The organism is Neorhodopirellula pilleata (assembly GCF_007859915.1).
GTDB lineage: Bacteria > Planctomycetota > Planctomycetia > Pirellulales > Pirellulaceae > Rhodopirellula > Rhodopirellula pilleata.
In genome coordinates, this window is sequence record NZ_SJPM01000005.1 from 367,222 (window position 1) to 424,892 (window position 57,671).

General features: G+C 54.4%; 53 protein-coding genes and 1 tRNA gene (1 of these 54 running past the window's edge). 28 read left to right on the top strand and 26 right to left on the bottom strand.

What is annotated here, in order from left to right; genetic code table 11:
- Positions 1-204: 204 nt before the first annotated feature.
- The 20 genes from Pla100_RS30790 to Pla100_RS32425 all read right to left on the bottom strand — a co-directional run bounded on the left by Pla100_RS30790 (position 205) and on the right by Pla100_RS32425 (position 15,549).
- A complete protein-coding gene (locus tag Pla100_RS30790) occupies positions 205-546 on the bottom strand; it encodes a hypothetical protein (protein ID WP_197167935.1) in 342 nt (113 codons plus the stop codon).
- Between the two features lie 262 nt (positions 547-808).
- The gene (locus tag Pla100_RS14175) at positions 809-1,354 is read right to left on the bottom strand and encodes a hypothetical protein (protein WP_146578353.1); all 546 of its coding nucleotides are present in this window, start codon (positions 1,352-1,354) and stop codon (positions 809-811) included.
- Between the two features lie 109 nt (positions 1,355-1,463).
- Positions 1,464-1,793, bottom strand: a complete 330-nt coding sequence (locus Pla100_RS14180) for a hypothetical protein (protein WP_146578354.1) — start codon at positions 1,791-1,793, stop codon at positions 1,464-1,466.
- A gap of 82 nt (positions 1,794-1,875) precedes the next feature.
- A complete protein-coding gene (locus Pla100_RS14185; RefSeq protein ID WP_146578355.1) occupies positions 1,876-2,271 on the bottom strand; it encodes a hypothetical protein in 396 nt (131 codons plus the stop codon).
- Positions 2,272-2,500: 229 nt separating this feature from the next.
- Entirely contained in the window at positions 2,501-2,818 is a 318-nt protein-coding gene (locus tag Pla100_RS14190; RefSeq protein WP_146578356.1) for a four helix bundle protein, read from the bottom strand.
- 170 nt (positions 2,819-2,988) lie between these two features.
- Positions 2,989-3,327 carry a DUF805 domain-containing protein gene (locus Pla100_RS14195; RefSeq protein WP_146578357.1) on the bottom strand — a complete coding sequence of 113 codons (339 nt, stop codon included), beginning with the start codon at positions 3,325-3,327 and terminating at the stop codon, positions 2,989-2,991.
- 89 nt (positions 3,328-3,416) lie between these two features.
- Positions 3,417-3,971 carry a hypothetical protein gene (locus tag Pla100_RS14200; protein ID WP_146578358.1) on the bottom strand — a complete coding sequence of 185 codons (555 nt, stop codon included), beginning with the start codon at positions 3,969-3,971 and terminating at the stop codon, positions 3,417-3,419.
- 242 nt (positions 3,972-4,213) lie between these two features.
- Positions 4,214-4,447, bottom strand: a complete 234-nt coding sequence (locus tag Pla100_RS14205) for a hypothetical protein (protein ID WP_146578359.1) — start codon at positions 4,445-4,447, stop codon at positions 4,214-4,216.
- Positions 4,434-4,916 (bottom strand): type II toxin-antitoxin system VapC family toxin, encoded by a 483-nt coding sequence (locus tag Pla100_RS14210; protein WP_146578360.1) that lies wholly within the window; start codon positions 4,914-4,916, stop codon positions 4,434-4,436. The genes Pla100_RS14205 and Pla100_RS14210 overlap by 14 nt, the downstream gene beginning before the upstream one ends.
- Positions 4,917-5,413: 497 nt before the next feature.
- Positions 5,414-5,752: a DUF805 domain-containing protein gene (locus tag Pla100_RS14215; protein WP_146578361.1), complete on the bottom strand. Its 339-nt coding sequence runs from the start codon at positions 5,750-5,752 to the stop codon at positions 5,414-5,416.
- A gap of 61 nt (positions 5,753-5,813) precedes the next feature.
- Positions 5,814-6,584 (bottom strand): thioredoxin family protein, encoded by a 771-nt coding sequence (locus Pla100_RS14220; RefSeq protein WP_146578362.1) that lies wholly within the window; start codon positions 6,582-6,584, stop codon positions 5,814-5,816.
- Between the two features lie 12 nt (positions 6,585-6,596).
- Positions 6,597-7,679, bottom strand: a complete 1,083-nt coding sequence (locus Pla100_RS14225; protein WP_146578363.1) for an outer membrane lipoprotein-sorting protein — start codon at positions 7,677-7,679, stop codon at positions 6,597-6,599.
- Positions 7,680-7,836: 157 nt separating this feature from the next.
- Positions 7,837-8,295, bottom strand: coding sequence for a hypothetical protein (locus tag Pla100_RS14230; RefSeq protein WP_146578364.1), 459 nt, complete (start codon positions 8,293-8,295; stop codon positions 7,837-7,839).
- Positions 8,296-9,172: 877 nt separating this feature from the next.
- The gene (locus Pla100_RS14235) at positions 9,173-10,171 is read right to left on the bottom strand and encodes a LamG-like jellyroll fold domain-containing protein (protein ID WP_146578365.1); all 999 of its coding nucleotides are present in this window, start codon (positions 10,169-10,171) and stop codon (positions 9,173-9,175) included.
- Between the two features lie 1,416 nt (positions 10,172-11,587).
- The gene (locus Pla100_RS14240) at positions 11,588-12,004 is read right to left on the bottom strand and encodes a hypothetical protein (RefSeq protein WP_146578366.1); all 417 of its coding nucleotides are present in this window, start codon (positions 12,002-12,004) and stop codon (positions 11,588-11,590) included.
- A gap of 117 nt (positions 12,005-12,121) precedes the next feature.
- Positions 12,122-12,616 (bottom strand): hypothetical protein, encoded by a 495-nt coding sequence (locus Pla100_RS14245; RefSeq protein ID WP_146578367.1) that lies wholly within the window; start codon positions 12,614-12,616, stop codon positions 12,122-12,124.
- Positions 12,617-12,746: 130 nt separating this feature from the next.
- Positions 12,747-13,139: a hypothetical protein gene (locus tag Pla100_RS14250; RefSeq protein WP_146578368.1), complete on the bottom strand. Its 393-nt coding sequence runs from the start codon at positions 13,137-13,139 to the stop codon at positions 12,747-12,749.
- A gap of 512 nt (positions 13,140-13,651) precedes the next feature.
- Positions 13,652-14,065 (bottom strand): hypothetical protein, encoded by a 414-nt coding sequence (locus Pla100_RS14255; protein ID WP_146578369.1) that lies wholly within the window; start codon positions 14,063-14,065, stop codon positions 13,652-13,654.
- A gap of 436 nt (positions 14,066-14,501) precedes the next feature.
- Complete coding sequence (locus tag Pla100_RS14260) at positions 14,502-14,918, bottom strand: hypothetical protein (RefSeq protein ID WP_146578370.1); 417 nt, start codon at positions 14,916-14,918, stop codon at positions 14,502-14,504.
- An 82-nt stretch (positions 14,919-15,000) separates the two neighbouring features.
- A complete protein-coding gene (locus tag Pla100_RS32425) occupies positions 15,001-15,549 on the bottom strand; it encodes a HEAT repeat domain-containing protein (protein WP_146578371.1) in 549 nt (182 codons plus the stop codon).
- A 416-nt stretch (positions 15,550-15,965) separates the two neighbouring features.
- Between Pla100_RS32425 and Pla100_RS14270 the strand changes: the two genes are divergently transcribed.
- Positions 15,966-16,802, top strand: a complete 837-nt coding sequence (locus tag Pla100_RS14270) for a phage integrase N-terminal SAM-like domain-containing protein (RefSeq protein WP_231603072.1) — start codon at positions 15,966-15,968, stop codon at positions 16,800-16,802.
- Positions 16,803-17,206: 404 nt separating this feature from the next.
- On the opposite strand, the gene purL is transcribed toward Pla100_RS14270, so the two are convergent.
- The gene (gene purL / locus Pla100_RS14275; protein ID WP_146578372.1) at positions 17,207-20,215 is read right to left on the bottom strand and encodes a phosphoribosylformylglycinamidine synthase subunit PurL; all 3,009 of its coding nucleotides are present in this window, start codon (positions 20,213-20,215) and stop codon (positions 17,207-17,209) included.
- A gap of 708 nt (positions 20,216-20,923) precedes the next feature.
- Complete coding sequence (locus Pla100_RS14280) at positions 20,924-21,832, bottom strand: prephenate dehydrogenase (RefSeq protein WP_231603052.1); 909 nt, start codon at positions 21,830-21,832, stop codon at positions 20,924-20,926.
- A gap of 102 nt (positions 21,833-21,934) precedes the next feature.
- Here Pla100_RS14280 and serB point away from each other — a divergent pair, with 102 nt between their 5' ends.
- Genes serB through Pla100_RS14295 form a run of 3 tightly spaced genes read left to right on the top strand, consistent with a single transcriptional unit; the run spans position 21,935 to position 26,845 of the window.
- Positions 21,935-23,209, top strand: coding sequence for a phosphoserine phosphatase SerB (gene serB, locus Pla100_RS14285; protein ID WP_146578373.1), 1,275 nt, complete (start codon positions 21,935-21,937; stop codon positions 23,207-23,209).
- 1 nt (position 23,210) lies between these two features.
- Entirely contained in the window at positions 23,211-25,037 is a 1,827-nt protein-coding gene (locus tag Pla100_RS14290) for an ABC transporter ATP-binding protein (protein ID WP_231603053.1), read from the top strand.
- Positions 25,034-26,845, top strand: a complete 1,812-nt coding sequence (locus Pla100_RS14295; protein WP_146578374.1) for an ABC transporter ATP-binding protein — start codon at positions 25,034-25,036, stop codon at positions 26,843-26,845. Before Pla100_RS14290 ends, Pla100_RS14295 begins: the two co-directional genes overlap by 4 nt.
- 348 nt (positions 26,846-27,193) lie before the next feature.
- Here the strand turns inward: Pla100_RS14295 and Pla100_RS14300 are convergent, their stop codons facing one another.
- Positions 27,194-28,324, bottom strand: coding sequence for a VWA domain-containing protein (locus Pla100_RS14300; RefSeq protein WP_146578375.1), 1,131 nt, complete (start codon positions 28,322-28,324; stop codon positions 27,194-27,196).
- Between the two features lie 112 nt (positions 28,325-28,436).
- Here Pla100_RS14300 and metK point away from each other — a divergent pair, with 112 nt between their 5' ends.
- From metK to Pla100_RS14415, 23 genes are all read left to right on the top strand, one after another.
- On the top strand, positions 28,437-29,624 hold the full coding sequence (gene metK, locus Pla100_RS14305) for a methionine adenosyltransferase (protein ID WP_146578376.1): 1,188 nt from the start codon (positions 28,437-28,439) through the stop codon (positions 29,622-29,624).
- Entirely contained in the window at positions 29,624-30,571 is a 948-nt protein-coding gene (locus tag Pla100_RS14310) for a metallophosphoesterase family protein (protein WP_146578377.1), read from the top strand. Before metK ends, Pla100_RS14310 begins: the two co-directional genes overlap by 1 nt.
- A 62-nt stretch (positions 30,572-30,633) precedes the next feature.
- A tRNA-Arg gene (locus tag Pla100_RS14315) sits at positions 30,634-30,707 on the top strand.
- A gap of 47 nt (positions 30,708-30,754) precedes the next feature.
- Entirely contained in the window at positions 30,755-31,492 is a 738-nt protein-coding gene (locus tag Pla100_RS14320; RefSeq protein WP_146578378.1) for an NAD(P)H-hydrate epimerase, read from the top strand.
- Positions 31,493-31,935: 443 nt separating this feature from the next.
- Positions 31,936-33,591 carry a GumC family protein gene (locus Pla100_RS14325; RefSeq protein WP_146578379.1) on the top strand — a complete coding sequence of 552 codons (1,656 nt, stop codon included), beginning with the start codon at positions 31,936-31,938 and terminating at the stop codon, positions 33,589-33,591.
- Between the two features lie 5 nt (positions 33,592-33,596).
- Complete coding sequence (locus Pla100_RS14330) at positions 33,597-34,208, top strand: P-loop NTPase family protein (protein ID WP_197167938.1); 612 nt, start codon at positions 33,597-33,599, stop codon at positions 34,206-34,208.
- Entirely contained in the window at positions 34,205-35,587 is a 1,383-nt protein-coding gene (locus tag Pla100_RS14335) for an O-antigen ligase family protein (RefSeq protein ID WP_146578381.1), read from the top strand. The genes Pla100_RS14330 and Pla100_RS14335 overlap by 4 nt, the downstream gene beginning before the upstream one ends.
- Complete coding sequence (locus Pla100_RS14340; RefSeq protein ID WP_146578382.1) at positions 35,584-36,696, top strand: glycosyltransferase family 4 protein; 1,113 nt, start codon at positions 35,584-35,586, stop codon at positions 36,694-36,696. Before Pla100_RS14335 ends, Pla100_RS14340 begins: the two co-directional genes overlap by 4 nt.
- A gap of 212 nt (positions 36,697-36,908) precedes the next feature.
- Positions 36,909-37,652 (top strand): WecB/TagA/CpsF family glycosyltransferase, encoded by a 744-nt coding sequence (locus tag Pla100_RS14345; RefSeq protein ID WP_146578383.1) that lies wholly within the window; start codon positions 36,909-36,911, stop codon positions 37,650-37,652.
- A 38-nt stretch (positions 37,653-37,690) separates the two neighbouring features.
- Positions 37,691-38,707, top strand: a complete 1,017-nt coding sequence (locus Pla100_RS14350) for an NAD-dependent epimerase/dehydratase family protein (RefSeq protein WP_146578384.1) — start codon at positions 37,691-37,693, stop codon at positions 38,705-38,707.
- Between the two features lie 20 nt (positions 38,708-38,727).
- The gene (locus Pla100_RS14355) at positions 38,728-39,738 is read left to right on the top strand and encodes a glycosyltransferase family 2 protein (RefSeq protein ID WP_146578385.1); all 1,011 of its coding nucleotides are present in this window, start codon (positions 38,728-38,730) and stop codon (positions 39,736-39,738) included.
- Positions 39,735-40,907, top strand: coding sequence for a methyltransferase domain-containing protein (locus tag Pla100_RS14360; RefSeq protein WP_197167941.1), 1,173 nt, complete (start codon positions 39,735-39,737; stop codon positions 40,905-40,907). Before Pla100_RS14355 ends, Pla100_RS14360 begins: the two co-directional genes overlap by 4 nt.
- 35 nt (positions 40,908-40,942) lie before the next feature.
- Positions 40,943-42,289, top strand: a complete 1,347-nt coding sequence (locus Pla100_RS14365; RefSeq protein WP_146578387.1) for a glutamate-1-semialdehyde 2,1-aminomutase — start codon at positions 40,943-40,945, stop codon at positions 42,287-42,289.
- Entirely contained in the window at positions 42,286-43,710 is a 1,425-nt protein-coding gene (locus Pla100_RS14370) for a DUF4910 domain-containing protein (protein ID WP_146578388.1), read from the top strand. The genes Pla100_RS14365 and Pla100_RS14370 overlap by 4 nt, the downstream gene beginning before the upstream one ends.
- Entirely contained in the window at positions 43,707-44,642 is a 936-nt protein-coding gene (locus Pla100_RS14375; RefSeq protein WP_197167942.1) for a hypothetical protein, read from the top strand. The genes Pla100_RS14370 and Pla100_RS14375 overlap by 4 nt, the downstream gene beginning before the upstream one ends.
- A complete protein-coding gene (locus Pla100_RS14380; protein ID WP_231603054.1) occupies positions 44,639-45,931 on the top strand; it encodes a class I SAM-dependent methyltransferase in 1,293 nt (430 codons plus the stop codon). Before Pla100_RS14375 ends, Pla100_RS14380 begins: the two co-directional genes overlap by 4 nt.
- 12 nt (positions 45,932-45,943) lie before the next feature.
- Entirely contained in the window at positions 45,944-46,792 is an 849-nt protein-coding gene (locus Pla100_RS14385; RefSeq protein WP_146578389.1) for a sugar phosphate nucleotidyltransferase, read from the top strand.
- The gene (locus Pla100_RS14390) at positions 46,686-47,429 is read left to right on the top strand and encodes a PIG-L deacetylase family protein (protein ID WP_231603055.1); all 744 of its coding nucleotides are present in this window, start codon (positions 46,686-46,688) and stop codon (positions 47,427-47,429) included. Before Pla100_RS14385 ends, Pla100_RS14390 begins: the two co-directional genes overlap by 107 nt.
- Before the next feature lie 511 nt (positions 47,430-47,940).
- Positions 47,941-49,239, top strand: coding sequence for a lipopolysaccharide biosynthesis protein (locus Pla100_RS14395; protein WP_146578391.1), 1,299 nt, complete (start codon positions 47,941-47,943; stop codon positions 49,237-49,239).
- Positions 49,240-49,335: 96 nt separating this feature from the next.
- Positions 49,336-50,091 carry a class I SAM-dependent methyltransferase gene (locus tag Pla100_RS14400; RefSeq protein ID WP_146578392.1) on the top strand — a complete coding sequence of 252 codons (756 nt, stop codon included), beginning with the start codon at positions 49,336-49,338 and terminating at the stop codon, positions 50,089-50,091.
- A gap of 6 nt (positions 50,092-50,097) precedes the next feature.
- The gene (gene rfbG / locus Pla100_RS14405; protein ID WP_146578393.1) at positions 50,098-51,189 is read left to right on the top strand and encodes a CDP-glucose 4,6-dehydratase; all 1,092 of its coding nucleotides are present in this window, start codon (positions 50,098-50,100) and stop codon (positions 51,187-51,189) included.
- Between the two features lie 214 nt (positions 51,190-51,403).
- A complete protein-coding gene (locus Pla100_RS14410; RefSeq protein ID WP_146578394.1) occupies positions 51,404-51,973 on the top strand; it encodes a sigma-70 family RNA polymerase sigma factor in 570 nt (189 codons plus the stop codon).
- Positions 51,973-53,907, top strand: coding sequence for a serine/threonine protein kinase (locus tag Pla100_RS14415; protein WP_146578395.1), 1,935 nt, complete (start codon positions 51,973-51,975; stop codon positions 53,905-53,907). Before Pla100_RS14410 ends, Pla100_RS14415 begins: the two co-directional genes overlap by 1 nt.
- A gap of 2 nt (positions 53,908-53,909) precedes the next feature.
- Here the strand turns inward: Pla100_RS14415 and bioD are convergent, their stop codons facing one another.
- A complete protein-coding gene (bioD, locus tag Pla100_RS14420) occupies positions 53,910-54,551 on the bottom strand; it encodes a dethiobiotin synthase (protein ID WP_146578396.1) in 642 nt (213 codons plus the stop codon).
- On the opposite strand from bioD, the gene Pla100_RS14425 reads away from it, so the two are divergent.
- Positions 54,550-55,467: a carbon-nitrogen hydrolase gene (locus Pla100_RS14425; RefSeq protein ID WP_146578397.1), complete on the top strand. Its 918-nt coding sequence runs from the start codon at positions 54,550-54,552 to the stop codon at positions 55,465-55,467. The two genes, bioD and Pla100_RS14425, sit on opposite strands and share 2 nt — an antisense overlap.
- Here Pla100_RS14425 and Pla100_RS14430 read toward each other — a convergent pair.
- Both Pla100_RS14430 and Pla100_RS14435 read right to left on the bottom strand, forming a co-directional pair.
- Positions 55,464-55,901 carry a response regulator gene (locus tag Pla100_RS14430; protein WP_146578398.1) on the bottom strand — a complete coding sequence of 146 codons (438 nt, stop codon included), beginning with the start codon at positions 55,899-55,901 and terminating at the stop codon, positions 55,464-55,466. The two genes, Pla100_RS14425 and Pla100_RS14430, sit on opposite strands and share 4 nt — an antisense overlap.
- Positions 55,902-56,145: 244 nt before the next feature.
- On the bottom strand, positions 56,146-57,671 hold the 3' portion of the coding sequence (locus Pla100_RS14435) for a hypothetical protein (RefSeq protein ID WP_146578399.1). Its footprint extends 1,171 nt past the window's final position; only the last 1,526 of its 2,697 coding nucleotides appear in the window; the start codon falls outside the window, past its right edge — the gene reads right to left on this strand; the stop codon is at positions 56,146-56,148.

Here is a 57,671-nt window from a genome sequence, read left to right on the forward strand (position 1 = left end):
GGTACCACCATCCGCACCGGAGTACCAAGCACGGAAGCAAAAACCATACAGGCGATAGGCTGCGTGGGAAATCCAACCGGGCTTCTTGAACAGAGGACTTGAGCTTCGGCTAGTGGCACTGGCTTCGCGCAGCGACTTACGGACCAGCCAAGAAAAAGATTCGAACTCAAACCACGCCTCGCCGCGAAGTCAAATCCTTATTGGTTACCCGATTGCTCCATCGCGAATCGAGACCCGGCGTGGCCGCCATACGTCCGGAGGATCGTCACAGCAATTGAGTTCGAGCCAGCCATCAGTCTCTCCCAAGAATTCGATGCCGTCAATCGCGACGGGTGTTCGCCAGTGTATAAAACCTGCGGAGTCAAGGCAGATGACATCAGTGTAAGTTGCGATGAACGCGTGCTTGGGATCATGTGCGATGTAGCAAGCAATGCCGAGGTCATCGTAGTATGTCCAGGAATATGCTTGATCAATGCGTAGTAGGTAGACAGCACCGCGTGCAATCCAAATGTGAGCGTTTGCGTACGGCCAAGGAGTGATCGACATAGCGTATCCGTTTCCGGGTTTTGCATTGGCGATCCAACAGTGCGTGTCATCAAGCCAACATCGAAGGACGCAGCCCTCAGATGTTGTGGTTCCGTTTCCATCGTCGAGATTTACGACATTGTCTTGCTTCCGCGGAAGGTAGGGCAGCGGCTCGAGACGCACGTTCATCTCTTTCGGGTAACGACCGGCGTCACCGGGCGGGGAGAGTAAAGCTGTCCATTTCAAATCCGGCCGCAAGCCCCGCTCCGTGTGCACGCCAAAGTTATTCGCCGGACCACGTTTTGAGTAGTAAACGGAGCCGGCGAAACAACCAAACCTCGAAGGAAACGACCAATCCGACCAGTACGGAAACGACCGGAAATGCAAGCAAGGATTCTAAGGCCGCCAGAACGGCGGACAGCAAAAAGAAGGATCCAAAAACTATCGCGCTGGTAACCAAGGAGGCTGCGGGCTGCCAAAAAACGAAGACTGCTAGAACAACCTTTGGGTCATCAATTCGTTGCCGCGCGATCAAGCGCCGACCCATCCACCAGTAAGAAATTGCGAAACCGATGAAGGATGATTCGGTGCGCAGTTCCAACGATCCGTAGTAGCTCGGCAAATCATATATGGTGCAGGCAATGGCAGCGATCACAAGGTAGAGAACAAGTCCGATGCATTCGAATCGAGTTGGCGGCCAAGAGCAAGGTCGCGGTGGATTTAATACAGCCCCAGCAACGAACGAATGGCCCCAAAGAGGCGTGAACAGCAGCAGTGCCCCAGTCAAAACTGCGGTGGCAGCAATTCCAAGAAGTTCAATAGCTTCCAACGTGCTCCTTCAATGGGACGGACTTCAATCGAATAATGTCAGACATCACGGGGGACGGACAGTCAACGATCCATTGTGAGAAGCGCCGCAAGCCGTCCTTCCGTGCATGTCATTGTTCTGCCTCCGGTCTTATCACACGGAACTCACGCCATTCAAGTGTCATCTTATCACCGTCCGACGCATAGTGGATTTCATCGAGCATCGCTGGGTTGCCACCATCCGGAAAGACGGAAATCGCCATCTCGTCAATTGTAGCCGGATACGTGCCGGATTCGTCGTAGTGAGCTGTTGCCGTCCGTTCAGTTTCATCCAGCAGAGCCAATACAGCTGATTTCTTCGCAGATTCAGCGGCAGTAGTCCACGTTTGCCATCCCGTCATTGCAATCGGAAATCCTATTGCGACGAAAAGTACAACGGAAACGACGCGGCTATTTTTCATGTTGGCAGAACGGCAGACATCACGGGGGACGGACGAAGGACTTTCCACTTCAAAAACCGCGAAAGCCGTCCTCCCGTGCATGTCATTGTTCCCCCATTATCTGCTCAGCCCGCAGCCACGCAAGTATGTCGTTCAACGCTTCTGGGGCCGTTGGGTCTTCCACATTTTTCGTCCGCTCGGTGTCGCCCTGGCGTTTCTGGAATATCAGTCGAAAAGTATCCTTTGTCGCGTGGTATTCGATGTAGACCATGGGCACACCAAGCCTGCCGGGATAGGTCTCAGCCGTTGATATGCCGAGCGCGGCGTGGGACGTGCTGGCGTGAATCACCGGTTTTGTATCCATTCTGGAGTAATGAGCAACAACATCGAGCATCCGGTGCTGTTCGAATCCGTGTTGGTCAATTAAGTCACGATAGAACGAAGTCACACGATCCCATCCAGGACTGGATTGCATTTGCGGTGGACGTTCGCGTGTCATTCAATCCTCGCTGGGGGAACGGACGCCGTCACCTGGGACGGACGATTGAGTTTCCATTGGTAACACCTCGCAAGCCGTCCTTAGGTGCACGGCCTGGTTCTGGCTTTCGTTCGTGCTCGTGCTCAGCATCGCGGTGCTCGTGCTCGTAATCGATCAATTCCGCGTAGTCTACCGATGACTCCCCGACCCCGTCAAACTTGATCGCCATCCGAGTCAACATCGAGACCACTCATTTGAGCTTCAGCTTCATGTCACGGCTTGTCTCGATATCCAACCCACCGGACACAACGAGCACATCTTGGATCGCAGCGCATTCAAAGGCTGATCCGCGAGCGATGTCGAAAAAACGAGCACGATCCTTCACGCTTCGCTTGCCGTTGCCCTCAGCGATGTTGAGCGGAATGGATTGCGCCGCGCGAAGCCATTGGTCGCGGGCGTGGCGATGCAAGCCGCTCAGCGTTTTCGAAATCTCGAAAGCTGCGGAAACATACTCGATGGACAGACGGTAAACATCCAGTCGATCGTGGTCGAAGATTGGATCGTTCATCAAAGCTGCCTTTCGATTACGAGCACGAGCACCGTTTCACTGAGCACGAGCACGATGGGGAGCTTCGTGGCCAGAACGGTTGCCGTAACCGAGCGGCGACGAGAAACTGACCACTTCAAAAAACGCAGATTTCGCCGCTTCGGTTCACGGCATGGTTCGACGTGGCGTGCCTAATCCTGCAGCGGGTCTGGACCAAACTGGTTCGGCCCATTCGTTCCCTTCATGCATCCACACTCTATGAATGACCAAATCCCGCCCAGTATCGGAATTGCATTGATCAGGACCCACCAACCTGATTTGTCACGGTCATGCCATCGCTTGATCTGCACAATGATTCCCATCGCTAAAACAGGAAACAGCAAGAAAGAGAGTGCCGTCGTGACTGATTCGGGGATTGATTCAAACTCTGAAAGAAAGCCAACGATCAATAGCAATCCATACACGACGGCATAGAATTTCCAGAAGGTGGATCGAGGAATTCTCCCGTCTGTGGTGAGTAGGTCTTTCATGAAATGTCCTTAGTTCGGCGAACGGCGGCGGTAACCGAGTCGCCGCCAAAAACATTGATCTTAAAAAACACGTCATCGGCGACTTCGGTTCACCGCTTGGTTCTGCCACGATTTGTTGCGGGTAGGAAGTTGCAGTCATGTGTTGACTCAATGTACCGAACACCGCGTTTTAAAGCAGCACGCACGTCTGGTCGAAGATGCACGGCCCACTGGGGAGACGGATCATCACGAGCGAGAGTGTACAAAGACATGGCGTAACCATACATGTCCATGCTCATGTAACCGCGTTTCCCAACCGACCATCCAGACCATTGACCTTCAGTCCAGTTTGATTCGTGGACCACAGAATTGGCTGGAAAAATGCCTAGCCCCATGAAGACCGTTAGCAAGTCAGTCAATTCCTCGTGATCGGGTTCGTCAGGCGAGATCCGGTTCTGACCCAATAGTATGACGTGCCCTATTTCATGGGATAGCGTCCCGATCACGCTCGCTGGGTCATCCAGGGAATAGACCTCAAGCCAAATGTCATGCTTCTCACCAGTTTTTGTGTACAGTCCAGCCGAGCGGCTGTTGACAACGCCTTCGAATTGAGGCGTGCCATCCTCGTAGAAGCCCAAATTGAGCGTCGTAGGATCGACGTCCATTAGTGACGCTACACGACACATTAGGTCATGGATTCCGTCCTCCGTACATTCGTAAGTAAGCGGCAAGAACTCCTCAGTGGGAAGAACAGTTCGCCCAGTCCGCAGACGCTCTAGCCCAAGCTCATCGGTAAGCCAAGAGAATCGTGTCTCAATCCAGCTTTTGGTTGATTCATCGACGGGGCATTTTGGTTTTCCACGAAACCAATCAAGCATGACGTTAGTGTAACCTCTGTGGCAGAACGCTACCGTTCAGCGGGCGGCGAGGAACGATTGTCCACTTCAAAAAAACCAGCTTCGCCGCTCCGTTGCAACGGATGGTTCGCCGCAATTTGAGGTGAGAGATCGACATACGAACGTTCCGAAGAGTCGCGTGCACTACGCAATTCAGCAAAGACACGATGAATGTCGTACCCGGCCTCGGCTCCGAGTCGGTGACGAATCGCCTTGATTTCTTCAATTGGGTTAGGGGTTGTCATAGGATTCCAGTAATTGTTCGGGTGTACAGATCGTCGCAGGAGTAAACCCAGATTCACGGCAGATGTCCCCGATCCGCCGTTGAAGGTGTGGGTTAAGTATATGCTTGAAGTTCCAGGTGACCAAATACGTCAATCCATGCACCGCCGCTAATGCGATGTGGGCGGCGTCACGCGGTTCCGATTCGGGAACGGCCTTGCCGAGCATGAGAGCCTCCGCGAGTAATTCGGCGTCTTCCCGTGGCGTGACGAGTTCAATCCCGGCAACAACCGCCAAACGTTCCGCAGCGGCGATCGGATCGCCTGCACTGCATTCAGCGATTACGAGATCAGAAATCTTCAGATCAAAGCGGACTGAAGCGTCAGCCCACCATTTGCGAGTGGAAAGCTGGCGAGCCAACATGATCGGGTCCGGTTGGTCTCGCGACGCGATCGTGCCGACAACGGTTGTTTCCAAATAAACGGTTTCCATTACGCCATTGTAAGCGATTCAAGCTCCAAGTGCGAATCGCGAGTCTCCGTCGGCGAACGGCGGCGATATGCGGGCGGCGGCGTTTGAAGTGATTGCTACCAGACCGGCGACCATCGCCGCTCCGTCATCATTGCATGGTTACGAGTCACTCATCTTAGCATCGTGCCCACAGGCTTGCCATCAACTTCGACCCGACGGCTTTTGCCGACAGCCGCCACCATTGGTCAGGCGTCGGACCATGCCCCGCAGGGCAGGCGTCGGTTTGTGCCCCGCAGGGCAGTCCTGAACCGTGCCCCGCAGGGCCGGCGTTGAACATGCCCCGCAAGGCGACACCGGACGATGCCCCGCAGGGCAGCCTGGCAGTCTGCATTACTCAGCGTTGACACATTTCTCATGCTCGTAACGGTTGCCGTAACCGAGCGGCGACGAGAAACTGACCACTTCAAAAAACGCAGATTTCGCCGCTTCGGTTCACGGCATGGTTCGACGTGGCGTGCCTAATCCTGCAGCGGGTCTGGACCAAACTGGTTCGGCCCATTCGTTCCCTTCATGCATCCACACTCTATGAATGACCAAATCCCGCCCAGTATCGGAATTGCATTGATCAGGACCCACCAACCTGATTTGTCACGGTCATGCCATCGCTTGATCTGCACAATGATTCCCATCGCTAAAACAGGAAACAGCAAGAAAGAGAGTGCCGTCGTGACTGATTCGGGGATTGATTCAAACTCTGAAAGAACGCCAACGATCAATAGCAATCCATACACGACGGCATAGAATTTCCAGAAGGTGGATCGAGGAATTCTCTTGTCTGTGGTGAGTAGGTCTTTCATGAAATGTCCTTAGTTCGTCGAACGACCGCCGTAACCGGGCGGCGACGAAAGGTTGTCCATTTCAAATCCGCCCGACTTCGCCGCTCCGGTTCACGGCATGGTTATCGGGCTTTGTTTCTGCGAGCCAAGTGGCGATGTCATTGATGATAGCAGCTGGTTCACAAACGCCAACAAGTACGCGGTCAACGTCTCCGTTGGAATAGAACGCGAGTGACGGCACTTTGACGATGCCCGCCTCGCGACAGACGTCGTGCAACTGCGGGACGTCGATGTCAAGCGAACGGAATTCAACGTTGTCATCGAATTGTTCGATTGCGGGTCGGAGATTCGCGTCCATGTTCCTGTCGTGTGCGTCCCATTTCGCCCAAAAATGAACAATTAGCTTTGGGAGTCGCAGATCGTCACGTACGAAGCGAGTAGTCGCCGGCTGCCAGTGGCGTTTGTCATGTTCGCGGTGGTATGCCACATACATCGTGTCCGTAAAATAGGATTGCCAGTCAGTCGAGTATTGATCAACGAACAAGGAAAACGGCGGCCACTCAGGGTCGGTCAGCGACATGATTGTCAGCATCGCGTTGTCGCCATCGTAGACGCCGGATTGCAGGAATTGATCGAAGCGGTCAGCGTTTGCGAAGACAGGAGCAAGCCGAGGCAACTGCGACACGTAGCGATCGTGCTTCGTGCAAAAGGCACGCCACTGGTCGGTCTGGTTTTTCGATTTGCGAAACGACATGTGGCTGAGCTCTTGCCCGATAACGTCGGCCGTCACCGGGGACGGCAGTTTGATGTTCCATTTGTAAACGCTCGATGCCGTCCTCCGTGTGCACGGCATTGTTATCCGATACTAGGGCGTTGGCTCAAGGTTGGTATCGCGCTCAGATACCCGTGACCGTAGGTCCGCGACTTCCTTCTCGAGCGCCGAAACTCTCGCAAGCAAACGAGTTAAAAACCCCTTGAATTTCTTGTCATCCAAATCCTCAAGTTGAGGCGGAATGGCAAGGTCCTCAGAATCAAGCATTTTTGCTCCATCCGCTTCGTAAGCGAAATCCGAATCTCCGGCGTCTATTGAAGTCCTTCGGCGAGCTTCCGGATTTAACGATCGAAGCTGAAAGGCATCAGAACTTACTTCTTTATTAAACTCAGCTTCCTCAACGGTCAAAACATGCTGATGCCTAACGGCACCTGAGATACGATCTTCGGACACCACCTTGGACGGATACCAAATGCCGCTGCCGTAATCACGGTACTTAGCCTTCAAGTAATGCCCGTTCCCATCAGAGGCAAATTCTGCCGCAACAATTGAATGACCGAACTCGGGAGCAAGCCATACGCGGAATACTCGACCATGCTGGTTAGCGGACTCGCTTTTTAATACGCTAGTGAGCAAGATCGCATCGATACCATCTACTACACTAACGGAAACCTGGCACTCCGCTTTATCCTCATCGAAAAACTGAAGAAACGAGTCGAGCCCGTTTCTACCCATTGAAGATGCGCCCCCAAAACACATCCCCAGTGACCTAGGATCAAACGCAAATCGCCGAGAACCGGGTTCATGACTTGAGTCCACAAGCTCGACGGAAGGACGGATGCCTAGGTGTGCACCCGTATCGTGTATGTAGTGCTCATCATTCAGCACAAAATGATTAGGACCACCCCACTTTGTGGATCCCATAAGTCGCGACTTCCGAGCAACTTTACGCTGATTTCCGTCGAAGGTAACCGTAAATAGGAATTCAGCGTTTTGTACATCGTGCATGCTCTGCTCAAGGATAACGACGCGACCGCTACTCATCTTGGTAGTACGGTAGTCAATCGCACGTCGTAAAAGCTGCACGCATTCTGTGTCATCGGCATCAGAGCTTCGTGATATCCCAAGACCAGCGGCAAGAATTAGGATCGTGTAAATTGCTCGGATCATGTTCATCAGCCTACGTTCAGGAGAAGATCAACGGTGTTCAATTGTGCCTGCATCAAATGCTACGGGTGAGTCAGCATCTCAGTCGGATAACGTCAGACATCACGGGGGACGGACGAAAGACTCTCCATTTCAACCAAACGCGCAAGCCGTGCTCCCGTGCATGTCATGGTTCCCCCCGATTTCCGCCGATACCTCGCACGACGTTGAGCGCTCTTTTAATCCACGGATGTGTCGGTTCGGGAGTATCGAATATACCACCCTCGTATACAGCCAATCCAGAGTGCAATTGGCTGAGAGTGTCAAAAACATGTTCGATAGCAGATTCGTCCGAGTAGCTGACAACTTGCATTGTCACCATGCAAGTCCCGGCGTTCAGTCTCGCGACCAGCCCATCATGGTCACGTCGCTGTGTCGCGAAGCCAATGAGAAGATCAATGTCGTCGTCGAAAATATCTGACCCACGCTCCGTGACGTCAATTTGAAGAGCGCAATCGTGGTCACCGCGCACTAACGCCTCACCGTCAAAGCGGTATGCGTCGTCGATGGACCGAAGGGCTATTTCCAACTCGGGAAGCGAGATGGTTGCCGCATCATCCAGTACGTAGCGGTGGTAGGTTGTCATTCAAGTGTGTGGGGGGAACGGGTGCGTTGACCGGGCCGCCGCCAACGAACATTGACTTCAGGAAAGACGCTATCGGCGGCTCCGTGTCCAACGCTTGGTTCCGCCTTCTTATATTGAAAGTTGAGGCGAGTGCGTAAATTAGCCTGATGACGAAGTTGGACCATTTCAAGCATCCATCTTTGGATCAAGGGTTCCTGGAAAGTACTCAACTGTCTCAAAGACCCCAACCACGCGGGCCCCGTCAATCAGCACCAAGCCCCTCTCGCAGCCATTGTCATATGTCCACAACTCGTGCTCAGCGCCACAGTTCTCATCATACCAAGCAAGCAAGTCTTCATTTGCGTCTTCGAACCAACCTTTCGGCAATTCGTTCGCGTTGGGTATCCTCCTACGCATAGCAGCTTCGATCGTGAGCCGAGTTACTCGACAACGGATTAGGTCTGATTGCCAATCGGAATCAGGTGTGATCTTGCGTTTATTCAACCAATTCATTCACTAGTATGCGATGCTGTTATGGCGGAACGGAAGCGATATGCGGGCGGCGGCGTTTGAAGCGATTGCTACCAGACCGGCGACCATCGCCGCTCCGTCATCATTGCATGGTTACGAGTCAAACATCTTAGCATCGTGCCCACAGGCTTGCCATCAACTTCGACCCGACGGCTTGAGCCGACAGCCGCCACCATTGGTCAGGCGTCGGACAATGCCCCGCAGGGCAGACGTCGGTTTGTGCCCCGCAGGGCAGTCCTGAACCGTGCCCCGCAGGGCCGGCGTTGAACATGCCCCGCAGGGCGACACTGGACGATGCCCCGCAGGGCAGCCTGGCAGTCCGCGTTACTCAGCGTTGACACATTCCTCGTGCTCGTAACGGTAGGGTTCAGCGGGCCGGGACGAATGATTGACCATTGCCAAAACGCTTGCAATCCCGGCGCCGTTGCAACCCATGGTTATTTGCTGCCTTTCGTCGTCGCGAAAATGACAAAAACGCCACGCCAGCAGAGCCAATCAGCAATAGGGAGGATGGCTCTGGAACGGCAGTTAGCTGTCCAACCGATGCGGTTTGCAATTGCGAGATTTCTGCGACTGTAAGGACACGATCCCACACAGCAAAATCGTCTATTGTGCCTGAAAGAAACCACTGCCCGCCCTCGCTACCAAAGTATGAGGGTCCACCAGTGAAAACATTGCCAGTTAGCGGACCTGGAGTAAAGTCCGATCCGATGTGCTGATCTGCCAACGCTCCGTTGAGGTAGATCGAAGCCTGATTGTTCGTGCCATCGTAAACCCCAAGCACGTGAACCCAATTCGCAGTGGACAATTGGGACTGAGCAATTCCTGGACGTGCAGCGTCACTTTCTTGATCGACGATTTTGAATCGCAGTTCTTGGTTGTCCCGGTCTGAATACAATACAAACGTATCAGGTGCCGAGTCAAAGATAGCTTCAAATGGGGTTGGCAATGATGATGGAAGACGATTCAGGCGGACCCACCCTCCAACGCTCAGCTGGTTGCCGGCAGCGTTGATTCCACCAAGCGACACCTGATCGTTAATGCCGTCGAACGAAAGGGCGTTTCCGAACTTCCCCGACACCCAAGTCGGGACCGTGAATCCTTGGAGTGTTCCGCTATTTGTGCCAACATTGTCATCTAACGTGAATCCGGCGGAGTGGTCGAAGTCCCAATAGTGTGTCAATCCGGTGATTAGGTCCGCACGGACATTCGACACCGAGCTAAGAACTAGGGTGGCGGCGCCGATGATTACAATCGTTCTAAACATTCTTAGGCTACGTTGTGAAGATATAGTGGGATTGGCAAATAACGGCGGCGATATGCGGGCGGCGGCGTTTGAAGTGATTGCTACCAGACCGGCGACCATCGCCGCTCCGTCATCATTGCATGGTTACGAGTCGAACATCTTAGCATCGTGCCCACCGGCTTGCCATCAACTTCGACCCGACGGCTTGAGCCGACTGCCGCCACCATTGGTCAGGCGTCGGACCATGCCCCGCAGGGCAGGCGTCGGACTATGCCCCGCAGGGCAGGCGTCGGACTATGCCCCGCAGGGCAGTCCTGAACTGTGCCCCGCAGGGCCGGCGTTGAACATGCCCCGCAGGGCGACACTGGACGATGCCCCGCAGGGCAGCCTGGCAGTCCGCGTTACTCAGCGTTGACACATTCCTCGTGCTCGTAACGTCGGCCGTCACCTGGGACGGACGATTGATTTTCTATTCGTGAAACCTCGCAAGCCGTCCTCAGGTGCACGGCTTGGTTACCCATTTCGTGAACGAGTGCTAGTTTCCGACACAACCTCGATCCCGCAGAATCTCGAAAAGTCGGCGACGAGATCATTGATGCGTTGATGCGATCCGTGGTGCAATAGTCGTCGCGCGAGCCCGTCGCCGCGAGATACCAATAGGTTCAGTTGTGACTCAGTGTAGTCACGTATCACCTGTAACCCAAGGACATCCCTACGGTCAAAAGTCTCGGTTGAGTCAGAACATCGGTATACAATTCTGTCATTAGCCGGTTCGTATCGTACTCCAAGCTTCGTAGCGCGAAAGCGCGTCCAGGCGGTTGCCCGCCAAATTCCAATTAAGAAAAGTATCGACGATGCGACTGCCGCGATCCAACGCATTTGGATGTCTCGTTGCTCGCCGGGCATTGGGACGATGCTATAGATGAAGATGCACGGAATGATTGATGCCAACGGAATCGAAGCCGCGAGAATGAGGCGTCGTATATTGGGGCGAAGCACGTATGCGGTACCATCAGTCGTTGGTTGGAGGCGAAGATATGTGCCGATGCTCAGGCCTGGGTGATCGAGCAGTTCGGCGTCGGGTTCCATATCTTCAGTGGGGTAACGGGAGCGATATGCGGGCGGCGGCGTTTGAAGCGATTGCTACCAAACCGGCGACCATCGCCGCTCCGTCATCATTGCATGGTTACGAGTCAATCATCTTAGCATCGTGCCCACCGGCTTGCCATCAACTTCGACCCGACGGCTTGAGCCGACAGCGGCCACCATTGGTCAGGCGTCGGACAATGCCCCGCAGGGCAGGCGTCGGTTTGTGCACCGCAGGGCAGTCCTGAACTGTGCCCCGCAGGGCCTGCGTTGAACATGCCCCGCAGGGCGACACTGGACGATGCCCCGCGGAGCAGCCTGGCAGTCTGCGTTACTCAGCGTTGCCACATTCCTCGTGCTCGTAACGACCAAAATCACCCGGTTGCCGCCAAGTGACTTCGACTTCAGGAAACGCGCGATCGGCAACTCGGGTGCATTTTTTGGTTCGGCTCACTTATCGGTAGCTTTTGCCGTTGCGGGATCGGACGCTTTGAGATGACCGTTAGCTGCCTCGATGCGTCTTCTAATGTTATCGTGGACAAAGCTTGGCTTCTCCCCTTCGAGAAACACTAATTCAAGTGCGGAGTTTTTCGATATTTCGGTGATCAGTGGTAAGTATTCCGCGAGGGGAACATCACGCACAACCAAGCCAACCTTGACGATACTACCCCATCCCTCGGCATTGCGCAGGATGGGAACCGTGTCCTTGACCGTGCCGTTGGCTTTGTTCTCCTCTTGGACATCGGAAAAGATGGAAACTCGGGTTTGTGCTTGGTTGTCCTTCGTGACCAACACACCGATAGCGCGCAGCTCAGCTTGGCTCGTTGCGGGGAAGGCTAGGCAGATCAATAGGGTCAACATGCGCATGTCTACGTTCCATATTTTCGAGCCGAACGGCAGCGTTGACCGGGCCGCCGCCGATCAACGTTGACTTCAGGAACGACGCGACCGGCGGCTCCGCGTCCAACGCTTTGTTATCGCATTTTAACCTAAGGGCACCACCATCCGATTGAGTTCGTGTCGTGTTGATGGCAACCCATGTTCAATCAAGCGGTCTCGCAGTGTCATATCCGATGTCCAAATTGTCTCCGCGGCGGCAAGTCGCTTCAAGACCTCCATTTGCATTTGAGTTACCGTATTCCGCTTGATCGGTTCTCCATTTGTTCTCGGAAATGTCATTGCAAGTGCCGCATGCATTGCCTCGTAGAACTGCTGGTCGCGTTCAAATGTCACTAAGAGAGGTTCAAGCGTTGGATTTCGGTTCCGAATCGTCAGATTCGCGAGTGATTCCGCGACATCCTGTTGAAGGTCTCGCCCCTCTGCGAGGCGTGCGTATTCACGCGATACACCGTTGTCATCTTCGCGCAAACATAAAAGCAACGCGCCACTCAAGATCCACAGATCGTCTTCGGTGATCAAGTCGGGATGGTCGCTTGCTTTTCGGATTCGCGGTTCGATATCCTGAACAGTCGGCAACATGGGCATTCTGAAGCGATAACGCTAGCCGTAACCGGGTCGCGTCGTGAGAGTTTGCCATTACCAAAACGCGTGACACGCGACTCCGGTTCACGGCATTGTTATTCGCAGTCTTGGATCAAGCGCATTCACATCATGTAAAGACGAGGCTTCGTACAATTTGCTCGCAGTCTCGAACCTCGCCGGTTCCGTGATCGCTCGCGCAAGTGTACGTGACAAACGCGAAATTCATGCCATCCGAGACAACCCAAATTCTCACATAGTCGCCATCAGTGTAACACGTTCCCGCCGCCAATACCGGTGGCCCAAACTCAGTTTCAGTTTGCGTTACCTCGCCAAGGTCGGTGTCTCGTGCGAACCCGCTAATCATCGTCAATAAGTCATCGGGACTTGGGTTCGGTGTCTGGCCCGAGCGGTACAGCATAATCGAAAACTGCAAAGCTCCGACTCCGTCTGGTCGAGCGAGGGTGATCGGGACTTCGTCACCGGCGAGGTCGGCAGTGACATCATCCCAATAAAATGGCACAGTCAATTTGAAGTCGCGAAAGTCCATCGGTCTCGGGGATGCACTTCAATCGAATAACGGTTGCGATATGCGGGCGGCGGCGTTTGAAGTGATTTCTACCAAACCGGCGACCATCGCCGCTCCGTCATCATTGCATGGTTACGAGTCAATCATCTTAGCATCGTGCCCACAGGCTTGCCATCAACTTCGACCCGACGGTTTGAGCCGACAGCCGCCACCATTGGTCAGGCGTCGGACAATGCCCCGCAGGGCAGGCGTCGGTTTGTGCCCCGCAGGGCAGTCCTGAACTGTGCCCCGCAGGGCCGGCATTGAACATGCCCCGCAGGGCGACACTGGACGATGCCCCGCAGGGCAGCCTGGCAGTCCGCGTAACTCAGCGTTGACACATTCCTCGTGCTCGTAACGTCACGCGTCACCGGGTACGCGCGGAAGATTCTCAATTTCAAAACCGCCTGACTCGCGTACTCCGGTGCACGCGATTGTTCCCCGCAGATTGCGATGTGCCGTCAAAGTTAGTCAAATGCACATTGTGGATTCATTTCAGCCGGGCTACGCCAATCGATTTGGTGATCGGATTCTAGCTCTTGTTTGGCATCGTGCCAAATGCGATGACACAGACCGCGACCGGAGGATAGAAAGTCCGCCATGTCTGGTGACGTCTTTCGCAAGTCATCCATCCGCTGTTCATGTTCCCGACGAACGCGCACTGCGACAGATTTCAATACAGAGCTAATGATTGGCCCCGCGATGGGATCTTGTTCAATTGGGTCGCGAAGCATTCCAGAATCGTCTTGTTCCGCTGTGGCGACCATTGTGATTTGCTGATCGGGCGGAAACTGCGACAACGCTTCCCGCGCAGCAAGCAGTGGCATCCCGGTTGCCCGTCGTAGTCGTGCGATCAATTCTGTTGCGACTGTGTTGTTCACGATCCTTCAGTCGGGGAACGGCGGCGATATGCGGGCGGCGGCGTTTGAAGTGATTGCTACCAAACCGGCGACCATCGCCGCTCCGTCATCATTGCATGGTTACGAGTCAATTATCTTAGCATCGTGCCCACAGGCTTGCCATCAACTTCGGCCCGACGGCTTGAGCCGACTGCCGCCACCATTGGTCAGGCGTCGGACCATGCCCCGCAGGGCAGGCGTCGGACTATGCCCCGCAGGGCAGTCCTGAACTGTGCCCCGCAGGGCCGGCGTTGAACATGCCCCGCAGGGCGACACTGGACGATGCCCCGCAGGGCAGCCTGGCAGTCCGCGTTACTCAGCGTTGACACATTCCTCGTGCTCGTAACGGTAGACATCACGGAGGACGGACGATTGACTTTCCATTTCATTGAACACGCAAGCCGTCCTTCCGTGCATGTCATGGTTCCTCACTCTTCAATTGTACGCGATGCAAGTGTTCCTGACACAGAAAGTTCTCGATACAATCCCGATATAGTCGTTCGTCGTAGTCGGAAGGCCCAGAAATAGCGGTATAGATGATCTCGCGATCGTCGTCAGGTCGAAGCCAATCAGATTGTTCGTAGTGCAAATTAAGCGTGTATCCTGAGTTGCTACCGGAAAGCTCGACCTCGAAGTCATCGCCTTCAAGCGGATCGACAATGTACGTGGCAGGCATGTCGATGGACGGCCGGTCACCCAACCACGGTCGTTGTACTGGCTGACCGTCGCGAAAGTACGAAACCAGGAATTTGTGCTTGTGCAGTTTGACGACCTTGATCTCGGTGCCGACTCCGTCGCTCCAGTGTCCTACGTACCGATCTTCCCAGTCATTCATTGATATGTAGAAGTCAAAAATTTAAGTTGAGGAACGGTACGGATCACGTGGTCGCCGCGAACGACTCTCCACTTCAATAAACTCAACTCGGCGACTCACGTGCATCCGATGGTTCCCCGCCGTTTTCGATCAGTTCGATGGCCGTCAACGCGGCGGTTACAGTGCCGGGAGAATGGGTCTGCTGAAATCGTGAACCCGCAATTTTACGGAGTTGGGGCAGCGCAGACAACGGACGTAGCCGTTTCATTGCGGTTACGGCGACACCCTTCACGAGACTTGAACGATCTCGTAACGCGTTCACAAGAACATCGGTAGATTCCGGTGTGTCACATTTCGCTAAAGCTTCTGACGCGGCCCACCGTGCGTATTTGTCAGGGTCAGCGATTCCGCGGGACATGACGGTGATTGCATCAGATGAAGTGACGCCAATTAGGGACCAAAGCACAGGAAAGCGTGGGAAGTCAACGTTGTCGAACGATTCCACTATCGCGTCGAGGTGGGTCACGACCAATGGTCTAAGTTCGCCGAGCAACTCGTGGTAATGGTCACGCGACGTCGCAGTTCCGAGTGAATTAAGTGCATCGTCAAGTTCAGCGATGCCAGTAAAACGTTGCGGCTTGCTTGTCATCATGGATCTTCGCAAGTCGGGGAACGAGGTAATTATCCCCGGTTGTTCCGGAGATAAGGGCGTGAGAAGGGTGTTATCACTGGGTGTGCCTTCGGCTTCCTGGGTGACAGGTGGGGTGTTATCGCCGGTTGCATGAGGACTTATCTCCGGGTGGCCGGACTTATCGCCGGGTCGGTCGGGAGGCCAGTATGTGGCCTCCCCGATGGTGGGTCAAGGAATTTTTTCGAAAAACATTTTGGTGTTGGGTTGACCTTCTTTAGGGTGGTGCGAAGAATCGACCCCGTAGTGCGGCGATCCGTCGGAAACACGGCAGAAACCTCGCTTCCTAGAGCCTTTCACATGGAAGTCTCTGGAAGTGTGCTTGATAGTGTGTTCGACGCGGTGAGGCGGGTCGCTGGAGAGGGACGTGGTTGTCGTTGATGATCACGGATGACGGGATGGAGTCGATTGTGCACGGACGGTTCGGCGAAGGCGTTTTGCCGAATCGGATCACAGCGGAGGGTCGTTCGATGACACAAACGGATCGTGCTGATGGGAGTTGGCACCAAGCTCAGGAAAAGTGGTCGAAGATTTGGTTTACGAACTTGTGTCGTTTTCACAGTCGCAAGCCGCAACCGACGTGGGAGTTTACTCCCGAAGATGCGATCGCGTTCTTGCAAGATCATCTGCGGCGTAAGACGCCAGCTTGGAAACGACTGAGGATCATTGACTCGTTGATGTACTACCGCCGCCATGTGCAGGCTGGCCCAATTGATGATTTCAAGTTCATCCACACGAAGCTAGAAGCGTTGGCGAGGGCGGAAAAGATCAAGCAGATGTGCCAAGGCGAGATGGATGTGATTGAAGACGTCGTCGGGCATATTGATCCGAAAGAACCGGACGTGATTCAGAACCTTCGTCGGGCCATTCGGGGCCGACACGACAAGCTGGAGACCGAGCGGGCGTATGTCTACAACGTGCGGGCGTTCATGCGAGAGCGAGGACTGAAGTGTCAAGCGGATTTCGACAAGATCACTGCCGCTGATATCGAGGCTCACCTGACGGATATGGCCGTCGATGGCGATGTTGCCGTCTCGACTCAGAACCGAGCCTTTTACGCTCTGTTGTACCGTCCTGGACGCGGTGGCGGTTCGGGCTGGGTGTGTTCGGCTGGGGGCTTGATGAGCCGGTCGAACGAAGAACTATCTTGCCGATCAACGCGAGGAGCTTGGGGCGTTTTTCTAAGCACGTCGGCTGATATTTTTCCAATTAACTGAATTAGCCATTTGTGCACTAGCCCCGGTTAAGCGGGAACCGTGGCTATCGGTCTGTTGATTTAGTCGTTTAACGGCAAGCCGAAGGCGTCGGCGATGCCCCCAATTGACGCCTACGGCTTGCCGTTAAACGAAAAGGGGTCGCGATACCACTAAATCAACAGCCCGCTAGCGGGCTGTCGGTTTAATCGTAACCCGAAGCGTCAGCGAGGGATGAGTCAGTATCAATGATCCCTCGCTGACGCATCGGGTTACGATTAAATCAACAGCCCGGTGAGCGAGAGATTCATACAAAGGACTTAATGGTGATCAATCCCTCTCTCACGCTTCGGGTTACGATGCAAACTAAATCAACCGCCCGCTAGCGTTAAAACGGCTAATAAACCGAATGACTTCACTCGACGTGCTTAATGCCAATCCAAGGGGCTCTGCCAAGCGGATTTGGCGGCTTGGATATCGACCATGAGGACTTCGTTGCCCGCATCGAGAATACGGACCGAGGAGGTCGCGTTGACTTCGCCCAAACGAGCGGCCGGAACACCGGCGTCGGAAAGACGCTTGGCCACCGCGTTGGCATTATCCTGTGCGACTTCGATCAGGAAACGAGTGTTGGATTCACTGAATAGCAATTCGGCTGACGTTAAACCACCATCGGTCCGATCGATCGTGTCGAGTTGAAGGTCCAGGCCTAGACCGCCGGCCAATGCCATCTCGGTAGCCGCGACGGCGAGTCCGCCTTCGCTTAGGTCGTGGCATGATCGCAATTCGCCCGCCATGATCGCCGCGTGGACGGTGGCGAAGACATTCTTGGCGTAACTGGGGTCCACCTTCGGAACTTCGCCGCCGGATTGGTTTTCGACCAATGAGTAATGGGAACCGCCGAGTTCGCGGTGGGTCTTGCCGACCAAGAAAACGACGTTGCCGGCTTCTTTCAAATCCATCGTGACGGCTTTGCGGACGTCGTCCATTTGGCCCATCGCACTGATTAGAAGGCTCGGCGGGATGCCGATCGTTTGCTTGTCGCCGGACTCGTCGAAATAGCTGAACTCGTTGTTCAAACTGTCCTTGCCGCTAACGAACGGTGTGCCCAACGTGACCGCCATGTCTTGACAAGCGATCGCGCTGCGGACGAGCGAACCGAGCGTTTCGGCGCGGTCGGTGTATCCCCAACAAAAATTGTCCAAGATCGCGATCTTCGAGGGATCGGCTCCCACGGCGACCGCGTTTCGCATCGCTTCGTCGATCGCCGAAGCGGCCATGTGATAAGTGTCAAAATCGCCGTAGTGCGGGTTCATGCCGTTGGAGATCACCAAGCCGCGGTAGCTGTTGAGCTTCGGCCGAACGACGGCGGCATCGCCGGGACCGTCGCACTGCGGGCCGACGAGCGGTTTGACGACGCTGCCGGCTTGGACCTCGTGGTCGTATTGACGAATGATCCAGTGCTTGCTGGCCACGTTGTAACTTCCCAGGATTTTCAACAGCGTTTGCGTGTTGGCCTGGGCATCGCGTGCGGGAATCTTCAGTTCCGTGGTCGCCGGGGGCTTATAGACTGCATCGCGAATCACCGGCGGGCGGCCGTCGTGCAGGAACGACATGGCGATATCGCCGACGGTGGTCCCGTTGTAGGTCAGCTTCAAACGTCCGGTCGGCGCGAACCGCCCGATCGCGGCCGCCTCGACGCCTTCGCTTTCGCACAAACGACGCATCGCCTCCCATTTTTCTTCGGGAACGGCGAAGACCATTCGTTCTTGCGCTTCGGAGATCCAAATTTCGGTGTAGGTCAGCCCGTCGTATTTCAGTGGGGCTTGATCCAACCAAACCTCGGCACCGAGTTCTTCACCCATCTCGCCGACGGCGCTACTGAATCCGCCCGCACCGCAGTCGGTGACGGCGTTGTACAGGCCCGCGTCGCGGGCCTGCAGCAACACGTCGAGGACCATCTTTTCGGTGATCGCGTTGCCGATTTGGACCGCGCCGCCGGAGAGCGATTCCGATTCACTGGTCAATTCGGCGCTGCTGAACGTCGCCCCGTGAATCCCGTCGCGTCCGGTTCGACCTCCCACGGCGACGATCAAGTCGTTCGCCTTGACTTCTTTGTCTTCCATTCCGACCGGGATGATTCCGACGTTCCCGCAATAAACCAGCGGGTTGCCCAGATAGCGATCGTCAAAGAACACGGCACCGTTGACCGTCGGGATGCCCATTCGGTTTCCGTAATCACGAACGCCCGAGACGACACCTTGGATCACCCGTCGTGGATGCAACACGCCCGGCGGCAAACTCTCCGGTGCAACGTCTGGTTTCGCGAAACAGAACACATCCGTGTTGCAGATCGGCTTGGCGCCCATACCGGTGCCCATCGGGTCGCGGATCACGCCGCCGATGCCGGTGTTGGCACCGCCGTAGGGTTCCAGTGCCGAGGGGTGGTTGTGCGTTTCGACTTTGAAGCAAACATGGTCTTGTTCGTCGAACGTGACCACACCGGCGTTGTCTTTGAAAACACTGACGCACCAATCGGCGTCGCCCAGGCTGCGGCGGATCGTTTGGGTGGCTTCAAAGATGGTTTCCTTGAGCATGTTGTTGTATTGCCGTTCATCGCCCAGCGGTGTCCCGTCGGCCGACGGACCGCGGTAGTGGATTCGTCCGGCGAGTGTCTTGTGGCTGCAGTGTTCCGACCAAGTTTGAGCGACCGATTCGAGTTCGATGTCGGTGGGGTCGCGATCGAGCGAAACGAAATGGTCGCGGATGGTTTGCATTTCGACGAGCGTCAAGTAGAGCTGGCCGTCCTTGGAAAGCTTTTCCAAACCCGCATCATCGAGTTCGCGGATCGGAACGCGAACGAGTTCGAATTCACCACTTGATCCGACGTCGAGACGATCCATTTGCAGCGGACCGATCACATAGGCTTCGATGGAATCGTTCGACAATGCTTTGCGGCAAATCCTTTCCAAGCCATCGTCGTCGACGCCCGCGATCCAAAATTTACGAAACGTGCGGACGGCCTGGGTAGCGAAACCACTGTCGGCGAGGGCTCCGAGCGTTGAGGCGGCGACGGGGTCCATCACACCCGGCTTACTCATCACGTGTACCAAATGCGGGGCGTCGTCGATGCCGCGATCGGCGAGCGTTTCGATCATCGTTTCGGGTGGTTCGGCGAGCGTTTCGCGGGCGGCTTCGTCGGCACCTTGATCGATCCGCGACACCACGGTGCGTTCGGTGACCGCATCGGCGAGCAGGCTCGCACCGATCTGTTCGGCTTGGTCAGCGTCGAGGTCGCCTTGGAGCAGGTATCCATGCGCGGCGGCGACGACCAAGTCATCGCCGAGGCCGAGTTGGTGGATCTCGTCGGCGGTTTGTCGACCGGCACGGTCGGTTTGGGTCGGGTTGGGATGGATATCGATTTGCCAAAGCGGCATGACGGAGACCTGTGAGAAACGGTTCGAGCGGCGCGAAAAAACCGGCCAATGCGAGGCACAAATTTGCCAGGCCAGAATGTATTTGAAGTTCCGCGATTGAACAGCCCGGGATCAAGGGCCGGCTAGTCCTCGAAGGGTTCGCGTGTGCGGATGGGAGTCGCGGAGCGACCGAAGCAGTTAGCCCCATGCGTGAGCAATCTTGATCCTACACATCTTTTTGACCCCCACGAGCTCGTCTCGTGGGTGAATAAGGTTCGCAGCTAGACACCGACGCCCTCCCAACCTTCGGAGTTCAACTTGTGCTCGCTGCTTGAAGCGGCGAGCACAAGTTGAACTCCGAAGGTTGGAAAAACTGCGGCTTGTGTCTAGCTTGCCAACCTCGGCTTCCTGCCAGACGAGCTGGCAGGGCAGCAATCCATGAGGACTTGTGGGGTATAAAGAGTGCGTAAGCATGGGGAGGGTATCTAGTCCCCACGCTTACCGGTCTGTTGATTTAATCGTTTAACGGCAAGCCGCAGGCGACAGAGTTTGACAACGCAGTCGCCTGCGGCTCGCCGTTAAACGAAAACGCCCAAACGCGGACTAAATCAGCACGCCCTGACGCATGGGGCTAAATGCTATCGCGGCTCCGCCGCTGGATCACGCCGCTGGGTCATGCCGGTGAAGCTTCGTCGCGGGGGACGAACGCCGGACTCGTTGCTCCTTCCACTACGGGCGAGACTCGTGGTTTACCGCGTGGAGCCGGATCGTTTGTGCCGATCGCAACATTTCCTCGACGGCGGAATCGTCGTGCGTTTCGATGGCGTCGATCAGACTCGTCAATTCTCGTCCGATTGAGCGGAGCGAATTGACGATTGCGGTGCGGTTTTCACCGACAATGGCGGTCCAAAGTTGCGGATCGCCGGCGGCTATCCGGGTCGTGTCGAGCCATCCCGTACCGACGATCGCCTGCCCTTCGGGCGGCAGTTGCCCTGCGATCAACGAAGCCATCAGGTGCGGCATGTGGGAGGAAATCGCGAGCAGTTGATCATGCGCGTCGGCGCTCATGTGGGAAACGTTGCCACCCAAGGAACACCAAAAATCCGCGACACGCTCGACCGCCCCGGTGGACTCGAACCCCGACGGCGTCAGGATCACGGGTCGACCGACGAATAAATCGGCACGGGAATGCTCGACGCCCGTCTTTTCGCTTCCCGCGATCGGGTGGGCCGCGATAAAACGCGAGGCTGCCGTCGCGTCGGCGACGACGGCCGAAACGATGTTCGACTTGGTACTGCCCACATCGGTGATCAGGGTATTCGGATCGGCGGCGGCAATTTCGATCACCGCATGGGCGATCGCATCGACGGGAGTGGCCACGACGACCAAGTCGGCCCCCCGGACGGCCGCGGCCAACTCGGCGGTAGCCTCGTCCACGACGCCGTTTTCCATCGCGTATTGTCGTGTTTTTTCGTTGCGGGCGCAGCCGACGACGCGGGCGTCGGGCATTCGATCACGGACCGCCCTGGCGACGCTGCCGCCGAGAAGCCCCAATCCGACGACGGCGATCCGCATCGCTTGCGATGGCGTGGGGGACCGAAGTGGATCGGCATCGACGTTGTCATTGGGGTTTTTCACGGCGGGAAAGATAATCCAATCTCAGCCTCTTTCCCATCCCGTCGTCTGAATGCTGTTCATCCCGTCGTCAGAATCCAGTTGGTTCGTTACGATTCTAACATCATGATCGAATCCGCCGTTCCCGACGCCGCCACCGTGACCGTTCCGATTGCTCCGACCGCTGCCACCGTTCTGTTTCGCTTCACCGGGGAAGATCGTCCTGGTCTGACGGCTTCGTTGTCGGAACATTTCGCGAAATTTCACTGCGAAGTGATCGACGTCAACCAAGCGGTCATTCATCGTTCTTTGTTGCTCGGACTGATGGTCCGCATTCCGGCCGACCAAGATCCCAAACACGTCGTTCGCAAAATGCGGCACCGGGCGGAAAAGCTCGGGTTGAAATGTAAAGAAGCCGCGATCGACGACAACGAATACGACGATTGGGTTCAAGCGCAAGGCAAAGCTCGCTACATCTTGACGTTGCTATCGCGGGCGGTCACGTCGGAGCAGTTCGCCGCGGTCAGCCGATTGATCGCCGAGCAGGGCCTGAACATCGACGTGATCACTCGGATCTCCGGTCGACCGCCTCGGGTCAAAGATGGCAAACCCACTCGGGCGTGTGTCGAGTTTTCGTTGCGAGGTGATCCGAGCGACCCGGCGGCATTCAAAGCCGGTTTGTTGGATCTATCGAGCCGTTTGGATTTAGACCTGGCCTTTCAAAAGGACGATGCCTTCCGACGCAACCGCCGCATCGTCGCCCTGGACATGGACTCCACGCTGTTACAAGCCGAAGTCATCGACGAATTGGCCGTGGAAGCTGGTGTGGGTGAACAAGTCAAAGCGATCACCGAAGCGGCCATGCGAGGTGAGATCGATTTTGACGAATCCTTGCGACGACGGGTCAGTTCGCTCGAAGGTTTATCGGCCGATGTGTTGCCCAAGATTGCCGCAAGGTTAGAACTGACCGAGGGCGCCGAACGATTGCTTGTGAATTTAAAGCGGTTTGGGTATCGAACCGCGATCCTCTCAGGAGGCTTCACGTACTTCGGTAAGTTTTTGCAGGAACGTTTGAGCGTCGATTACGTTCATGCGAACGAACTGGAGATCATCGACGGGAAATTAACCGGCCGGGTGGTCGGCGACATCGTCAACGCCCAACGCAAAGCTTTGTTGTTGGAACAACTCGCCGAGCAGGAAGGGATTGATTGTGAACAGACGATCGCGGTCGGTGACGGTGCCAACGATCTGCCGATGTTATCCCGGGCAGGATTGGGGATCGCCTTTCATGCCAAACCGATCGTCCGTGAATCGGCCAAGCACCAAGTCTCCACGCTCGGACTGGACGCCGTCTTGTACCTGCTAGGTGTTCGAGATCGTGAGTTAATCGAACCCAACTAACGTGTCTTCCCTGGGGCCATCGCTATCGAATCACGCCGTGGTCGCTCGATTGTTGCGACTGGCATGGCGGTATCGCGGCTGGTGTTCGGCGATGCTGGTTCTGCAAGCCGTGCTGATGGGCTTGGCCGTTTTGCTGGTCCAAATCGGCGGTCTGTCGATCGACGTCATCCGATATCATGCCGAAGGCAGTGGCGAGCTTCCCGAACTCCCGTTCGGGTTCATGTTTCCGGAGGCTTGGTCACCGATGCATCAGGTAACGGCGATCGCGTCTGCCATGATCTTCGTCGCGATCATTCGCGCGACGTTGAACTTTGCGTACGCGATCGTGGCTGGCACTTTGGTGCACCACCGGATCGTGGTGGATCTGCGCAGCGAAGTGTATGCCAAGTTGCAACGGATGAGCATTCGTTTCTACACCGATCAGCCCGCCGGTACGATCATCAATCGAGTTACCGGGGACGTCCAGGCGACGCGAATGTTCATCGACGGCGTGCTGATTCAACTGTCGATTCTCGCCATGTCTTTGGTCGTGTACTTGACGTTCATGTTGCGGATCGATGTCGGTTTGACGGTGGTGTGTTTGATCACGACGCCGGTGATTTGGTTCTTGAGCATTCGGTTTGCCAATCTCGTACGACCGATGTTTGATGAATCGCGACAACGGGTCGACGAGATGGTATTGCGAGTGGCCGAATCGGTTGAAGGGATCACCGTGATCAAAGCACTCGGCCGACAAGACGCCGAGATCGAGCGATTCGCCCGAGCCAACGATGCGGTTCAAGCACAACAGTGCACGGTGTTTGTCCGTATCGCCCGATTCAACGCGACGATCCAGTTTCTCACCCAAGTCAATTTGGTCGTGCTGTTGGTTTACGGCGGTTACTTGACGTCGATCGATCGCTTGCCACTGGGCACCGGTCTGATCGTATTCGCCGGTTTGTTGCAACAATTCAGCAATCAAGTTAGCAATCTGTCCGGACTCGCCGGCACGATCCAGCAATCGTTGACCGGCGCTCGTCGCGTGTTCGAGATTCTCGATGCACCCGAGGAAGTGACGCAATGTGTTGACCCGTATCGGCCCGAGTCCATCACCGGCGAGATCCGCTTAAACGGCGTTTGGTTTGACTATTCGCCCGAGCAACCGATCCTGCGTGATATCAACTTGCACGTCCGACCGGGACAGCGGATCGCGATCCTAGGCAGCGTGGGGGCGGGGAAGTCGACGCTACTGCACTTGATTCCCAGGTTCTTTGATCCGACATGTGGCTTGATCGAGATCGACGGCGTGGATGTTCGCCGGTGGCACTTGAAGACGCTGCGTCGTGGTGTCGCGATGGTCCTTCAAGAACCACTTTTGCTGAGCAACACGATCGGCGCGAACATCGCGTTCGGCAATCCCAACGCGACTCACGAACAGGTCCGCATGGCGGCCAGATTGGCGTCGGCCCACGAGTTCATCGAAGCGTTACCCAACCGCTACGACACGATGCTAGGAGAATACGGCATGTCGCTATCGGGTGGCCAGCGACAACGCCTCGCCTTGGCTCGAGCCTTGCTAACGGATCCGGCCGTGTTGTTGTTGGATGATCCTGTTTCGGCGGTCGATCCGGAAACCGAACATGAGATGATGGAAGCCTTCACGGCGGCCTCGGTCGGACGGACGACGTTGATCGTTGCCAACCGATTGAGCACGTTGCGATCGGCCGACCGGGTGATCGTGCTCGAAAAAGGCGAGATCGTCCAATCGGGCACTCACGACCAACTGATGCGTCAAGCCGGCGTTTATCAACGCGTCGCCCATAGCCAAGGCATCGAGATCCCCTTGTGAATTCAACGTCATACCAACCGATGGTCCGCGTCGTTCGCGACCCCGATGCCGAGCCACAACGACGCCCGTTGTCGTGGAGTCTCGTCAGACGATTGTGGGACTTGATGCGACCGTATTCCAAACTGCGAAACCGTTTGACGTGGATCGTGATCGTTCGCGCGATTCAGTTGCCCGCCCTGGCATGGTCGATCGGTGCGGTGATCAACGGACCGATCACGCGCGGCGATGGGCCGACCGCGATCGTGCTTGCTTCGATGGGTGTATTGTTCTTGGCGGCTTGGACGCAAGCAACACTGGTGTATCGCCAACGATTCGCGTTGGAACTCGGTGAAGCGATCATTCACGATCTGCGATTGCAAGTCTACACGCATCTTCAACGGATGCCGATGAGCTTTTATTCGGCCACCAAGACCGGCCGCGTGATCAGTCGGATTACGAGCGATTGCGACGCGGTTCGTTCGGGAGTTCAAGACGTGTTGTTCGTCAGCATGGTGCAGGGCGGCCAGATGATCATCGCGGCAGTCGTGATGGGTTGGTATGACCTGCCGTTGCTGGGCGTGGTGCTCGCGTTCAGTCCCGTGTTTTGGTTGATCGGACGGGTGATGCGTTCACGTCTCGGCCAAGCCTACCGCGAGGTCCAAGAAAGTTTCAGCCGCGTGACCGCGACGATCGCCGAATCGGTCGCCGTGATCCGCGTGACCCAGGCTCTCGCTCGGGAGGACACCAACGCGGATCTGTTCCGGCAACTCAGTGTCGATCACGCCCGTTACAACATGAACAGCGCCCGCCAAGGCGGCATCATGATGCCGTTGCTCGAACTGACCGGCCAAATTTCATTAGCACTCGTTGTGATCGTGGCCGGCTACCGATCCATGGTCGCCGACGACCCGATGCCGGTGGGTGATCTGATCCAGTTTTGGTTCTTGACGGGTTTGTTTTTCAGTCCGATCCAAGCACTCGGCACTCAATACAACCAAGCCCTCACCGCGATGGCCGGGGCCGAGCGGGTGTTCGAGCTACTGGACCGCCAACCGGAGTGGGAAGACGCTCCCGACGCGGTCGAGATTCCGCTTCCGGCTCGCGGAAATGTTCGCATCGAAGGTTTGACGTTCGGTTATCAACCTGAACGCCCGGTGTTGCGAGACATCGACGTTAATATTCAAGCCGGACAGATGGTGGCTTTAGTCGGCGAAACGGGCAGCGGCAAGTCAACGCTCGCCAGTCTCGTCGCACGTTATTATCTCCCCGATTCGGGTTCGATCACGCTCGATGGTGTGCCGCTGAGGCAACTGTCGTCGCGTTCATTGGCGCGAGTCGTGTCCGTCGTGCCGCAACAGAATTTCTTGTTCAGCGGCTCGGTGCTGGAGAACATCATCGCCGGACGACCGGGAGCCACGCGCAAGGACGCGTTGGATGCGTTTGAGTCGCTCGATTGCCAGTGGTTGATCGATGACCTGCCCGACGGATTGGATACGGAGGCGGGACCGCGAGGAGCGCGTGTTTCGTTGGGCCAGCGTCAATTGATCTGCTTCGCCCGCGCCTTGGTCGCCGACCCGGCGGTCCTGATCTTGGACGAAGCCACCAGCGCGGTCGATTCATTGACTGAACTGCGTATCCAACGATCACTGGAACGTTTGCTGACGGATCGCACCAGTATCGTGATCGCACACCGCTTGAGCACGATCCGCAACGCCGATCAAATCCTCGTCATCGATCAAGGTCAAATCATCCAGCGAGGTCGCCATGATGAACTCGCCGGCATCGCTGGCCCTTATCAAGATCTCAATCGTCGGTTCTTGCAAAAGTAAGCGCAAGGAACCGTTCGGACATCACTTCGGCATTGGCATCGTTTTTCGTAACCCGCTGCGTAACGGTCTGTTGATTTAGTGCACGTTTGGGCGTTTTCGTTTAACGGCAAGCCGCAGGCGCCTGCGTCTTCAAACTCTGTCGCCTGCGGCTTGCCGTTAAACGATTAAATCAACAGACCGGTAAGCGAGGGATCATTGATATTGACTCATCCCTCGCTGACGCAGCGGGTTACGAAAAACCAATGCAACCGGCAAAAGTGCAACTTCAACGCGGACGCGTCGGGCTAGGAAATCAGGAAGTTATTTTCAAACGCTTACTTGGTGCACCGAAATCCGGACACACCGTGACTACTCGGATTCCAAACTGGTCACGTCGACGTATCGGTATCCGCCTCGGTTTCGCTTCGCCAATTGCTCAACGAAGGAACCATTGGGTGACGGACCGGTACCGAACTGGATTCCGTGGATGGTCGTTCCCGCCGATTCGGCACGGCGACTGATCTCGTCCAACTGGGCATCGGACATCGTTTGAATCTTCGCATCGGTCAGAAAGAAAATGACTTCGGGTGCCAAACGCAAAGCCATCTTCAAAGCCGGTTCATGCTCGGTGCCTCCGATCGCGGTCGTGTTCCGCACGAATTGTTTCGCCCGGGCGATCGTGCCTTTTTCGCCGGTGACCAAACCGATCCGATCGCCCATCGGTTTGAAGACATCGGCTTCGTCGTTGTAGAAAATAATTTGGAACTGTTGCTTCTCGGACAATGTGTCCAAACTTCGAATCAACTCGCTCTTGAGGGCTCGCAGCGGTGCGCCGCCGGCAGCCGTCATACTTTCGCTGCGGTCGAACACGTACACAAACGTCGCACCCGTTCCCGCGACGCCGAAGACCTGCGTCGTCGTCTGCCCCGCCCCTAAACCGGCGCGGGCTCGACCGGGGATCAATTCGCCGTCGCCGAGTTCGTCGATCGATCGACCGTCGCCGAGCCGGATTCGACCCATCACCAAGTCTTCGGCGGTCGCCTGAGCGTCGGATTGCCCGGTTCCCGTTTCGGTTCGGCTGTCTTGGAGGCTGACGGAGGAACCGGCATCCAGGGCCGCGATGACCGAGTCCAGATCGAACGGAGGCTTCACGGCGGAGTCCGCACCCTTCGGTTTCGCCGCCGACGCCGCCTTATTTGGCTTCGTCGTTTCTGCTGCCGAATCATTAGCCGCCGAGACACTCGCCGCCGAGACGGCCTGGGCCTCCTGGGCCACTTGGGACTCGGTGACGTACCGCGTCCGATCGGGCAAACGATGAACGACCGCCATCCCGACACTGCGAACTTCCGAAACAGGATTGGTCCCCGCCCCGGCCGATGCCCAAAAAATCACTGCCGATCCGAGCAAGACCACGTGGCTGACAACCGACGCGAGCAACGCCGTCCGGCGGCTCCGAGGCGGAAAAAGCTCGTGATTCGGGCCGCTCGCTGCGGGATTCATGCGGGTGTCGCTTTTCAATGAGGCCAAAGACGATTATTGTACTGCTTGAATTTCAATCATTGTGGTGCGATTTCGAAAATCGGTCGCCTACCAGAACCGCGGAGAACCAGTAGTGAGTAATCAGTCAGGGCGTTTTCTTTTCACCAGCGAATCGGTCAGCATGGGCCACCCCGACAAGTTGGCCGACCGTATTTCCGATAGCATTCTCGATGCCTTGTTGGCTCAAGACCCCAACAGCCGAGTCGCTTGCGAAACGCTCGTCAATACGAACCTCGCGGTGATCGCTGGCGAAATCACAACCAAAGCCGAAGTCGATTACGAACAAATCGTCCGTGACGCGATCGTGTCGGTCGGCTACACCAACGCCGACACCGGAATCGATGGCAACACTTGCGAAGTTCAAGTCCGCTTGGATTCTCAAAGTCCCGACATCGCTCAAGGCGTTAACTCCGACGACGGTATCGGCAAAGACATCGGCGCGGGCGACCAGGGATTGATGTTCGGCTACGCGTGCGGTGACACACCGGAACTGATGCCGTTGCCGATCGCCCTTTCGCATCGCATCATCAACCGCATCACCGAAGCCCGGTTCAATAAAGAAGTTGACTGGTTGCGACCGGACAACAAGAGCCAAGTGACGGTGGAATACGAAGGCAACAAGCCGGTCCGTATCGAAGCGGTCGTCGTTAGCGCCCAACACGCTCCCGGCGTGAGCAACGACGAGATCCGCAAGTTCGTCATCGAGAACGTGATCAAGCCATCGATTCCTGCTGAACTCGACAAGGGCGACATCAAGTATCACATCAACCCGACCGGCAAGTTTGAGATCGGCGGTCCGCACGGCGATTGCGGTTTGACGGGTCGTAAGATCATCGTCGACACCTACGGCGGATGGGGACGTCACGGCGGTGGCGCGTTCAGTGGTAAGGATTCGACGAAGGTCGACCGCAGCGCCGCTTACATGGCCCGCTATGTCGCTAAGAACATCGTCGCCTCCGGCCTCGCCGAACGTTGCGAAGTCCAATTGGCGTATGCGATCGGAGTGACCGAACCAGTTAGCGTCCACGTTGACACCGAAGGCACCGGCAAGATCGACGACGCGAAGCTTTGCGAACTCGTTCGCGAACATTTCCCGTTGACCCCCAGCGGAATCATCAATCACTTGCAATTGCGTCGCCCGGTCTTCGTCGCCACCACTGCCGGTGGTCACTTCGGCCGCGAAGGTGACACGTTCACTTGGGAGAAAACCGACAAAGCCGAAGCACTCGCCGAGGCGGCTGGCTTGGTCGCCACCGCTTGATGCCTCGGAACCGCGCCGATCCGCCTCATCGCGTTTCATTACGTCGTCATGATCCGTCTCAACCGATCGATGAGTCACCTGAAAACGACTCATCGTATCGATTAGCTTGGATTACCGACCCGCATTTTGATCATGCCAAGTTGGACACCTGGCGACGATGGGCCGACTCGCTCCATGAGCATCGGCCTTCGGCGATCGTGTTGACTGGCGATTTGTCCGAGGGCGATGACGTCGCCTACCAACTTCGTTGTCTAGCCGAAACGTTTGAAATACCGATTTACTTTGTTCTGGGCAATCATGATTTCTATGGTAAATCGATCGCCCAAACACGCCGCGACCTGATCGACTTGACACGCGAAGTCGATAATCTTTTCTACCTCACCGATACAGGGATCGTGATCCCAAGGGACGGTTTCGCAATCGTCGGTGAGGACGGTTGGGGGGATGCGACCCAAGGCGATTACGCCGGCTCGGTCGTCAGTCTCAATGACTTTGCCCTTATCGAAGACTTCGTCAACGCAGCTCCGCACGACTGGCAAGCGATGCTACAGCGCGAAGGCAATGAAGCGGCGGCAAGGCTAACTCAAAAGCTCAGCCGTCTAGCCGACGACGTAAAGCATGTCTTGATCGCCACGCACGTCCCGCCATATCGAGAAGCCTGTTGGTACGAAGGCAAAACGACCAACGACGACTGGGCACCGTTTTTTGTATGCGGAGCGATCGGCGACGCGTTGACCGAGATCGCCAAGTCGAACCCGAGCCGCCATTTCACGGTCTTATGCGGGCACACCCACCATGACGGTGACGCCGAAATTTTGCCGAATCTCCACGTCCACACCGGCTATTCACGATACGGAACGATCGACATCGAATCGATCATTCGCATCACCGAACAAGGCTTCCAAGTGCCACGATCGACCGGAGCCAAGAAGGCCACCGAAACTTAAACCCGAGTACCCCGTTGGAATCGGATTCGGTAGAATTTGATTTCCAGCCACTTGCCACACAGGCCCCCGTAGCTCAGCTGGATAGAGCAGCTCATTCCTAACGAGCAGGTCGCAGGTTCGAATCCTGCCGGGGGTGCTAGATTGCTTGAACAATACCATTAGGATGTCGGTTTAGGTCATCCCATGACTTCGGAGAACACCAAGACAGTCCCGATCGATCTCGCCGATCAATGGGGATGGACGACTTTGTCGGTGGAGCAGTCCCGCCAGATCGATCAAACCGCGATCGATGAGTTTGGCGTCGCTGGAATCACGTTGATGGAAAATGCCGGAACAGCGTGTGCAAATCGCTTGCTCGAAATGACTTCCGATTCGGATGCCGCGATGATCTTATGTGGCAGTGGTAACAACGGTGGCGACGGCTTCGTAATCGCCCGACATTTCCATCAAACCGGCAAACCGGTGCGAGTGCTCTTATTGGCATCGCCGCAAAAATTACGCGGCGATGCCAGACTCAGCTACGACCGGGCGGTCGAAACCGGCGTTGCGATCGAGTCGATCTTGGATGCAAGCCAAATCGCCGAGATCATCCGCTCTTCAGACGGACTGATTGTCGATTGCTTGCTGGGAACCGGAGCGAACGGCGATCCCAGAGAACCGTACGCGTCGGCAATTCGCAGTAGCAACCAATGCGCGGCAACCCGAATCGCGATCGACATCCCCTCGGGACTTCAAGGAGACACCGGCGTGGCTGGAGATCCCACCTTTCGAGCCGACCTCACGCTGACTTTCGTGACCGCCAAGACGGGAATGCGAAACCCAGACGCAATGGCCTATTTGGGCGCCATCGAAATCGTAGACATCGGCTTACCTGAGCCGATCACTGCCCCGCTCCGATCTTTCAATACCAAGAAAGATTAACTCAGGATCTACTAAAGCGAACCCTGCTACCGCAATTGGCGAGGAAGGGCATCGCGTTGCACCCGATCCTATCATCGCGAACGATTGTGACGACGATTCTGATTAGAGGGATTGTTCGACGTCAAATTGACACCAGCAAACAAGCCGAATCAGTAAGCGTGGCATCATCGGATATAGGAACTTAAGCAGCCGATCGATTGACCATAAGGCCTTCATTGGACCACTATCTGGGATTTCTTTTTTAACTTTTCCAGATTGTATGGCGATTTGGTTTCGAGAACACGGTATTCCTCCGAAGGCGTTGAAACCCGAACCGTTGGCTCGGCCTTCGGCGTTGGACCGCCAACCATCCAACTTGGGTGAATTCTTAGCGGTGTACCTTGTTGATGTCTGTGTGACTTACTAGCCTGTTTGGTAGGGTTCACGCAATTTTGGAGATTCCATTGAATCATCGCCCATTCACGATCGTCGACGCGGTGCGGGGAATCCTGCGTCGCAAAAAGTATGTTGCATCATTCTTTTTGATGACATGCTTTCTAATCGGCCTCGCGACGGCGCTGACTCGCAAATCTTATGAATCCGAAGCAAGATTGTTCATGCGTCTTGGTCGTGAGAACACGTCCCTCGACGCAACCGCCACTCTCGGCGAACATCCGGTCGTGATGCTGCCTCTGTCGCGTGAAGCAGAAATCAACTCGATCGTTGAACTGATTCAGTCCAAGCAGTTGTACGAGAATGTCGTCGATTCGATCGGTGCTGATCGCATTCTCGATCCCGATTGGGGCGACGAAGACGCCGAAGAATCCGGCGAAACATCCCTGATCTCGACAGCGATCGGGGAAGTCATGAGTTTGCTCGTCGACATCGGTGTTCTCAATGACTTGCCGGCGCGGGAAAAAGCGGTCATTCGGATTCAGAAAAAAATAGAAGTCGAAGCGTTCGAAAAGTCCAACGTCCTGACCATACGCTTCACTTCGTATTCGCCTCAGCTCGCGCAAGAAGTTGTCGATCATCTGATCGCGAACTATCAGACCCAACACGTTAACTTGCACCGACCGCCACGCGCCTTTGAATTTCTCGAGGTCGAAACCCTTCGAATTCAGGAGAGTCTCGATCAGGCAAGGAGGGACCTCGAGGACTTTAAAAACGAAACTGGGATACTCGAGTCGACGCAGCAGCGAACGGTGCTGATCGACCGCCTCGCGAAACTGAGGCTTGACCTTTTGGTAGCGGAGTCGACTGAAGCAGCGTTGAAGACCGAGGTCCATGAATTGACCGAAGGTTTGAAAGGCATGCCCGAGAATATCTCCATGTCGGAAACCGTTGGTGCCGGCAATGAAGGCGCCGATGGAATGCGTCAAGAACTGTTTCGCCTGGAAGTGCTTCGCGAGAGTCTCGCGGCTAAATACACCGATAGCCACCCCGCTTTGAAACAGATCGAAAAGCAGCTCAGAGAAACCAAGTCGCTCTTCACCAACGCTGAATCGGTACGCAAAGAATCCATCATCGGACCGAATCGAATTCACCAAGACACCGCAGTCACCCTCGAGCAGAAGCGGTCGATGCTGGCGGCCGAGCAAGCGAGGGTCGCCAAACTGCAGGCACAACTCGACGAGATGGAAAGCACCCTTCATTTGTTTACCGCCAATGAGCGTCGATTCGCAGAACTGGACCGAAACGTCGACGTTCTTGAGGCCAACTATCGAAAGTATTTTGCCAACCTCGAGCAGGCCCGCATCGATACCAAAATGAAATCGCAAGAGTTCTCGAACGTCGGGATCGCTCAGGCGGCCACACTGAACTTGAAACCATCCGCGCCTAACAAACTTATCAACTTGATTGCGGCGATTTTCCTCGGCACCGTCGGCGGCGTTGGATTGGCGGTCTTTTTAGAGTATCTCAATCCGTCCGTATCGAGCGAAGAAGACATCGAGCAGGCAGCCGGCGCGGGTGTCATCGCTTGGGTTCCCGAATTGACGGCGGATCAATTGAGATTAAGCAGCCGATCAATCCCGAATCGAAATGGATACCATGACGATTCGTTAACGAGGCTGGGGTCGTCCGCTCGTGATGTGATCTCGTCGAACGAGCAGGCATAGATCCCGTGGCCTCAAACCGCTTTGCATCCATCTTGACCAATGTTGGATGGCCGACTCAACGATCAGGAGATCCGGTCGGTTTGATCGGATTAACCGGCTGCCATCCCGGACATGGCGTTTCAACGATCTCCGGAAAGGTCGCTGAAGCAGCGGCCGCATCGCAGAAGCGAACGTTACTGGTCGACTTCGACTTCGAAAACCCGACACTGCATCGACTGTTGGACTTGCGGCTCGAACCAGGTTTGACGGATTTGATCAACACCGATCAAGACCCAAACACGCTTGTTCAACCGACATCCGATCCCCATTTGTGTTTGCTCTCAGCAGGGAATTGTGATCGCCCGCCGACGTGGAATGAAGAATCAATCCGAGCAATTTTTCGGACGATGCTCGTCGAGTACGATTTGGTCGTTTGCGATATTCCGATTCTAGGAACACAGCCCCACGTCGAGTCAGCTCTCGCATCGATGGACCGTGTATTGCTGGTCGTCGATTACGCAACGACCTCTTCAAACCAATTGACCAGCCGGCGTCGTTTGATGGATCGGTGTGGTATTTCGGTCTCCGGTGTCGTGTTGAATCGCGTGCGTTCGGACTCGGGAGATCGCGGCGTATGAAATCAGCAACGGCGAGGCTACCATCAACCTCCGAACTTCAATGGATCAACTTTTCCCCGGATCGACTGCTCGTGCCAGCGATTTTGTGTTTCTGGGTGTTGTGTTTTATTGGTTTTTCGGAACCCGATGATTGGCGTGTTAGTCGGTTTGGCGTGACCCCGATCCTGCCTCCGGTTGTGCTCAAAGCAATGAAGTTGTTTGGGCGTGGTGGTGCGTTCGGTGTGATGGCTTTTTGCCTGCTCGGCGTGTGGAAACACCCGAAACGGCATCACGTCATTGTCGTGATGGCCCCTATGCTGATGTTCGGTGCCTACGGCGTGGTATCGACATCTTGGTCAGCATTGAAGTCAACTTCACTGCAACAGTCAGCAACCTTTTTCATGGTTCTGATGCTGGCGACCTACATTGGCATTGTATGGCGATCCGATCGGGACACCGAACGAATTGTTAAGAATCTTGCTCTCGCCATCTTTGCGTTGTCCATCGTTATGATTGCGCTTCGATTTGGAATGCCTCGCAGTGGTGCACTCACGAAAGACTCGGCTGGTGTACTGCATTCGACTGCCGCTTGTGCCTCGGGCGGACTGTGCATTCTGCTGACGTTGGCCGCAAGGTTGCTATGGAAATCGCCTTGGAGCTCATGGTGGTTCCCAATCGTTAGCATCGAGCTAGGTATGATGCTACTGGCAGGCAACCGTCTGTCAGTCCTCGTCACCGCACTGACGGTTTTTGCTCTGTTCGTCATCGCGCTGCACCGTGGATTCGCCGCATTGTGCTTGCTTGTCGGCGCGGTGACGCTCAGCGGTTACTTGGTTTGCGATCCTAAACTGACGCTCGTTGAGGCGATGGGAAAGGACGTCGGTGCCTTCGCCAAACAGGACCAAACCAAGTCGCAGCTCGGAAGTTTCTCGGGACGCTCAGAGATGTGGGAACAAATCTGGAGATCTTACAGCAAGTCGCCACTGATCGGGCACGGGTATTTCGTTACCTCCGAAACCGGACGAATCTATGTGTGGCATGAATGGGGAAACTGGACCGCTCACAATGCAGTCCTTCAAACGCTCGTCACTCTTGGCGCAATCGGACTCTTGCTTTTGGCACTCGGTCTCGGCTCATTGACCATCGGGGTCATTTCAGCTCTCAGAAGAGTAAAGGGTATTGAGAACTCCACGATGCTGCTAATACTTATCTCGATGTGGTATCTCGGCTGGAGCTTTCTAAACGAATCATTCACGGGACCCTTGCAGCCCGAAGTAATCGTATTTGGCGCTATGGTGGGCGTCGCCGCCGGAATCGGAGGTGCCGCCCGATCGGAGACATTACGGGCAAACCGCAGCAATCCGCACGCATCGCTCCGTAGCCGAGTGCTACAGCCATGAATAGCAAGAGACCCAAGCTAATCGTTTTGGGGCAAACGCCACCGCCATTGCACGGTCAAGCCGTCGCGATCAAGACCATGATTGATGGATTGTCGGAACGTCTGGATATGATCCATGTGCCGATGCAATTCTCCGAGACCGTTTTCGACAACGGTCGGTTGGGTTTACATAAGGTCACACATTTGCTCTCGATTCTCTGCAAGACGCTTTGGTTGCTGGTTCGGTATCCCGGTTCGGTGTTGTACTATCCACCGGCCCCTGCATCGTGGGTCCCCGTACTACGGGACCTGGCTATTCTTTCGATCGCTCGCCCTTTTGCTTCAAAGACGATTTTTCATTTTCATGCTCATGGATTGGGTAAGTTCCTTGCGGACCGAAAATGGTTGTCAATGTGTTCATGGGCGTGGCGGAAACCAGATTCCGCAGTGGTCCTGGGGCTGTCTTGCGTCGACGATGCGAACTTATTCATGCCTCAAAGTTTGTCGATCGTGCCATACGGTATCGATCTAGTCGCTGGCGTTCGCCGACGCCCGCATTCGACGAAAACCGTCGTCCTCTACGTCGGTATGCTGGCGGAAGAAAAGGGAATCTTTGATTTACTCGACACCGCAAACCATCTGCGAGACCAAAACATCGAATTTCGCTTGGTAGGCACCTACAAGCACAGCGAAACCCAACCGAACTTCGAGGCCAGGAGAGCCGAACTGGGTCTTGAAGATTCTGTCATCACGGTGGGAAGACGCAGCGGCGATGAACTATGGCAGGAATACGCCGATGCGGACATTTTTTTCTTCCCAACCCATTTCGAAACCGAAACATTCGGAGTCGTGATCCTGGAAGCCATGGCACATCGGCTACCGGTGGTCGCATCCCGGTGGCGCGGCCCGAAAGATATCGTCCAAGATGGCGTGACCGGATTCTTATCTCCGCCGTATGATCCGCAATCATTCTCCGATTCAATCCGTCGCCTTTCCAACGACCGTGAACTCAGGTCGCGAATGGGCAGCGCAGGTCACGCACTTTGCAGGGAAAAATACACTCTCGAAAACTATCTCCTGTCCATGGAAAAGGTGTTTGTCCAAGCCAACTGTGCAGTGAAGACAATTTAATTCCTGCGGTTCCATTTCCGGAAGGTCCGCATCATGACTCCAATCTTGTTTAATTTCTGTTTTTCATTGTCCGTAAATCGTCAATAAGACGGTAGTGATCTTACGAAAGACGGCTCCACCGACTCTTGCCCTTACCTTTTAACTTGCTTAATTCTCAACCAACCGTCATCGAGCCCGAATCGCAGCCTACAATTTGGCCGAATAAGTACAGCTTGTTCGGATTGCTGGTCAGCGCAGTCGATTACGATCAAGCTGTTGGTTGTATTCTACAAGCGGCCAAGAATCATGAGGCCGCGATTGTATCATGTCATGCCGTGCACGCCGTCGTCACGCTCAGCAGCGATTCGGAACTGCGCGAGCAAGCCAATCGGTTCGCGATGATCACTCCAGACGGACAGCCTGTTCGTTGGGCACTGAACTCTTTATATCGAACGGATCTTCATGATCGCGTTTACGGCCCTGAATTGATGTGGCGCGTGCTGCGGGAATGCGAGGCAAACGAAGTTTCTGTTTACCTGTACGGCGGATCAGAACGCACACTCGCGAAACTCCACACCAACGTGCAAGATGCGTTCCCACAGCTCAAGATAGCCGGATGCAAGTCACCGCCGTATCGAGAACTCACCAAGGACGAATTGATAAACATCGCCGACGAGATTAACGGCTCGGGCGCGGAGATCGTTTTCATCGGCTTGGGGTGTCCCAAACAGGACAAGTTTGCTGCATCTCAAGCGACTCGGATTCGTGGAATCCAGATCTGTGTCGGGGCCGCATTTGATTTTCATGCCAAGGTGAAGCCCACCGCACCCGCGTGGATGCAACGCTACGGCTTGGAATGGGCGTTTCGGCTCGCGTGCGAGCCTAGGCGATTGTTCAACCGGTATTTAACGACGAACTCCATTTTTGTTTACCGCTTTGTCCAAGCAATCTTTGGAAAGGCATGGAACCAATCCTAGAACGGGTTGGCATTCTCTCACCTACTTTAAAATCTGAAATGAAAAGAAACATTGATTTTGGACGTCCGGTGCTGGTTGCCGGAGGTGGCGGGTTCATCGGCGGTCATTTGGTCGCCGATTTGCACCGGCGCGGATACCGCGACATCCGGGTTGTGGACGTCAAGCCATTCGACCAGTGGTACCAGCGTTTTGAGTATGCCCACAACACGGTCGCGGACCTAAACGACCTGGACAATTGCCAAAACGCCTGTCGAGAAGTGGGTGATGTTTATAATCTTGCTTGCAACATGGGTGGCATGGGATTTATCGAGAACAATAAGGCACTCTGCATGATCTCAGTGCTGATCAATACACACCTCCTCATCGCAGCTCGCGACCAAAAAGCCGAGCGATTCTTTTTTGGCAGCAGTGCATGCGTCTACAACGCGGATAAGCAAGTCAATGAAGACGTGATTCCGCTGAAGGAAAGTGATGCCTATCCGGCAATGCCCGAAGATGGATACGGTTGGGAGAAATTGTTCTCCGAAAGAATGTGTCGTCATTTCCGCGAAGACTTTGGGTTGGAGACGCGAGTTGCAAGGTTTCATAACGTCTACGGCCCCCTCGGAACATGGCAAGGCGGAAGAGAGAAAGCGCCGGCTGCCATCTGTCGGAAAGTGCTTGAAGCGATCCACCATGGGACGAACGAGATTGAGATCTGGGGCGACGGTAAACAAACCAGAAGCTTTACGTTCATCGACGATTGCCTGCACGGGATCAACCTGATTCAACACAGCGATCTGACTGAGCCGATCAACCTCGGATCCAGCGAACTGGTGACCATCAACGGTCTTGTCGATATCGTCGAGCAGATTGCCGGTGTCGAGTTGACCCGCCGATACAACCTTGATGCACCCAAAGGCGTCAACGGGCGGAACAGCGACAACACGATGATCGAAGATCGCCTCGGCTGGTCACCATCAACCCGGTTGCGAGACGGCATGGAAAAGACCTACGACTGGATCTCGGAACAGTTCAACCACCACTTGCAAGCCAAAACGACTTTCACTGCTTGATCGACAAGAATCAAACCAAAATGCCAAAGTCACCCAAAGTATCGATCGGTATGCCGATTTTCAATGGCGACAATTTTGTTGGCAGTGCGATCGAGTCGATCCTTGCTCAAACGTTTTCCGACTTCGAATTGATCGTCTCCGATAATGGCTCGACCGATGACACACGGCAGATCTGCGAACGTTATGCTTCCCTTGATTCACGCATTCGATATCTAAGGCATGACCAAAACGTTGGTGCAATCGCGAACTTCAATTCGCTCGTCGCCTTGGCTCGCGGACTATATTTCAAGTGGGCCGCACATGATGACGTGTGTGCATCGGCCTACCTGGAACGCTGTGTCGAGATACTGGATTCACGCCCCGAAGTGGTTTGGTGTCATTGCGATTCCGACATGATCGACGCCGCAGGCAAGTCCTGGCTGGAGCGAATGCCGGCAAACGATGAAGAGATCGAGTTGGATGGATCAGGCAAACGCCGATGGGCTGGTTTGCCGAGAATCGATCACGACGATCCGCGTCCGAGCAAGCGATTTGCGGGAGTCCTGATGGGGACACGCTGGTGCGTTGATTCCTATGGACTGATTCGTATTGATGCGCTTCACAAGTCCGGTCTCTATCCAAGCATCTACGGTTCGGAAAAAGTTCTCATAGGCGAACTAAGCTTGATGGGACCGACGCATCAAGTTAACGAATGCCTATTTCAGCAACGGATCCATCCCGCCGCCTCAGCCTACCAAGACGATGTAGCGAAGCAACAGCAGTTTGTCCGCGCCGACAGCACCAAGCCTTTTGCATCCACCCGTTTTGCTTTGTTCCAGGCACATCTCGCAGTCGTACGCCGCGCCGAAGTATCGAGATGGCAAAAATTCATGTGCTACATCGCCATACTGCGTTATGCGACCCAAGCCCGCAAATGGATTCGTGTAATGGGGCGGCGCATGCATGGCAAAGGCGTCGGCGGTGGCGGACGAAGGATCATCGAAGCGGGCTCGCAGCACACCGAGCAACTACCGAGCGGAGCATCACAATGACAAACCTCTCGGACCACCGGTGTGTCGCATGTGAAGGCGTCGACTTGTTTGAGTTTTACCAGTTGACGCATCTTCCTGCTGACACAGGATCACTCGCGTCGACCAAGCAAGAAGCGGTAGAATCGCTTAGCGGCGAGTTACGGCTTGCATTTTGCCGAACTTGCGGGTTCGTGCATAACGTTGCTTTTAATCCGGACCTTGTTCGCTACTCTCTTGGTTATGACGCTTCACTGTGTCATTCCCCAGGCCTTGCCATCGCGATGAACGACTCGGTGCATGCGCTCGTCAACGATCACCAGCTAGAAGGCAGATCGATTCTAGAAATTGGATGTGGCCAAGCACACCTACTTCGGTCGATCTGTCAACACGCCAGCGTCAAGGCGGTCGGAATTGACCCTACCACTTTGGAAGCTGAATTGCAGATCGGTACTAGCCAACTGCGGCTGATCCGTAGCAGTCTTCAAGAGTCACACCGAGAGCTTATCGGTGATCTGATCATTTGTGTTTCGGTGATCGAGGACATCGCGGAACCTCTGAGTTTCCTTCAAATGTTGCGTTCCATGATTGGCGATCGAAAGACATCGCTGCACTTCGAACTGTTTGACGGATTTGGTGCCATCGATGCCGGCAGCGTTTGGAGCCCCCATTACGAACAATGCAACTACTTCAGCGAAAGTACGATCTGCCATCTTTTTCGACGGGCCGGTTTTAACATTGTCCGCAGCGGACGAGTGCCCTCTTGCAGTTCATATCTGTATGTTGACGCCGAACCATCCGAACCCCAATTGCCTGGTGTCGTCGACCTGAAGGAGCAGATTCTCGCCGCAGAACGTTTTGAAAGCGAAACTCGCAAACAAATCCATCATTGGTCAAGCCAACTCCATCAATTCTCGTCCGACCACAAGCGTGTCTTCCTTTGGGGGTCCGGTGGGAAGGCAATCAGCTTCCTTAGCTTAGTTCCCGGGTCAGATTCCATCGAAGCAGTTGTCGATGTCAACCCGAACCGCCAAGGCTTGTATATTCCCAAGTCTGGGCACTTGGTGATCTCTCCTGAAGAACTTCGAAGCGAGAGGCCTGATGTCATCATCATCAGCAACCCAGCCTACCAAAGTGAAATCGAATTGGAGCTGCTGCGTCAGGGGATTGAATGTCTGGTGGTGGCAGCCTAGATGAACACAATCAAACAACCTTCACGAGTCACAACATGAGCAAGTTCGAACGATCTCGTGCGATGCAAAGACGGGTTCACGAGGTGATCCCGGGAGGCTGCCACACGTATGCGAAGGGTGACGACCAATTTCCCTATCTATCGCCCGGGTTCATCACACGTGGAAAAGGGTCGCATGTATGGGATGTTGATGGAAATGAGTACATCGAATACGGGATGGGGTGCCGCGCCGTTTCATTAGGGCACGCTTTTCCACCGATCGTCGATGCAGTTCGCCAGGAGCTGGAGTACGGCTCGAACTTCACTCGTCCGGCAGCAGTCGAACTGGAGTGTGCCGAAGTGCTATTGCACCATATCGGCAACGGCGACATGTGTAAATTTGCGAAGGATGGATCCACCGTCACCACAACCGCCTTGAAGTTGGCACGCGCTTATACCGGACGCGATCGTGTGGCCCTTTGTGCAGACCAGCCCTTCTTCGCGATTCATGATTGGTTCATCGGGACGACTGGCATATCAGCCGGTATCCCCCAGGCGATTCGCGATTTGTCATTAGTGTTTCGATACAACGACCCTGAGAGTCTCGAGTTTCAATTTAGAAAGTTTCCGAATCAAATCGCCGCAGTGATTCTCGAGGCGGCCAAGTACGAGGATCCGCAGGACGATTTCCTGCATCGCGTTCAAGAGATTTGCCATCGTCATGGTGCGATATTCATCCTCGATGAGATGATCACGGGCTTTCGTTGGCATTCACGCGGGGCTCAGCATTTATACGACATTGAGCCGGACCTTTCGACGTTCGGAAAGGCGTTGGCAAACGGGTTCTCAGCGTCGGCCCTCATTGGCAAGCGCGAACTAATGCGGAGATGTGGGATCTACCACGACGAGCCGCGCGTGTTTGCCATGTCGACCACCCACGGCGCTGAAACCCACGCACTTCGCGCCGTCATGGCGACCATCGACTTCTATCAAAATTATCCGGTGGTGGAGACTCTCGAACGTCAAGGACAAAAGCTAGTTGACGGAATCAAGGCGGCGGCGATTCACCATGGTCTTGAAAATCATGTGGATGTGATCGGGCGTCCGAGTTGCCTCGTGTTCACGACCCGTGACGCCGACGGTGAGTACTCCCAAGCGTTTCGAAGTCTGCTGATGCAGGAACTCATCAAGCATGGTGTCTTAGGTCCATCGTTGGTTATCAGCTACTCGCACGACGATGACGACGTGGCTAAGACGATTGCGGCATATGACAAGGCCATGGAGGTGTATCGCAACGCACTCGAAAATGGCGTCAACCACTACTTGATCGGGCCCGTTTCTCAAGTCGTCTATCAGCCGTTCAACTCCCCGGGATTTTCATCGGCCTACACGGAGGTCCCATGAAAGACCGACCGCTGGGATGGGAGATGCATTCCCTCGTCAACCGACTTTTTCCGGTTCACCGCAGCATGACCGGGGATGGTGCGCGTGAAACCTTTGATGAACTCCAAAGATTGATTCCCTTGACCGTTCACGAGGTGCCCTCCGGCACCCAAGTCTTTGACTGGGTAGTACCGAAAGAGTGGCGCATCGACGATGCATTCATTGCAACCCGCGACGGAAAGCGTTTGGTCGACTACGCGAACTCGAATTTGCACGTTGTCAACGACAGCATCGCGATCGACGCAACGATGCCATGGAGTGCGCTCGTTCCACACATCCATAGCCTCCCCTCTCGTCCACACGCGATTCCCTATCGAACAGCCTATTTCCGCCAGGATTGGGGCTTCTGTGTTGCGCACTCACTTCGAGAGTCGATGGCAAACATCAATGACGATTTCTATGTCCACATTGATTCCGAACACTTTGACGGCTCGCTCACTTACGCCGAATGTACGTTACCGGGAAAGTCCGAACGTTCCGTATTAATATATTGTCACACTTGCCATCCGTCGTTGGCCAATGACAACCTGTCAGGCATCGCCGTCGCAACTTTCCTTGCGAAATCACTTCAGAACATTGACCACCGATTAACGTATCGTTTTGTTTTCGCACCGGCAACGATCGGAGCGATCACTTGGCTAGCAGAGAATGAATCAACAGTTGTACCGCTTATCGACTACGGACTGGTGCTGAGCCTACTCGGCGGAGGCGGTGGGTTTACCTACAAACGTTCGCGGCAACACAATTCGGCAATGGACAGGATCGCGGTGAATGTTGTCCATGCATCCGGAGGTGAAGTAAGAGATTTTCGCCCCTTCGGTTACGACGAACGTCAGTTCTGTTCGCCAGGATTCAATCTACCGGTCGGGTGCCTCTCACGCACGCCTCACGGTGAGTTTCCCGAGTACCACACGTCCGACGACAACCTCGGATTAGTAACCGCCGACGATTTGTTCGAAGCTTTGCATGTTTGCGAACGCATGGTTCAGAAGATCGAAGCGTCAACGCCGAATCATCGCCAATCCAACACTCAAGGCGATCCTCTCGAACGAAGCCATCTCCCGGACGCGGACTCATCTCCAACACAACAATCGTCTTCTCGAGAACGCCCGGTCAATCGCTTATCAACCTGCGAGCCTTTTCTTGGAAAGTACGATCTCTACCGAGGATTTGGTCAGCACGACGATCGCGGCCGCCTACAAGAAGCCATCATGTGGGTGCTCAACCTAAGCGATGGACGGCATACGACGAGTGAGATGGCAGAGCGTTCCCACCTCGAAGAAACCGAGATTGTTCGAGCCATCACAACTCTTGCGAGCACCGGGCTGCTCGACCCTGAAACCATTCCCCAAAACATTCCCTTCCAAAAGGAATTCAAATGACAAATGTTCTCATTGACGCGAACCACAACGAAACGACTCGCCGCGAACGACTCTATGCAGGCGATATCTATGTTTACTCGCCAACCAAAAGCACAAAAGCGATCTGTCAGTTAGCGGACGAACTGTCACGCGAAGCCTTCCATCCATTCACACCGGCAACGGCGCAACATGACCTTCCAGTTGAGAAGTATGTCGAGATTCTGAAGGACTTAAAACCGAAATTCATTCACCACCCCGAATGCAAAAAAATCATCCCAGCGATCCTGTCGGAACTCGGTTGTGTCAATGACCAAACCTATTTTGATGTACCTCGCCTGCGAACCGCCTGTGCGGGGGATTACCTTTCAACCGGGATGGCATACGCTTTCAAGCCGCATCGCGACACGTGGTATTCACCGCCGATGTCTCAAATCAACTGGTGGATGCCCGTTTATCCGATTAGCTCCGATAACACGATGGCGTTCCATCCAAAGTACTGGGATCGGCCGGTCCAAAACAACTCGGCACGATTCGACTACCAAGATTGGAACAGTCGAGGGCGTGTCGAGGCGGCAAGCCAATCCGTCAAACAAGACACACGATTCCAGTCGGCGGCGATCGAACCGGTCGATCTCGAAGATGACCTACGGATAACCTGTCCTCCCGGCGGCATCATTGTTTTTGCGGCCGCTCACCTTCACTCAACCGTTCCGAACACTTCTGATCAAACGCGATTCAGTATCGACTTTCGCACAGTGGATCGTCGCGACATCGAACGAAATGAAGGTGCCCCCAATATTGATAGTGAAGCGCAAGGAACCACGCTGATGGACTATCTGCGTGCAACCGACCTTTCGCATTTCACCCATGAGGAAGTTGATCGCGAAATGAATAGGATAAAATATCCACTCAACCCGACGCCGGCAGATTTGGTTGAGGAATCGCTCGCATGAGCAATCCAGCAGGATCAACGACCGAGCGACAAAAGCGTTCCATGCATGACAAGCCGACTTCAATGCGTTGTCGCTGCTGCGGTGCGGAGGTCACCCATCTCGTGGTTGACTTAGGACTATCGCCATTGTGCGAAAGCCTCGTTCATGCGGACCAACTCGATCAGCCTGAGACGTTTTACCCGCTTCGAGTTTATGTCTGCGATCAATGCTGGCTTGTTCAGTTGCATGATCATGTCAGCGGAGTCGAAATCTTTGATGACAAATATGCATACGCATCGTCCATGTCGAGCACTTGGCTAGCACACTGCGAATCGTTCGTCGAGGAGATTTCTAGCCGGTTGGATCTAAACGCGAACTCCTTCGTCGTCGAAGTCGCTAGCAATGACGGATATCTACTCAAGAATTTCGTGCAACGAGGGGTGCCGTGCTTGGGAATCGAACCAGCGAGCCTACTTGCGGCGGCCGCCGAGGCAAAAGGGATTCCAGTTCGAAGAGACTACTTTGGTCGTCGACTTGCCGCAGTACTTTCGAAAGAAGGCATAAGGGCCGACCTGATGATCGGCAACAATGTGTTGGCACACGTTCCCGACCTACATGACTTTCTTGGCGGATTCAAACAGACTCTCGCGATGAATGGAACAATCACTTTTGAATTCCCTCACCTTCTGAACCTAATCCAAAAGAATCAGTTCGATACGATCTACCAAGAACACTACTGTTATTTATCAGTGATCGCGTTACAGCGGGTGTTCGCAATAAATGACCTGCGAATCTATGACGTCGAAACGCTTCCCACCCATGGCGGATCGTTGCGGATCTATGTTTGTCACACTCAGTCGCAGATTTCTACAGAACTTTCGGTCTCTCGACTAATCGACCACGAGCGTACAGCGGGGCTCGATACACTGGCGATCTACGATTCGTTTGCTCAGTCCGTTTGCGAAACGAAGTGGAAATTACTCGAATTTCTCATCGCAGCTCGCCGTGCCGGAAAACGTGTTGCGGGATACGGCGCTCCGGGAAAAGGAAACACACTGTTGAACTATTGCGGAATTCGCGAGGACTTAGTCGAGTTCACTGTTGATAGGAATCCAATGAAACAGGGAACGTTCTTGGTCGGCTCGAGAATTCCAGTCTATGAACCCGATGTGATCGATCGCGAACGTCCAGATTATATCCTGATACTTCCCTGGAATCTTCGCGACGAAATCATTGAACAACTGAAACATGTGCGTGACTGGGGTGCTCAGTTCGTCGTGCCTATCCCGCATCTCGAAATAATCCCTTAAAGAGAAACTCAAATGAAAGTAGTCTTATTCTGTGGTGGTTTCGGGATGCGAATGCGAGGATACTCGGAATCCATCCCAAAACCGATGGTCGGTATTGGATACCGTCCTGTTTTATGGCATGTAATGAAATACTATGCCCACTTCGGTCACAAGGATTTTATTCTATGCCTTGGCTGGAAAGCCAATATCATTAAAGACTATTTTCTGAAGTACGACGAATGCGTGTCGAACGATTTCTCGATCAGCGGTGGCGGTCGCACGATCGATCTTCTAAGTCGCGATATTGAAGACTGGAATATCACTTTCTGTGATACAGGTACGTCCGCCACAATTGGGGAGCGTTTGCTTTCTATCCGCGAACACATCGGTGACGATCGAACGTTTTTGGCCAACTATACCGATGGGCTTACTGATCTTGAGCTTCCGAGATTGATCGAGTTTCACGAGCGTCACGACTCCACCGCGACTTTCTTGTCAGTGAGGCCGACGCAGTCGTTTCATAAGATCGAGACGGATGAAAGCGGAAAGGTTCACCTCGTCCAGGCAATCTCCGAGGCTAACGTTTGGATGAACGGAGGTTTCTTCGTTTTTTCGAACGAGATCTTCGAACAACTTCGTCCCGGCGAAGACATGGTTGATCACGCATTCGCAAGACTAGTCGATCGTGGAAAGTGCTACTCACTGAAACACGACGGATTCTGGGGATGCATGGACACCTACAAAGAGATGCAGCAGTTGCAAGACATGTACGACAATGGGAGCACACCTTGGACTGTGTGGGGACGAAGCAAAACGCGTATGGAATCGCAGACGAATAGCAACTCAGTCGCCGCGAAACCATCGGATCAGGCAAGGAGTTAACGAAGTGAATGTCCTTCAATTTGCTAACGTACGATCTGTCCTGTGTCTCGGAGCGCATCCCGACGACATTGAAATCGGTTGCGGCGCCACGCTCGAGACAGTTTTTCCGAAAGACACAGAAATGCGTTGGGTCGTGTTTTCCGGCAATGAAGTACGGCGGCACGAAGCTGTCGCGAGCGCTGATTGCTGGCTTAACGACTTTCCAAGCTCCTCGCTGGCAATGCATGACTTCGAGGACGGCTGTTTTCCAGCATGTTGGCGATCGATCAAGCGAGTATTTGCCGAACTATCACTCGAATACAATCCTGACGTGATATTCACACATTATCTGCATGATCGACACCAAGACCATCGGGTCCTCGCCGAGCTAACTTGGCAAGCATTTCGCAATCACACCATTTTAGAGTACGAGATACCGAAGTTCGAGGGAGATTTGGGGCACCCCAATGTCCATATCCCGATCGATCCAAAGCGAATGAAATCGAAAGTCGATCGTCTGTTGCAATTTCACCATTCCCAAGCATCCAAGCATTGGTTTGATCGCGAAGCTTTTCTTGCGAATGCACGCCTTCGCGGGATTGAATGCGATACACGCTATGCCGAGTCATTTCACGCACGCAAGTTAGTGATCCAATGATTCGTTTTTTCCCTCGGTCGTCGTTTATCGAACTGAATCCCGTCATGATGGCCATCGTTTGGGCCGTATTGAGCGTCTTCGTTTGCATCATTGGTTCATTCAACGATTTTGTCCGACATCAAGTGTTTTTCTCTCGAGACGACCCAATCGCGGAAATGCATCACCAACCGGACCTAGTCGAGGAGCCGAGCCTTTCGCAGTGGTTCGGATCATCACTGCATCTATCTGCCGTGTTTCTCCTTATTGGAATTGGGATGTCGATTGGACGAGAGATGCACTGGAGCTGGTCCGGGATTTCAGCAATTGCGCTTTTGGCATTCGCTGGCGAAGTTTTGAGGGTTTTCGAAATGAGAGACCGACCTATCCGGGAACTTCTCGGAGAAAGAATACTTGGATCGATTCTCGTCCTATACGGCTATCTGCCGTTACTTAATCTTGAGTCCTGTATCCCAAGAAATCTTCTCCAGAGTGTAATGCTCTGCTTATCTTGCTCAAGCAAGCCGAGCACTGAATGATGAGCAAGGCACCCATAGCGTTAATCAATAGAGAAAATACGAGAACGGTTCTGTCTCTTGCGGATCAGTTTGTGATCAGCGGCACGCGATTCATCACATCTTGGATGATCGCGAGATACTGCGGTGCGGAACAACTCGGGTACTATGCACTTGGATTTTCTGTATTGATCCTGATCGATTTAATTTTACAGGCATTTGTATCGGCACCCTATACGATTTTCTCTCAGCGAATCACTAGCAATCGCTCGAAGCGGTACACAGGCAATTCATTAGTTCAGTCAGGATTCGTCGGCGTTATCGGGATTTCCGCATTCATGGCGATTGGCTGTTTTGCGTTTCTTGCAGAGTCAAATGATCTCGCAAATGTCATGTTTGTTCTGGCTGTTTCTGTTCCGTTCTGCGTGGTGCGTGAATTTGCACGTAGGCATTGTTTCGCAACCGAGCAAGTTGGACTCGCGTTGGGTTTCGATTCGTTGTTTGCCGTTTGCCAATTGGGGTTAATGTATTTACTACTTGAGAATCAACATCTCAATTCCGTAACGGCCCACGGAGCTGGTGGACTTGCGTGCGCAGTTGCATTGTCGGTTTGGCTTTTCGCGTGCCGCGGGCAGATTGAGCTCTCCTTGTATCGCTGGAAGGTGAATGTACGAAAGCATTGGCGTTTCGGTCGCTGGGTTTTTGTTTCGCAAACAATGAACCAGTTGAATTGGAATATAGTTCAGTGGATCATTGCGTTTTGGCTAAGCACTGAAGCAACCGGGGTCTTCACGGGATGCCTGACGATTGCGTTTTTATCGAATCCTTTCGTTCTCGGGATTGCGAACATGATCTATCCCCGACTCGCAGGTGTGCAAACCGCTCAGGGTAGCCAAGCGATGCATCGGCTTGCCGTCCAAGCCACTGTTGCCATTGGCGTCGTGATGGTTGCGTTTACGCTGGTTCTTTTGTTTGCTGGTCAGTATGTGTGCGACTTCCTCTTTTCCGATCCAGCTTACGCTAATGCCGGGCTTCTTCCAGCGATTTTGGCTGCGGCGGTCTCGTGTTTGGCAATCACGATGCCTTTTGATGGTTGCTTGTGGGCGGAACATCGCACCGCTCTTTCGTCCGCTGCGAGTGCCCTGGGCGTGGGGGTCACGGCGATTGCCGTCTTAGCTCTCGTTCATTGGGGAACGACTGCCGCCGCGATCGGACTGCTCATTGGCTGCGCGATCGAATCATCGGCAAGAGTTGTGTTCTTTATTAGAAGTCGCCGCTTTTCCATTCAATCATCCCGTATTCTCGTTCTCGCTTCTTAGAGGAAAACACCTGTGATAAAGGCTTTCATCACACTGCAGCGGAAGATCAATAAATCGATCTCCCAAAGAGGGTTTTCGACCACGATTGTTCGCTGTGTGACCCGCCCTGCCCGCTGGCTCGGCGATTTGGCTCAGTGGATGTCACCGACATTCCGTCGGATTCGCCGAGAGCACGCAAAGTGGGATGCCGAGCATCATGTCGACACAGCACCGGGAAACCAGGCGGGCTGGATGGCGGATATCGAGAGCGAGAATTGGTCCCACGGTCGTGGCTACCATCCCGCACCGAGTGATAGCTTGATTCGCCGGTTATCGGATCTCGACATCGACTATCGTGACTACACCTTTATCGATTTTGGATCTGGCAAGGGTCGTTCGCTTTTTGCCGCATCTAATTTTCCATTTTCCAAGATCATCGGCGTTGAGTTTAATCGTTACTTGCATGATACCGCAGTTAAGAACACACGAACCTATCGTAGTGATCAACAGCAGTGCGCGGATATCGATCCGGTGCACGCCGACGCAATCGCCTATGAGATCCCTGATCAACCGATGGTTTATTACTTTTACGACCCATTCGCAGAGCCGGTCATGCGACCGGTCGTTGATAATATCTTTCGACGGCTTCGAGAGAACGGCAAGAAATGCTTCGTCATCTACTTCAATCCTGTGTTCGCCGAGTACTTTGAAAACAGCGATCAATTCCGTCGAATCGCACAAGGAAGTGAGTTTGAGAACTATTGGAATCGAACTCGCTTGGGTAACAAAGACGCAAATGAGTTCACATCCGAACTCTTGGATGCGGAGAGGTACGTCGTGTATGAGTCCGTTTCGCAAGCAAACCTGCAGTAATCATCCATGATTGTTGAAATCCAAGAGGCGTATCGTGGCAAAACCGTATTTCTGACGGGCCACACCGGTTTCAAGGGATCATGGATGTGTCTATGGCTCAAGAGTCTGGGCGCGCGAGTTATCGGATACTCACTTGAACCGCCGACCATTCCCAGCAATTTTGTCGAAAGCAACATTGCCGAGGTCGTTGATGAACATGTTATTGGCGACATCCGTGATCACGATCGGGTTCTCGGAACTATGCGGGATTGCCGACCCGACTTTGTTTTTCATCTAGCGGCCCAGACGGTCGTTAGAACTGGATATCAACAACCGCGTGAGACCTTTGATGTCAACGTCACTGGTACTGCGTCATTACTGGACGCGGTGATAGCACTCAGCCACCCTTGCTCAGTGGTTTGTGTGACTAGTGATAAGTGCTACTCCAATGACGACCGTCCAAGATCGTTCGTCGAGTCAGATCCGATGGGTGAGCGGGATCCATATGGTGCAAGTAAAGGTTGCACCGAGCTTGTCGTGAAGGCCTATGCCCACTCCTTCTTTCATCCGGAGCGATACAACGACCATCACGTAGCGATAGCTACGGCGCGTGCGGGCAATGTGATTGGCGGCGGTGACTGGACACCCCATGCACTCATTCCTGACCTTGCCGAGGCGGCAAAGAGTGGTCAAACGATTTCGCTTCGAAATCCGAATGCGACTCGGCCGTGGCAGCACGTGCTGCAAACACTCAGTGGTTACTTGCTACTTGCAGTTCGCCTGAACAACGATCCGCAGCGGTACCACGGTGGATGGAACTTCGGACCCGAAGAAAGAGAGGTGCTGAGCGTTGCCGAGTTTTCTGAATTTTTTTTTCGTACATGGGGTCAAGGAACCTGGCGTGACGATTCCGGTGTCGATCAACCCCACGAGGCTCAAACGCTGACGCTTTCAATCGCGAAAGCGCGAGAACAATTAGGCTGGTACCCTCGATGGGATACACAAACGACAATTAATATGTGCGTTGCGTGGTTTAAACACTATTTGGCCGGAAAAGCTCCGGTCGAAGCATGTCTCGAACAGATTCATCAATTTGAGCATGACTCAAATTCGCTTTAATTGTCATTATCGGTGCGTCGAGTGCGTTACCAACGCTTGCTTGTCCAACCCGGCTATCTGGTACGAGCGTTCACCCGTTTTTGAGGTGGTTCTCGACTTTTCTTCTCTACGAGCGTTTTTGCAGCCTAGGTTTTCTCGTAATTCAACTCGAAAGTGCTCTCTTTTCTTGTGGAAGGGTTCTTTTAATTTCAGGTAGGACATTTGTGTCTTAATCATGATCGATCACGACAAAAAGAATCTCGAGGACGCGTTTTATTCTGTACGCGACCAGTTAGTCCGCTTGACGAGCGCGCGTTTAGATCGACGGCTCAAAGGGCGAGTGGATTCGTCCGACATCGTCCAGGACACGTATATGGTCGCGTTTCGCCGGTACTCGGAGTATGTTGCCAATCCGCAGGTTCCTTTGGTCGAATGGCTGCGATTCTTGACACTGCAAACGATCACCGAGGCCCATCGGTTTCATCTTGGCCGGTTAAAACGTACGATCCAGAAAGAAGCCGCCAATCCATCAGGGAAACTCAGTGTCGTATGTGTCGTCGATATGCTAGCAGGGTCTCTGACGAGCCCGCCCAGCGCCGCGATTCGAAGCGAAATGCAGAAAGCCGTGGGCGAACTGATTGATTCGATGAGCGCGACGGACCAAGAGATCATTCGACTTCGACATGAGGTCATGCTTTCCAATGACGAATGCGCTAATAAACTTGGGCTTTCAAGTTCGGCAGCGAGCAAGAGGTATATCCGTGCAATAAAACGTCTCCGTTGTGTTGCGAGCGAGTACCTTTAATGAAGGATTCGGCGGCCGCATCCGAAGTCGAGCACGAGCGATTGGATCAACTCTTGCAAGAGTATCTTGCGAGTTGCCGACGTGGGGATTCACCCGATATCGAACTGTACGCACAAGCTCATCCTGCACTTGCCGACGAGATCCGCGAGTTATTTCCGGTAGTTGAATTCGCTGAACATCTAAATGCTGATGCATCGGATCATGTTCATTTCACTCCGACTCGTCAAGCGATGCAGCTTGGACCTTTCCACCTAACTCGTGAAATCGGCAGCGGCGGGATGGGAGTCGTTTACGAAGCGACCCAACCTCCATTGAACCAGAAGTTTGCGGTCAAAGTTCAAAAGGGATTTTCGACAAATTCAGCCGTTTCGCAATCGCGATTCACTCGGGAGGCGCAAGCGGCCTCGCGTCTACATCATCCGAATATTGTGCCCGCTAAATATTATGGAACTGAAGCGAGTCAGAATTATCTGGTGATGCCACTGATCGATGGCGTCAGTCTGGACAGGCTGATCGCTGCCAAAGACGATGTCGATCCCAGGACATATTTACTGTTTGAAGATATATGCACCGATTGGCAACGCTTGGCAGCGCTCGGTGCCCAAGTCGCGTCGGCACTCTCTTACGCTCACTCACAGGGGATGATTCATCGCGACGTCAAGCCCGCCAACCTGATCCTTGCCCAAAACGGAAATATTTGGGTCACTGACTTCGGTCTTGCCAAAATGCGGGATGACAAGAGTGATTTAAGTTGCACCGGTGAGATGGTTGGTACACCGAGGTATATGGCTCCGGAGCAACTCCACGGGGTGGCCGATGAGAGAAGCGATGTCTACGGACTCGGGTTCACACTATTCGAGATCGTGACGCGTCAATGCCCTTGGGCCGGCCCTCAAAACTGGGGAGCAACGAACACGATTCTTGGGGAGCGAAGAGCCACGGCCAGAGGGACCTCACGAACTCTTGAGATCCCAGATGTACGTGAGCTGAATCCGGCGATCCCGGACGTGTTTGCAATGGTGATCATGAAGGCGATCGCACGTAATCCGGAGTCACGTTATCAATCCGCCCGGGAGCTCGAGTTGGACTTGAACGAACTGTGTTACCGAGGCAATATCGATCGCCGAAGTTCTCCGCGTAGTCGAGCAACCCTGAGCAAGCATCAAGCCCGTAGTGTCGCCGTCTTGATGGGCGTTTCCTTTATCCTCATCGCTGCGATTTGGGTTTGGAGACCATTTCCGGAAGTGGCGGAAACGTTGCCAGCAGTGCCACGCAAACCGCCTCACAATCAATCCCTTTTCCCTCCAACCCACTGCATCACCTACGCCGAACCTGGAACGGATTTGATCAACCTTGTCATCACTGTCAACTCTCGATCCGACGACGCGGAGGAGTACGGCGAAGGGACCATGTACCTCGACAGCAGCGACTTAGAATTGACCTGGGACGAAATCGACCAGATCATTGGGCTTCGTTTCGTCGGTGTTGAGATTGCACCTAGATCAGAAATTAGCTCCGCCCGGCTGTGTTTCTACGCCGAACGTACGGACTTACTTCCGACGGATCTTGTTGTGTTTGGTGTCGATAACGCAAACCCGATCAGCTTCACGCCGTTGGACTATGACATTTCAAGACGTCCTCGCACCTTGCATCGCGTCAAGTGGAACCCCGAGCGTTGGACCAGTGGCGAATTATATGAGACGCCGGACTGCCGAGAGATCGTTCAAAGCCTCGTCAATAAAACGGATTGGAAATCAGGGAACGCGATGGCGTTCATCATTGAGGGGAAGGGCAATCGGACGGCGACCGCATACGACGGCAATTATCACTATGCCCCCATGTTGAAGATCCAGTATCGAAAGCCCGCTGAAAAGCTTGTCGGATCGCAAGGGAATGATCCAGTGGCACGTCGCCTACCGCAAGTCGAAGACTGAGTCTAGCCGGAATCCGACCTCGTCCAGCGTCGGATCGGGATCGAGAGCCATTTGGCAAGCTCCGCCGCGTTGGTCGGCGTGGAGGAGTCGGGGTTGATCGTGTTGAGGATCACTTCATCGATCGCTAAACCGGACGCTTGCGCAGCTCGCACGCACGCGATCACGTCGTGTTGAACACCCAAACGATCCGCGGCGACCAGGGTAATTTTGACCGGATAGCGGCGCTGTAGTCGGATCGCGAAGTCGAGATTGAGCATCGAGTCGCTGATCGGACTGAACAATCCCCCGGCTCCTTCGATCAGAACTTCATCGAAATCTATCCACGCATCCAGACCAGAAATCAGTTGATCTTCATCGACGCGACGACCTTCGGCAGCGGCGGCTTGAGGCGGTGCCAGCGCGGCGACGAAGGTTTGCGGGCACACGGATTGCAAGGTGAGCGGTTTGCCGGCGGCGTTCCACAACAAAACCGCATCGCTGGCGACGGGCCGGCCCGTTTCGTCAGGTTCACAACCACTGGCGACCGGTTTGTAAACGCCGACGCGCTGCCCGACACGTCGCCGAGTTTCCGCCAACGCCGAGGCATAGTATGTTTTGCCCACGTCGGTTCCGGTTCCCGTGATCAAGTTCCAATTTGAAGCCATGAATTCATCCAATCAAACTGTTCGTTTGTCGCTCGTTCAAATGCGAGACCGAGGCACCAAAGAATTAACCACCCAGGCAACGATCCAATGGATCGAACAGGCCGCCCAAGCGGGTAGCCAAATCGTATGCCTTCAGGAACTTTTCGCCACTTGCTACCCATGCCAAGCCGAGGATCATGCGATGTTCGACTTGGCCGAATCGATCCCCGGTCCGACGACCGATGCGATGTCGCAAGTTGCCAAACGCCTGGGCATCGTCATTGTGGTGCCATTGTTCGAACGACGAACCGCAGGGGTCTACCACAACTCCGTCGCGGTATTGGACGCGGACGGAACGATCGCCGGTGTCTATCGCAAGATGCACATCCCCGATGACCCGTTGTACTACGAAAAGTTTTATTTCACACCGGGGGATGCGGCCCGACGTGACGGATCGGTCCCCACCGACCGCGCCAATGGGTTCAACGTCATCCAAACCCGGTTCGCCAAACTCGGCGTGGGCATCTGTTGGGATCAATGGTATCCCGAAGCGGCAAGACTGTTTGCCCTCGCTGGTGCTGAGATCCTGCTGTATCCGACAGCGATCGGATGGATTGATGAGGAGAAAGACGAATTCGGTGCGGGCCAACTAGACGCCTGGATGACAAGCATGCGGGCGCACGCGATCGCCAACGGGATTTTCGTCGGGGCACCCAATCGAATCGGCAATGAGGGACGCGTCCAATTCTGGGGCAATTCGTTCATCGTTTCACCGCGAGGCGAAATGATGGAGCGCGGTGACGATCAGACCGAGCAAATCCTTACGGCCGATTGCCAGCTTGCGGAAATCGACGTCGTGCGGACTCACTGGCCATTCTTGCGAGATCGGCGAATCGACGCATACAGTGATCTGACGCGGCGATGGATCGGCGATTAGGCGTCGTTGGGAAACGTCGCCAAAGACACGTAGGCATCAAGCAGATTCAACAAGTTTTCGAAATCACTGTCGACGTTGGACTTGATAATGTATCCGGCAACCGACCTAGCGTAGGCGGCACGAAGGTCGCGATCGTTGTCCGAAGTGGTCAAGACGAACACGATACTGTCGCTAAGCTTGGGGTCGGCACGCAATTCAGCCAAGAACTCATGCCCTGACATCCGCGGCATGTTCAGATCCAACAAGATCACATACGGCGGATGGATGAGCGCTTGGTTGTTGTGGCCCCGGAGTTTCTCGAGCGCATCAAGGCCGTCGCACGCTAACACTAAATGGTCCAGACGGTCGACGCGTCGAAACGCCCGCTCGATTGCGGCGCGATCAACTTCATCGTCGTCGACGACCAAGATTTTCGTTTTTGTTTCGAAGATCACGAATACCTAATACCAATCATCAACATGATAAGAACAACGTTACTTAGATCATTGATCATTTGCCCTCTCGAGAAGTCTGCACCCCTCGAAAAGTCTCGTGATCTATCTCCTCACCAACGTTCCGCCAAGAACTACAACCAAATTAACTATGCCACTTATTTGACACCGGGGCCATCTTCAAAACAATCAACCCAACGGATTGTCGTGCAGATAAACGCTCATCTTTAGCAGCCGATTACGCTGTTTATCGGCCGTAGATCGCTTCTACCGGTTGCACCTTCAGCGGCATTCCACAGCCGGGCAGCTGGCACGGGCTATCGCCACCGACAAAATCGCCGCAATCGATCATTCCGCCCTGGGACGTCCCCACTAGCCGTAACATGGAATCCGGATCGATCGGACCTGGATCGATCCACATTCCTTCAGGAGTCAACTCCATCGTACCCAAGTCCAGATCCAATCCGCGTCGAACGACCTCGAAATTGACGAAGATATTGAGCAGCCCATTCTGTGAATTAAGCAAGTCACTGAGCGCAGAGATCGTATCGCGAGCGGCCGTCGGTCCGCTGTTGAGTCCCCGAGCGTCGCGGAACGAACGAATGTCTTCGTTTAGTTCCAATTGCGATGCGGCGATACGTACGGATTGTCGCCCCAGTTCGAAATTAATTCGGTTGGCTTGCAGCTGACGAATACTCGCTCGAAGTCCTTGCCAAACATCGTCCTCGAAATTGTAGTATGAACGCTTGGCTTGTTCATATTCAATGAGCGCCTGCCGATACGTGTTGCGTTCTTGCAAACGTGTGATCGGAGCGTCCCAACGCAATCCCACTCGAAAACTGGTGTTATTGTTCGAGGGCAAATCGGTCAGTGCTGTCCGGTTGATATCGCCCGACAAAACCACATCGAGATCGCTCTCGAGGTCATCGGCAAAGAACTCAATGCGACGATACGTATCGACCAAAGCGGCCCGTGCATTGGCCCAGTCGCGACGATTCACTCGCGCGATCTGCAAGGCTTCGGCCGGCTCGATGTCGACTTCCGGCAACAACAGCGATTCGACGCGGGCGCGAGCCTGAATGAGTTGCAACGCTAAAACGTCTTCGCCCAAGTCAGCCAACAAGTCTTGGCTGGCAAGGATCACTTGCGTGCGAACTTGTTCGGCGATCTTGACCAGGTCGGCCGATCCTGGGCCGCTGGCAATGAACTTTTCGATTCGATCATTGAGTGCATCGACGGACACAAGGTACTCTCGAAGACGTTCGCTGATGTCGGCAAACTGTTCACCAAGCTCTTCACCAAGTTCCAGAACTGGCTTTAGATCGAAAATCGATTCATCGACGGTTTCAATCCCCAACAGCGAGCACACGTTCTGTTGTTCTTCACGATACAACTGAAACAATGACTCGGTTTGCGAGCGGCGTTCTGGGATTTGCTCGGCGAGTATCCTGAGATCCTCCTTGACTCGGGGCAGATCGTCGTCGATCAGCTCACGCGTGAATCTGGACAGCGGCTTGATGGATTCGCGAAGTTCTTCAATCGCATCGATCGTGGTTTGGTCCCATGCTAACTTCGATCGTGGCGCACCGGTGGCCGGATCGAGATCGGTGTCGGTCGCTTCGAGCAGGGCCACGTTAATCGCTCCGACCGCGACACGAACGTTGATCAATTGCTCCCGTCGACTGCGAAGCGTGCGATCGATCAACTCAAACCTTTCGAGAGCCGGGTCTTTGATTTGAACGCAAATGTAAGGTGGCAGTCCGAGATCACGCA

What these genes read in the sequence shown, in the direction of transcription:
- Pla100_RS30790 (WP_197167935.1), bottom strand. Translation starts at nt 546, where the DNA reads ATGTCGATCACTCCTTGGCCGTACGCAAACGCTCACATTTGGATTGCA.
- Pla100_RS14180 (WP_146578354.1), bottom strand. Translation starts at nt 1,793, where the DNA reads ATGAAAAATAGCCGCGTCGTTTCCGTTGTACTTTTCGTCGCAATAGGA.
- Pla100_RS14185 (WP_146578355.1), bottom strand. Translation starts at nt 2,271, where the DNA reads ATGACACGCGAACGTCCACCGCAAATGCAATCCAGTCCTGGATGGGAT.
- Pla100_RS14190 (WP_146578356.1), bottom strand. Translation starts at nt 2,818, where the DNA reads ATGAACGATCCAATCTTCGACCACGATCGACTGGATGTTTACCGTCTG.
- Pla100_RS14195 (WP_146578357.1), bottom strand. Translation starts at nt 3,327, where the DNA reads ATGAAAGACCTACTCACCACAGACGGGAGAATTCCTCGATCCACCTTC.
- Pla100_RS14200 (WP_146578358.1), bottom strand. Translation starts at nt 3,971, where the DNA reads ATGGACGTCGATCCTACGACGCTCAATTTGGGCTTCTACGAGGATGGC.
- Pla100_RS14205 (WP_146578359.1), bottom strand. Translation starts at nt 4,447, where the DNA reads ATGACAACCCCTAACCCAATTGAAGAAATCAAGGCGATTCGTCACCGA.
- Pla100_RS14210 (WP_146578360.1), bottom strand. Translation starts at nt 4,916, where the DNA reads ATGGAAACCGTTTATTTGGAAACAACCGTTGTCGGCACGATCGCGTCG.
- Pla100_RS14215 (WP_146578361.1), bottom strand. Translation starts at nt 5,752, where the DNA reads ATGAAAGACCTACTCACCACAGACAAGAGAATTCCTCGATCCACCTTC.
- Pla100_RS14220 (WP_146578362.1), bottom strand. Translation starts at nt 6,584, where the DNA reads ATGCCGTGCACACGGAGGACGGCATCGAGCGTTTACAAATGGAACATC.
- Pla100_RS14225 (WP_146578363.1), bottom strand. Translation starts at nt 7,679, where the DNA reads ATGAACATGATCCGAGCAATTTACACGATCCTAATTCTTGCCGCTGGT.
- Pla100_RS14230 (WP_146578364.1), bottom strand. Translation starts at nt 8,295, where the DNA reads ATGACAACCTACCACCGCTACGTACTGGATGATGCGGCAACCATCTCG.
- Pla100_RS14235 (WP_146578365.1), bottom strand. Translation starts at nt 10,171, where the DNA reads ATGGTCGCCGGTCTGGTAGCAATCACTTCAAACGCCGCCGCCCGCATA.
- Pla100_RS14240 (WP_146578366.1), bottom strand. Translation starts at nt 12,004, where the DNA reads ATGCGCATGTTGACCCTATTGATCTGCCTAGCCTTCCCCGCAACGAGC.
- Pla100_RS14245 (WP_146578367.1), bottom strand. Translation starts at nt 12,616, where the DNA reads ATGTTGCCGACTGTTCAGGATATCGAACCGCGAATCCGAAAAGCAAGC.
- Pla100_RS14260 (WP_146578370.1), bottom strand. Translation starts at nt 14,918, where the DNA reads ATGAATGACTGGGAAGATCGGTACGTAGGACACTGGAGCGACGGAGTC.
- Pla100_RS32425 (WP_146578371.1), bottom strand. Translation starts at nt 15,549, where the DNA reads ATGATGACAAGCAAGCCGCAACGTTTTACTGGCATCGCTGAACTTGAC.
- Pla100_RS14270 (WP_231603072.1), top strand. Translation starts at nt 15,966, where the DNA reads ATGATCACGGATGACGGGATGGAGTCGATTGTGCACGGACGGTTCGGC.
- purL (WP_146578372.1), bottom strand. Translation starts at nt 20,215, where the DNA reads ATGCCGCTTTGGCAAATCGATATCCATCCCAACCCGACCCAAACCGAC.
- serB (WP_146578373.1), top strand. Translation starts at nt 21,935, where the DNA reads ATGATCGAATCCGCCGTTCCCGACGCCGCCACCGTGACCGTTCCGATT.
- Pla100_RS14300 (WP_146578375.1), bottom strand. Translation starts at nt 28,324, where the DNA reads ATGAATCCCGCAGCGAGCGGCCCGAATCACGAGCTTTTTCCGCCTCGG.
- Pla100_RS14310 (WP_146578377.1), top strand. Translation starts at nt 29,624, where the DNA reads ATGCCTCGGAACCGCGCCGATCCGCCTCATCGCGTTTCATTACGTCGT.
- Pla100_RS14320 (WP_146578378.1), top strand. Translation starts at nt 30,755, where the DNA reads ATGACTTCGGAGAACACCAAGACAGTCCCGATCGATCTCGCCGATCAA.
- Pla100_RS14335 (WP_146578381.1), top strand. Translation starts at nt 34,205, where the DNA reads ATGAAATCAGCAACGGCGAGGCTACCATCAACCTCCGAACTTCAATGG.
- Pla100_RS14340 (WP_146578382.1), top strand. Translation starts at nt 35,584, where the DNA reads ATGAATAGCAAGAGACCCAAGCTAATCGTTTTGGGGCAAACGCCACCG.
- Pla100_RS14350 (WP_146578384.1), top strand. Translation starts at nt 37,691, where the DNA reads ATGAAAAGAAACATTGATTTTGGACGTCCGGTGCTGGTTGCCGGAGGT.
- Pla100_RS14355 (WP_146578385.1), top strand. Translation starts at nt 38,728, where the DNA reads ATGCCAAAGTCACCCAAAGTATCGATCGGTATGCCGATTTTCAATGGC.
- Pla100_RS14360 (WP_197167941.1), top strand. Translation starts at nt 39,735, where the DNA reads ATGACAAACCTCTCGGACCACCGGTGTGTCGCATGTGAAGGCGTCGAC.
- Pla100_RS14365 (WP_146578387.1), top strand. Translation starts at nt 40,943, where the DNA reads ATGAGCAAGTTCGAACGATCTCGTGCGATGCAAAGACGGGTTCACGAG.
- Pla100_RS14370 (WP_146578388.1), top strand. Translation starts at nt 42,286, where the DNA reads ATGAAAGACCGACCGCTGGGATGGGAGATGCATTCCCTCGTCAACCGA.
- Pla100_RS14375 (WP_197167942.1), top strand. Translation starts at nt 43,707, where the DNA reads ATGACAAATGTTCTCATTGACGCGAACCACAACGAAACGACTCGCCGC.
- Pla100_RS14380 (WP_231603054.1), top strand. Translation starts at nt 44,639, where the DNA reads ATGAGCAATCCAGCAGGATCAACGACCGAGCGACAAAAGCGTTCCATG.
- Pla100_RS14385 (WP_146578389.1), top strand. Translation starts at nt 45,944, where the DNA reads ATGAAAGTAGTCTTATTCTGTGGTGGTTTCGGGATGCGAATGCGAGGA.
- Pla100_RS14390 (WP_231603055.1), top strand. Translation starts at nt 46,686, where the DNA reads ATGGGAGCACACCTTGGACTGTGTGGGGACGAAGCAAAACGCGTATGG.
- Pla100_RS14395 (WP_146578391.1), top strand. Translation starts at nt 47,941, where the DNA reads ATGATGAGCAAGGCACCCATAGCGTTAATCAATAGAGAAAATACGAGA.
- rfbG (WP_146578393.1), top strand. Translation starts at nt 50,098, where the DNA reads ATGATTGTTGAAATCCAAGAGGCGTATCGTGGCAAAACCGTATTTCTG.
- Pla100_RS14410 (WP_146578394.1), top strand. Translation starts at nt 51,404, where the DNA reads ATGATCGATCACGACAAAAAGAATCTCGAGGACGCGTTTTATTCTGTA.
- Pla100_RS14415 (WP_146578395.1), top strand. Translation starts at nt 51,973, where the DNA reads ATGAAGGATTCGGCGGCCGCATCCGAAGTCGAGCACGAGCGATTGGAT.
- Pla100_RS14425 (WP_146578397.1), top strand. Translation starts at nt 54,550, where the DNA reads ATGAATTCATCCAATCAAACTGTTCGTTTGTCGCTCGTTCAAATGCGA.
- bioD (WP_146578396.1), bottom strand. Translation starts at nt 54,551, where the DNA reads ATGGCTTCAAATTGGAACTTGATCACGGGAACCGGAACCGACGTGGGC.